Here is a 55,493-nt window from a genome sequence, read left to right as displayed (position 1 = left end):
ACTCGCCGGACCCACTCCGGCAGGCAACGGCGACAAAGCGCCCGCCACCCGTCAGCTGGAGTTGGCCCGCCATCGTGCATTCCGCGCAGAGCCCGACGCCGTACGAGGCGTTCTCGACGTTGCACCCGGTCACGATGCGGCCGTCGTCGCACAACGCCGCCGCACCGACCTGAAGCCCGGAGTACGGGCAGTGGGCGAACGACGCCGCTTCCACTGCCCGTGCCCTGAGCAGATCCCAGTCAACTTCAGCCACGTCGATAGACCAGACCATCAGCGGCCGGCATCCGCAACCGCTGCGACGCCACGGCCAGCACGGCCAGCGTCACCATGTGCGGCGCGTACGACACGAACTCGCCGGGGATCTCGTCGAGGCTGATGTACAGCAGGTACAGCAGCACGGCCACGACGATCGCCGCCGCCGCGGAGAACCACCTCTGCCGAATCAGCTGCCACACCACGATCACGGCGAGCAGGATCACCACGCCGTAGACCAGCGCCAGCACCGTGTCGCCGCCGGAACGCAGCTGCAGACCGTCCGCGTAACCGAACAGCGCCGCGCCACCCAGCAGACCACCCGGCCGCCAGTTGCCGAAGATCATCGCGGCCAGGCCGATGAAGCCGCGGCCGCCGGTCTGACCCTCCAGGTAGGACAGCTGACCGGGGTTGAGCACCAGCGCGGCGCCACCCAGGCCGGCGAGACCACCGGAGACGATCACGGCGACGTACTTGTGGAAGTACACCTTCACGCCCAGTGAGTCCGCGGCGTACGGGTTCTCGCCGACCGAACGCAGGCGCAGGCCGAAGCGGGTGCGCCAGAGCAGGTAGTACGAGAGCGGCACGAGCAGGATCGTCAGCATCGTCAACGGCGAGACACCGGTGACCAGGCCGCGCAGGATGCCCGCGACGTCGGAGATGAACAGGCGTTGCCCTGCCTCCAGCTCGCCGAGCCAGTCCGCGAGACCGCCCGCCGAGTACGTGTCGAACGGCGCGACCGGCGGTGACTGGCGCGGGTTGTGCGACAGCGGGAAGAACAGCAGCGTCGACAGGTACTTCGTGATGCCGGCGCCGAGCAGGTTGATCGCCACACCGGAGACGATGTGGTTGACGCCGAACGTCACCGTCGCGATCGCGTGCAGCAGACCGCCCAGCGCGCCGAACACCACTGCCGCGAACAACGCGGCCCACGGACCCCACTGGTAGCCGGCCCACGCCGCGCCCCAGGTGCCCATGATCATCATGCCTTCGAGGCCGATGTTGACCACGCCCGCGCGTTCCGCCCACAGACCGCCGAGACCGGCGAGCAGGATCGGCAACGCCAGGCGAACCGCGGTCTGGGTCGTGCCGGAGGACGTGAGCTGCGGGAACCCGGTCTGCATCGAGGTGATCGACAGCAACGCGATCGCGCCGGCCACACCGATCATGCCGACGGCCCAGCCTGGGATCTTCCGCTTGCGCGGCGCCGCCGGGATGTGCGGCTTCTCTTCCAGTGTCGAGATCACGCGACCACCTCCGGGACGGTTCCGAGCTCACGGCCGACGCGACGCTGTTCCGCGGCCAGTTCGAAGCGGCGCACCACCTCGTACGCGACGACGACCGACAGGACGATCGAACCCTGCATGATGGTGACGATCTCCCTCGGCACCCCGACGTTGTCGAGCGCGAGACCCGACTTGTCGAGGAACGCCCAGAGCAGCGCGCCGAACGCGATGCCACCGGGGTGGTTGCGGCCGAGCAGCGCGATCGCGATGCCCGAGAATCCGATGCCCGCGGTGAAGTTCAGGCTGAACGTGTGGTCGCGGCCGAGCAGTTCCGGCAGCGAGATCAGGCCCGCGATGGCGCCCGAGAGCAGCATCGAGACCAGCACCATCTTCTTGGCGTTGACGCCACCGGCCGACGCGGCGGTCGAGGACTCGCCGGACGCGCGCAGCTCGAAGCCGAACCTGGTGCGGTTCATCATGATCCAGTAGCCGATGCCGAGCGCGATGGCGACGAAGAGGAAGCCGAACATCGTGCCGCCGCCACCGAACGAGATGCCGGGCATCCAGCCGCTCTCCGGGATCTCCGGCGTGCGGATGTTGTTGCCCCGCAGCTCACCGAAGATGTCCTGGCGGATCAGATAGGCGGACAGGCCGATCGCCAGGCCGTTCATCATGATCGTCGAGATGACCTCGTTGACGCCGCGGGTCACCTTCAGGATCGCGGGGATCGCGGCCCAGGCGGCACCGGCGATCGCCGCCACGATGATGATCACCATCGTGTGGATGCCTGGCGGCAGCGCGACGGAGCCACCGACGACCGCGGCGATGACCGCCGCGACCCGGTACTGGCCCTCGACACCGATGTTGAACAGGTTCATCTGGAACCCGATCGCCACCGCCAGCGCCGCGATGTAGTAGATGCCCGTCGAGTTGATGATGTCGATGAAGGTCGTGCCCTTGCCGACCTGCGTCACCATCACACCGAACGCGCGGAGCGGGTTGGCGCCCGAGATGATCAGCGCCACGCCGCACAGCAGCATCGAGAAGACGATCGCCAACGCGGGCGGCAGGAGTTTGCCGCGCAGGTGTCCCATCAGTTCTCGCCTTCCTCAACCGCGGCGGTCTCCTGACCAGTGCTGGTTTCCTTTACGGCAGCACTGGTCGCACCCGCACCCGTCATCGCGCTGCCGAGGTCCTCGGGCGTGACGGTGTTCGGGTCGGCGTCGGCCACCAGGCGGCCGCGCAGCATGACCTTGATCGTGTCCGACAGGCCGATCAGCTCGTCCAGGTCGGCGGAGATCAGCAGCACGGCGAGGCCGGCGGCACGGGCGCGCTTGATCTCGTCCCAGATCAACGCCTGCGCGCCGACGTCGACACCGCGGGTCGGGTGCGAGGCGATCAGCAGCACTGGGTCGCCGGACAGTTCGCGGCCGACGACGAGCTTCTGCTGGTTACCACCGGAAAGCGCGGCCGCGAGCGCGTCGATGCCAGGCGTGCGGACGTCGAACTCGGTGATGATCCGCTCGGTGTCCTTCTTGGCGCCGTCCGTGTCGAGCCAGATGCCCCTGGCCGTCGGCTTGCGCGTCTGGTAGCCGAGAATCCGGTTGTACCAAAGGGGTTGCGTGAGCAGCAGGCCGTGCCGGTGACGGTCCTCTGGGATGTAGCCGATGCCCGCCTCGCGTCGTGCGAGCGTACCCAGCTTGGTGAGGTCCTTGTCCTGCAACGTGATCGTGCCGCTGCCGGCCTTGCGCATGCCCATGATCGTCTCGACCAGCTCGGTCTGGCCGTTGCCCTCGACACCGGCGATGCCGACGACCTCGCCGGAACGGACGGCCAGATCGACGTCGTCGAGGATCGGCCGCGAGCCGTCCGGGGTCATCAGGCGCAGGCCCTTGACGTCGAGCACGACCGTGTCGGTGACGGTGGACTCGCGAGTCTCCGGGCTGGGGAGCTCGCTGCCGACCATCATCTCGGCGAGCTGGCGCGACGACACGGTCTTCGGGTCCGCGCTGCCCACGGTCGTGCCGCGGCGGATGACCGTGACCGAGTCCGCGATCGCGCGGACCTCGTCGAGCTTGTGCGAGATGAACAGGAACGTGTAGCCCTGCGCCTGCATGCCGCGGACGGTGTCGAAGAGCTCGTTGACCTCCTGCGGCACGAGCACGGCGGTCGGCTCGTCCAGGATGATCACCTTGGCACCGCGGTAGAGCACCTTGAGGATCTCGACGCGCTGGCGGTCCGCGACACCGAGCTGCTCGACCAGCACACCGGGGTCGACGTTGAGCCCGGTCCTGCCGGACAGCTCGATGATGCGCCTGCGGGCCTTCTGGCCGATGCCGTGCAGCGCCTCGGCGCCCAGGACCACGTTCTCCTGGACGGTGAGGTTGTCGGCGAGCATGAAGTGCTGGTGCACCATGCCGATACCGGCCTTGATGGCGTCCGCGGGGTTGCGGAACCGCATCTGCTCTCCGCCGACCTCGATGGTGCCCTCGTCCGGCGCCTGCATGCCGTAGAGGATCTTCATCAGGGTCGACTTGCCCGCGCCGTTCTCGCCGCAGAGCGCGTGCACCTCGCCGCGGCGGACGGTCAGGTGCACGTCGCTGTTGGCGACCACACCGGGGAATCGCTTGGTGATGCCAGTGAGCACCACAGCGGGGGGATCGTCCGTCCGTACGGACGTGGAACTGCTCATCGGCGAGTGCTCCTCCTACCACGCACCAGGCCCTGTGAGGGGCAAATCCTCACAGGGCCCGGAGTACGTGCGGCTATCGGACTACGGCTTGTCCGCGACCTTGATCTTGCCCTCGATGATCTGGGCCTTGTAGCCCTCGAGGATTCCCTGCAGCTTGGCGTCGATCTTGCCACCCGACGTGGCGTAGCCGACACCGTCCACCTTGAGGTCGAAGACCTTCGGCAGCGACGCGAGGTCGTTCTTCGCGACCGCCTTGATGAAGTCGTAGACCGCGACGTCGACGCGCTTGAGCATCGACGAAACGATGACGTCCTTGGTGTCCGCGACGGTCGCCTGGTTGTACTGGTCGGAGTCGACACCGATCGCCAGCACGCCACCCTGCTTGGCGGCCGAGAAGATGCCCTTACCGGACGCGCCAGCGGCCTGGTAGATGACGTCGGCGCCCTTGTCGATCTGGCCCTTCGCGGCTTCCTGGCCCTTCGGGGCGTCCTGGAAACCGGTGAAGTCACCAGCCGGGGTGATGTACTTCTTCTCGATCTGGATCTTCGGCGCGGCGGCCTTGGCACCCTGGAAGTAGCCGGCCTCGAACTTCTGGATCAGCGGGATCTCGACGCCGCCCACGAAGCCGACGTGGCACTTCTTGCTCTGGTACGCGGCGATGACGCCGGCCAGGAAGGAGCCCTCCTGCTCGGCGAACAGCAGCGGCGTGACGTTGGCCGCGCCCTCGACGGCCGAGTCGACCAGGCCGAACTTGACGTTCGGGAACTCCGCGGCGACGAGCTTCATCGACTCGGCGTAGGCGAAGCCGACACCGAGGACCGGGTTGAAGCCCTCGGACGCCAGCTGGCGCAGACGGGTCTGCTTGGCGGCCTCGTCCTCGTTCGGGGCGGCGGAGAGCTCGCGCGTGTTCTCCTTCTTCACGCCCATGTCCGCGATGGCCTTGTCCATACCGGCGGCGGCGGAGTCGTTGAACGACGCGTCGCCACGGCCACCGATGTCGTAGGCAAGACCGATCTTCAGCGCACTCGCGTCCACCTTGGCACCGTTAGCGGAGCTGGTGTTCGAGGTGGCAGGCGCGGTAGGAGGCGTAGCGAACTCGCAAGCGGCACCACTGCCGGTGTTCGAGTTGGTTCCGCCACCCGAGTCCTTCGCGCAGGCGGCCATAGTCATCACGCTGGTCAACGCGATCGCGGCGACCGCGACACCACGCATACGACGACGCACGGCTCGTCTCCTCCCTGAGGTTCCTCCCCAACGACGTTGTTGGGTCCTAGACGCGGCACCGTACCTCTTAGTAACCAACCTCGTTGCCCTCAGCACCTACAAAGCGCCCTATCGGTTACGTATTCGACGCATAGCCCGCACAAGTGGTGATCAATCGTGTTCGGCGCGTGGCAATACGTCCTCTTCGTTCGCTTCCGCGCAGTAGTCGTCGTCCGAATGGAGCAGCCCGTGACGCGGCTCCGCGCGACGGGCACAGCGCCGCCGTGCCGTTGACTCCGCAATGTCAGCCGCTTGACCGCCGTTGACCTGGCGTTCGACGTTCGACGAAATTTCTTCGGCCGAACTTTGAACCGGTCGCGGTCACTCCGTCGTGTAGAGGGTGGCAAGTGCCCTTGCCGACGACGGCGGCCCGGACCAAGGCGGAGGTCCGAGCCGCCGTCCTGCATTTCCGGCCGCACGCGGGGCCCTTTCGTGCGCTCCGATCGCACGAAAGCGCCCCGCGTGCGCTCAGTTTGTGGCGTGGACCGCATTTCCGAATCGATCAAGACCGCTTGGCCGATCGACAGCGTGTCTCATCGATCACAGAGCGGGTGCGCCTGCTGGGTCCGTTCCGACGCGCGGGACTAGGATTTTCCGGTCATGGTCGGCACGAGAAGAACTGTTCGCCGACCCACCACCACTGACGTTGGAGGCCGCGGCGCATGACCAGCGCAGGCGCACCCGAGCGGTCGGGCACCACCCGAGGGGGTGGGACGCTCTACCGCGGTGATCTGGGCATGTGGTCCTGGGTCGCCCACCGGATCACCGGTGTCCTCACGTTCTTCTTCCTCTTCACCCACGTGCTCGACACCGCACTCGTGCGGGTGTCACCGAACGCCTACGACGCGGTGATCGAGACGTACAAGAACCCGATCGTCAACCTCTTCGAGGTCGGCCTCGTCGGCGCGGTGCTCTACCACGCGCTGAACGGGATCCGGGTCATGCTGGTCGACTTCTGGGAGAAGGGCGCCAAGTACCAGCGGGTCATGCTCTGGACCGTGCTGGCCGTCTGGGTCGTCGTGATGATCCCCGGCTTCTACTTCATGATGGAGCGCACGATCTCCGACCTGGTTGGGGGTCACTGACCATGTCTCTCGCACTCGACAAGCCCCGTCAGCCGCGCCGTCCCGCGGCCCGTCGCAGCAACGGCGAGCTCTACAGCTGGCTGTTCATGCGCCTTTCCGGCCTGCTGCTCGTGGTCCTGGTCCTGGGCCACCTGTTCATCATGAACATCCTCGACGGCGGCGTCCACAAGATCAACTTTGGTTTCGTGGCCGGCCGCTGGGCGTCCCCGTTCTGGCAGTTCTGGGACCTCGCGATGCTCTGGCTCGCGCAGATCCACGGCGGCAACGGCGTGCGGACTGTCATCAACGACTACGCCCGCAAGGACTCCACCCGGTTCTGGTTGAAGATGCTGCTCTACGTCTCGATGGTGCTGATCATCTCGCTCGGCACGTTCGTGATCTTCACCTTCGACCCGAACATCTCGAACTGACCCGCGCGGGGAGCCCACCACAATGCAGTTCCACAAGTACGACGTAGTCATCATCGGCGCTGGTGGTGCCGGAATGCGCGCGGCGATCGAGTCCGGCCAGCGCGCCCGCACCGCGGTGCTCACCAAGCTCTACCCCACGCGTTCGCACACCGGCGCGGCCCAGGGCGGCATGTGCGCCGCCCTCGCCAACGTCGAGGAGGACAACTGGGAGTGGCACACCTTCGACACGATCAAGGGCGGCGACTACCTGGTCGACCAGGACGCCGCCGAGATCATGGCGAAGGAGGCCATCGACGCCGTTCTCGACCTCGAGAAGATGGGCCTGCCGTTCAACCGCACGCCCGAGGGCAAGATCGACCAGCGCCGGTTCGGCGGGCACACGCGCAACCACGGTGAAGCCGCCGTGCGCCGCGCCTGCTACGCCGCGGACCGCACCGGTCACATGATCCTGCAGACGCTGTACCAGAACTGCGTCAAGCACGGCATCGAGTTCTTCAACGAGTTCTACGTCCTCGACATCTGCCTGACCGAGACGGAGAACGGCCCGGTCTGCACCGGCGCCGTCGCGTACGAGCTGGCGACCGGCGAGATCCACGTCTTCCAGGCCAAGTCCGTCGTGTTCGCGACCGGTGGTTTCGGCAAGGTCTTCAAGACCACGTCGAACGCCCACACGCTGACCGGCGACGGCATGGGCATCGTCTTCCGCAAGGGCCTGCCCCTGGAGGACATGGAGTTCTACCAGTTCCACCCGACCGGTCTCGCCGGTCTCGGCATCCTGCTGACCGAGGGTGCCCGCGGCGAGGGCGCGATCCTGCGCAACGCCTCGGGTGAACGGTTCATGGAGCGCTACGCCCCGACCATCAAGGACCTGGCGCCGCGCGACATCGTGGCCCGCTCGATGGCCCTCGAGGTGCTGGAAGGCCGTGGCGCCGGCCCGAACAAGGACTACGTGCTGCTCGACTGCACGCACCTCGGTGCCGAGGTGCTGGAGACGAAGCTGCCGGACATCACCGAGTTCGCGCGCACCTACCTCGCCGTCGACCCGGTCGTCGAGCCCGTCCCGGTGTACCCGACCGCGCACTACGCGATGGGTGGCATCCCGACGAACATCCACGGCGAAGTGCTGCGGGACAACGACAACGTCGTTCCCGGCCTCTACGCCGCCGGCGAGTGCGCGTGCGTCTCGGTGCACGGCGCGAACCGCCTGGGCACGAACTCGCTGCTGGACATCAACGTGTTCGGCCGCCGCGCGGGCATCGCCGCCGCGGAGTACGCGCTGTCGCGTGAGTCGCACGTCGACCTGCCGGAGAACCCGGCCGCGTCCGTCGAGGCGCAGGTCGCCCTGGCGTTGTCGGAGCACGGCCAGGAGCGCGTGGCGGACATCCGCACCGAGCTGCAGGCCACCATGGACGCCAACGCGTCCGTGTACCGCACCGAGGACACGTTGAAGAAGGCGCTGCACGACGTGCAGGCCCTGAAGGAGCGCTACGCGCACATTCAGGTGCAGGACAAGGGCAAGCGCTTCAACACGGACCTGCTGGAGGCCGTCGAACTCGGCTTCCTGCTGGAGCTGGCCGAGGTGCTCGTGCACGGCGCGCTCGAGCGCAAGGAGTCCCGCGGCGGTCACGCCCGCGAGGACTACCCGAACCGCGACGACACGAACTTCATGCGCCACAGCATGTTCTACAAGCAGGGCGACGGTCTGACCGCGGACATCCGGATGGACTACAAGCCCGTCACCTTTACCCGGTACAAGCCGATGGAGCGCAAGTACTGATGACCGCCACCACCGAAACCGCCGCCGGCTCGCGCGGCGCTCAGCCTCCGGTTCCGGACGGCGCTGTCACGGTCACCGTCAAGGTCCGCCGGTTCAACCCGGAGTTCGACGACGAACCGCGCTGGGACTCCTTCGACATCCCCGCCCTCCCGTCGGACCGCGTGCTGAACCTGCTCCACTACATCAAGTGGTACGTGGACGGCACGCTGACGTTCCGCCGCTCCTGCGCACACGGCATCTGCGGCTCGGACGCCATGCGCATCAACGGCGTGAACCGCCTGGCGTGCAAGGTCCTGCTGAAGGACCTGCTGGAAAAGGGCGACAAGCACACCACGATCACCATCGAGCCCATCAAGGGCCTGCCGGTGAACAAGGACCTGCTCGTCGACATGGAGCCCTTCTTCGAGGCGTTCCGCGCGGTCAAGCCGTACCTCGTGACCTACGGCAACGAGCCGACGCGCGAGCGCATCCAGTCGGTCGCCGACCGCGAGCGCTTCGACGACACCACGAAGTGCATCCTGTGCGCCTGCTGCACGACCTCCTGCCCGGTCTACTGGGCAGAGGGCTCGTACTTCGGCCCGGCGGCGATCGTGAACGCGCACCGGTTCATCTTCGACTCGCGTGACGAGGGCGCCGAGGAGCGGCTCGACATCCTCAACGACATCGACGGCGTGTGGCGGTGCCGGACCACGTTCAACTGCACCGACGCCTGCCCGCGTGGCATCCAGGTCACCAAGGCGATCCAGGAAGTGAAGCGCGCGCTGCTGTTCAAGCGCGTCTGATCGTTCTCGCTGTTTCGAGGCGCCGCGTTCCCGTTGGGGGCGCGGCGCTTTCTCGTTGCACGGGTGAGGAATCCGGCTGGCCGACCTAGGTCTGATCGCCGAGGCCGGTGCACTGCCGAGTCCGGGCCTTTTCCAGCAACGTCGGCGTGCCGTCCAGGTACACCTGCCACGACATCGTGCAACCCGAATTGACCGGCCCGTCGTCGTTGCTCACGGTTCGATCAACGATGAGGCAGAACACGCCCGCTGTCTTGCAAGCCCCGGCCTTGTCCTTGCCCAGCGAGTAGACCTCGTTGATCGCGAAGTCGAACAGGAGTTCCCCGGACGGCCGACTGTTCGACGTCGTCACACCAGCACCGCCGGTCGGCGGGACCGCGGTGACGGGTTTCGGCGGATTCGTCGTCCGACCCGCGGCTGACGTGGCGGATTGGGTGTCACCACCGCCACCAGCCGCGAAGAACACCCCGATGATCACCGCCAGCGTGGGGACGCCGATCCAGCCCAGAATCTGCAGGACGTCCGCCGTGCGTCCGATGCGTCGCCACCAGGCCTCTTCGGACTCCTGCTCGTTCATGATTCAGCTTCGCGCCTTCAGCTCATCGAACAGAGACACCTTCCTCGTCGCAGCCACGTGGCCCGCTCGTTACGCACTCCGCGCATGAAGGTGGCCGCCACAGCGAAGGCCCGGTGCTCGATGCACCGGGCCTTCGGGGGTTCTGGCTCTCAGACGCCCTGTGCCGCCTGCGCGGCCTGGCGGCGTGCCCGTGCCGCCTTGGCCCGCTTGCCGCGGACGTAGAGGAGCAGACCGGCCAGCAGGGCGATGCCTGCCGCGGCCGTGATCGGGAGACCGACGGTGCCGAACGCGGTCGGCGTCGGGCGGCCCGTGCCGTTGTCGCTGGCGGCCACTTCGTTGGAGGCCTCGTTGTTCTGGGTCGTGACGACGTTCGGCTTGGGCTGCGGGGCGCCGTCCACCAGCTTGCCGACGCCGCCGGGGCCCATCGCGAAGCCGTAGTCGAGCAGCTTCGAGGCCTGGGCGTCGATGCGGGTCGGAGTTTGCTGGCCGCGCAGCAAGACGACGACGAGGCGGCGGCCGTTGCGTTCGGCGGCGCCCACGTAGGTGTGCTGGGAGTCGTCGGTGAAGCCCGTCTTGCCGCCGAGCGCGCCCTCGTAGTTGGCGAGGAGGCGGTTGTCGTTCGTCAGCATGATCGTGCCGCCGTTGCGGCCAGGGAACTGGGCCTGCTGGAGCTTGATGGCCTGCGCGAACTCGTCGTACTTCATGGCGCCGCGGAAGATCAGGCCCACGTCGTAGGCCGACGTGCTGGTGCCGGGGGCGTCGAGGCCCGACGGGGTCACGGCGCGGGTGTCGAGGGCGCCGAGTTCCTTGGCCATGGCGTTCATCTTGCGCAGGGCGTTCGGGACGCCGCCGAGCTGACGGGCCAGGGTGTGCGCCACGTCGTTGCCCGACGTGAGCAGCAGGCCGTGCAGCAGCTGACGGACCGTGTACTGGCCGCCGTCCTTCAGACCCACGCAGGTGCACTCTTGCTGCGTGTCCTCGGCGCTGGCGGTGACGACGAGGTCGCCGCGCAGTTCCTTGGCCACGACCATCGCCAGCAACACCTTGATGACGCTTGCGGGGCGCTGACGGCCGTGCGGGTCGTACGCGGCGATGACGGCGCCGCTGTCCATGTCCGCGAGCAGCCACGAGGCCGCCGTGATGCCGCTCGGCGGTTGGGCCGAGTTCGGCGGCAGGATCAGGCCGCACTCGCCCAGCCGGTCACCACCGATCGGCTTCTCCGGCACCTCGAGCGCGGTCGGGGCCTTCTGGCCCGGCGCCGGCTGCTCGGACGTGTCCACCGGTGGCGGTGGGGTCTCGCGGTTCGCGCATTGAGCCGAGCCGGCGGCCTGCTGTGCGGTGCCGGTCGGTGCGGCGAACGCGGCTGTGGCCGTTGCTAGGACCAGGGCGACGATGAGCCGTTTGGTGAAGGGCACGCCTCCAGGCTATCCACCCCCGTTTAGCGGCTTGCACGCACCACGTCCGATACTGGTCGCCGTGAAGCTCTCGCGCCCGATGTCACTCTTCCTGGTGGCTTTCGGAGTGTGGTCGTGGGTGATCTGGCCCACGTTCCTGAAAAACATCTGGAACGACGCTCGTTCGTTTAGCGACGGACCTACCGCTTTCTTCACGGTGCACCTGGTGCTCGTGATCGCCTCGCTCGTGTTCGGCACCGTCATCGGGGTGCTGGGCGTGCGGGGCTTCCTGGCCACTCGACGTCGATAGGAAACGCTGTGGAGTTCGTACGCCTGCTGCTGGTGTTCCTGCACCTGCTGGGCATGGGCATGCTCGTCGCGATGATCATGTTGCAGGCCAAGGCCGGCAAGGACGCGCCGGTCAACAAGGGCTGGCTGCACGGCGCCGCCCTGCAGCTCCTCACCGGCGTCGCGCTGGTGGGCATTGACCCGCTGGTCGACTCGGTGAAGTACGACCACATCAAGATCGGCGTGAAGCTGCTGGTCGTCGTGGCCATCGCCGTCGTCGTGGCGATCAACGTCAACAAGCCCAAGGCCCCGTCCTGGCTGATGCCGACCGCCGCGTCCCTCGTCGTGCTGAACATCGGCATCGCGGTCTTCTGGACCTGATCGAGGGATGTCGCGTCCACGCGTGGGTGACGTGTGCGCGCGGCACGCGCGACCTGCGGTATCCGGGCGCAACCATCGGTCCATGTCACGTATCGCCTACATCGGTGTTCTCGCCGCGGGTGCGGTGTTGACGGTCGCTGGACTGTCAGGTGCCGGACCGGAGGCCTCGGCCTCCGGCGACGGCCGTGTGTGCGCCGCCGCGTGGTGCCCGAAGGACCGTCCGGGGTGGCGCTCGCCAGAAGCAAGAGGCGAGCCCACGACGACGACGAAGCCGAGCACCACCACGACCAAGCCGACGACGACCACGTCCTCCACCACCACGAGCACCACGACGTCAACGACCACAACGACGTCCTCGTCGACGACGACCAAACCGCCGACGTCTACGTCGACCACCACGACGACGACGCCCGCAACGTCGACGAGCACCACCACCACGCCACCGGTTTCCACAACGACCACCACCACTCCGGTGACCACGAAGCCGCCGACGACGACCAAACCGGTCGCCGCACCCCCGCGCCACCAGGACAACCGCCTGGCCAACACGGGTGCCTCGTCGATCGGCTGGCTGGTGGCACTCGGCATGCTGCTCGCCGTCGCGGGCGCGCTCATGCTGCTGATCGACCGCGCGAGGAACGCCCTCCGCCGCTGACCGCCAGAAACTGTCGGTGGTGCTCGTCACACTGACGACATGCGAATCGAACAACTGCGCGAACGCAGCGATCTCGGTGTCATCAGTGCCGGCGCCCTGAAGTCGCTGGGGGTCCCGAACCCCTGGCTGAAATGCCGCCCGGGCGGGCCGTGGCAGCGCATGCACCCAGGTGTCGTGCTGCTGCACAACGGCCCGCCCACGCGCAACCAACAGCTCACCGCGGCCCTGCTCCGCGCAGGGCCCGGCGCTGTGGTCACCGGCGCGGAAGCCTGCCGCCGCCACGGCCTGCCCGCCCGCGGCCCAGAGATCCACGTCCTGATCCCAGGCACCGCCCGCGGCAGCGGCACCCTGATCCTGGAACGCGCCTCACCAATGCCACCGGCGTCCACCGTCGACGGCTTCCCCCTCGTGTCCGCAGACCGTGCCGTCGTGGACGCGTGCCGACAGCTCCGTTCGCCCGACGACGCCACGGCCCTGATCGCCGCCGCCATCCAAAAGGGCCGCAGCACGCCAGAGAGCCTCCGCGCGGAGGCCACCACCAACCGCTACGGCACCAAGCTCGTCCGCGCCGTCCTGAAGGAACTGGGACGCGCGGAATCCGTCGCCGAACGCGACGCCCGGCGCCTCTCCCGAAAGATCCGGCTGACCACCCAGCACTGGAACGCCACCATCGCGAACGCCCACGGCGTGATCATCGGCCGGCCGGACGCGTGGTTCGACGACGTGGGCCTGGCCTGGGAGATCGACTCGAAGGCCTTCCACTACGGCCCGCGGGACTACGAACGAACCCTCGCCCGCAACAGCCGCTACGCAGCCGCGGGGATCCTCGTCGTGCAGACGCTGCCGACCCGGCTGCGGGATCACCCGGAGCAGGTGGCGCGGGAGTTGAAGAAGGCACACCGGGCGGCTGCGGCCCGGCCACGGCCGCCGGTGCGGATCGTGGAGGTGACCTGACGCGGACCATGGGTGGGCTCGGCCAGGGCGCTTCTCACCCCGGCTTTTGAGGCCGGCTAGCGCTTGCGCCACCGAAGCCCGAGCAACGCCCCCATCACAGCCCCGGCCCCCAGCATCAACGAAGGCGAAGGCCCCGACCGAACCGACACCACAGGCTGGATCACCGCAGGTGGCGGCGCCGGCACCACCTCAGGCTCCCGGTTCTCCCGAGCAGTGGCCGTCCAAGCCGCGATGAACAACAAGAACTGCGCCACCAGGTTCGCGAAGACCAGCACACCGATCACCGACCCGAACGCGGCCGAGGTCGGAGAGGACGTCACGAACGACAAGAAGATCGTCGCCGCCTGCTTCAAGATCTCGAACCCGATGGCCGCCGCAAACGCACCGCGCAGGGCCGAGCGCCACCCGACGGGCTTGCGGGGCAGCCGCGCGAGCACCCACAGGAACACCATCCAGTTCGCCAGCAGCGACAGGACGATCGAGCCGATCTTCAGCAGGACGCGGGCCCAGCCGACGTCCTCCAGCCCCATCCACTCCAGCACCTGCTCCGCGAAACCGGAGCCCAGAGCGGTGATGCCGAACGACAGCACGATCGCCAGCCCGAGGCCGAGCAAGGCCACCAGGTCACGCCACAGCGTGCCGAGGAACGGGAGGTTCTCCTTGGCGTGCCCCCACTGCGCGGTCAGCGCGTCGCGGAGGTTGCCCATCCAGCCCAGACCGGAGTAGGCCGCGCCGAGCAGGCCGATGATGCCGACCGTGCCCTTGGAGTCCAGGGCGGTGTTCACGGCCTCGTTGATCTGCTCGCTCAGCTGCTTGTCCGGCACTGCCTCGGCGATGGCCGCGCGCAGATCGGCCAGCAGGTCCGGCTGCGACTGCAGCACGAAACCGGCGATGGCGAAACCGATCATCAGGATCGGCACGAGCGACAGCACGCTGAAGTACGTCACCGCGGCGGCGTAGTGCGTGCCGTACCTCTCGGTGAAGCGCTCGTACGCCAGCATGATGTGGTCGAGCCACGCGTACTTCCGCCGCCACTTGTCCACGCGGAAGACGCTAGTGCAAGTGCACTACTCAGGCAGAACAAAGCCGATCTTCTCGTACGTGCGGCGCAGCGTGCCGGAGGCGACCTCGCGGGCGCGCTCGGCTCCGGAGGCCAGGATCTTGTCCAGCGCGGCCACGTCGTCGAGGTACATGCGGACCCGTTCCTGGACCGGCGTGACCCACTCGGTGAAGACCTCGCCGAGGTCCTTCTTCAGGTCGCCGTAGCCCTTGCCGTCGTAGTCGAGCACCAGCGACTCGACCGTGCGGCCGGTCAGGGCCGAGTAGATCGTCAGCAGGTTCGAGACGCCCGGCTTGTTCTCGACGTCGAACACGATCTCGCGGCCCGTGTCGGTGACGGCCGAGCGGATCTTCTTGGCCGAGCGCTTCGGGTCTTCCAGCAGCTCGACGACGCCGCCGGGCACCGACTTGCTCATCTTCGCCGTCGGGTCCTGGAGGTCGAAGATCTTGGCGGTGTCCTTGACGATGTACGACTCCGGCAGGCGGAAGGTCTTGCCGTAACGGGAGTTGAAGCGCGTCGCGAGGTCGCGGGTCAGCTCCAGGTGCTGGCGCTGGTCCTCGCCGACCGGCACGTAGTGCGCCTGGTACAGCAGGATGTCCGCGGCCTGCAGGATCGGGTAGGTGAACAGGCCCACGCCGACGGACTGCTCCTGGCGTGCGGACTTGTCCTTGAACTGCGTCATCCGCGACGCCTCGCCGAAGCCCGTCATGCACTGCATGACCCAGCCGAGCTGGGCGTGCTCCGGGACGTGCGACTGCACGAACAGGGTCGCCCGATCCGGGTCGATGCCCAGCGCGAGCAGCTGGGCGGCCGAGACGCGGGTGTTCTGGCGCAGTTCCTTCGGGTTCTGCTCCACGGTGATCGCGTGCAGGTCGACGACGCAGTAGAACGCGTCGTGGTCTTCCTGCAGCGCCACCCACTGCCGGACCGCACCCAGGTAGTTGCCGAGGTGGAACGACCCGGCCGTCGGCTGGATGCCGGACAGGACGCGGGGGCGCTTGGCTGGCTGTGCTGGCGCGTTCTCCGTGGACACGGGCGAAATCTTCTCAGACCAGGTGAATCAGTGTGGAGCCGGATCACTCCTGGGCGGGGTCCTGGCGCACCAGGTCGATGCGCTGGTTCGCGGCCGTGACGGTGGCCGGCTTGCGGCGCTTCACCAGGCCGAACACCAGACCGCCCACACCCGCCGCGACCGCGATCAGGCCGACGGGACCGGCAGCGGTGCCGGTCATGCTGCTCTCGACCGCAGCGCTCAGTACCAGACTCATGCCGTGCACTTGCCGAGCCTCCCCAAGGCACAGATCCACCCGCAACGGGTGAACCTTGCTGACTGATTGGCCGCCAAGCTACCGAAGGCCGGTAGCGTCTGTGCGCCGAAACAGACTATCGGTCACTGGTGATCGATATGCACTCGCCCATATGTCGTAGTCCGCTGACGGGCGTTACGCCCTGCGAGCGAAGCCAGGGTTTCAAGCTCACGCACAGTACGCGCGGACCCGTGCTCGGATCCGGCCATGCGGCTGATGGTCTCCTCCATCAGCGTGCCGCCGATGTCGTTCGCACCGCCGTTGAGGATCTCCGCGGTGCCCTCGTCGCCGAGCTTCACCCATGAGCACTGGATGTTGTCGATCCGTCCGTGCAACGCCAACCGCGCGAACGCGTGCACGGCGCGGTTGTCGCGGCGGGTGGGGCCGGGGCGGGCGACTCCCGCCAGGTAGATCGGGGCGTTGCGGTGCACGAACGGCAGCGCGACGAACTCGGTGAGCCCGCCGGTCCGGTCCTGGAGCTTCGCGAGCACCCGGAAGTGCGTGAGCCAGTGGCCGGGGTGGTCCACGTGGCCGTACATCATCGTCGACGACGAGCGAATGCCCAGCTCATGAGCCGTGCCGACGACGTCGAGCCAGGTCGCGGTCGGCAGCTTGCCCTTGGTCAGCACCCAGCGCACGTCGTCGTCGAGGATCTCGGCCGCCGTACCCGGAATCGTGTCGAGGCCGGCTTCCTTCAGCTCGCTCAGCCACTCGCGCACGCTCACGCCCGCCTTCGCGGCGGCGGAGACGATCTCCATCGGGCTGAACGCGTGCACGTGCATCCCCGGCAGACGCTTCTTGATCGCGCGCACCACGTCGGCGTAGTAGGTCACCGGCAGCTTGGGGTCGATGCCGCCCTGCATGCAGACCTCGGTGGCCCCGGAGTCCCACGCCTCCTGCGCGCGGTCCGCGACTTCTTCGGCCGAGAGACGGAAAGCGTCCGCGTCACGCTCGCGCTGAGCGAAGGCGCAGAACCGGCAACCGACGTAACAGACGTTCGAGAAGTTGATGTTCCGGTTGACCACGTACGTGACGTCGTCGCCCACGACCTCGCGCCGCAGATCGTCCGCGAGACGAGTCATCTCTTCGAGCGCGTCGCCGTCCGCCGTCAACAACGCCATCGAGGCGTCGGTGTCGTCGAGCAACGCCGCCGGGTCGTTCGCGGCGATCTTCAGTCCACGTTGGACGTCTTCGGAAAGTCGTTGCGGCGCAACAGGAACCTTCAGCTCGTCCCAGTCGCCGTAGACCTCGTCGAAGTCGCCACGCCGGTCGCCCGTGCGCCCTTCGGTGTCGATCGCGGTGTTGAGGTCCGCGCGACCGTACGTGTCGAGCCCGCCGTCGGGCTCCTGCCACTCGCGGCCGATCACGGGCGCGTCCGGGTTCGCGAGGCCGTTCTCCTGTGCCAGCGCGGAAACGTGCGCGGTGAGCCGGGTGTCGATCCACTGCCCCGCCGCCGCGCGGACGTAGCGCGGGTAGACGTTGAGCCGCTCCTGCAGGCTGAAACCGGCCTCACGCGTGATGTCGACGAGCTTGTCGACCTGCGGCCACGGCTTCTCGGGGTTCACGTGGTCGGGCGTGATCGGCGAGACGCCGCCCCAGTCGTCGACGCCCGCGCGCAGCATCAGGTCGAACTCGCCGCCGACCAGGTTCGGCGGTGCCTGCACGCTCACGGTCGACGGCATCACCAGGCGTGCAACGGCAATCGTCGCCGCGAGCTCGGTCAGGTCGGCGTCGGGCATGCCGCGCATCGCCGTGTCCGGCTTGGCGCGGAAGTTCTGGATGATCACTTCCTGGATGTGCCCGTACTGCTTGGCGATCTGACGCATCGCGAGCAACGACTCCGCGCGCTCGGCGATGGTCTCGCCGATGCCGATCAGGATCCCGGTGGTGAACGGGACGTTCACGCGGCCGGCGTCGGTCAGCACCCGCAGCCGGACAGCGGGGTCCTTGTCCGGGCTGCCGTAGTGCGGGCCGCCCTTCTCGCTCCACAGCCGTTCGGCCGTGGTCTCGAGCATCATGCCCATGCTGGACGCCACGGGCCGCAGCCGCGTCAGCTCCTCCCAGCTCAGCACGCCGGGGTTCAGGTGCGGCAGCAGACCGGTTTCCTCAAGCACCGCGATGGCACTGGCCCGCACGTAGTCCAAAGTGGACTCAAAGCCGCGTGCCTCCAGCCACTCCTTCGCGGCGGGCCAGCGGTCCTCCGGCCGGTCGCCGAGCGTGAACAGCGCTTCCTTGCACCCTGCCGCGGCGCCCTTGCGCGCGATCTCCAGCACCTCGTCGCGTTCGAGGAACGCGGCGGGCACCTTGTGCGGCACGGTCGCGAACGTGCAGTAGTGACATCGGTCCCTGCACAGCCTCGTCAGCGGGATGAACACCGACCGGCTGTACGTGACGACCCCGGGACGCCCCTCAGCGAGCAGGTGCGCGTCCCGCACCCTGCCCGCCGACGCCAACAGCGCGTCCAGGTCCTCCCCGCGCGCATGCAGCAACACGGCCGCTTCAGTCGCGTCGAGCACAGCACCGTCAGCGGCCCGGCGCAGCGCACGCCTCATGGCCGCCGCGCTCGGCCGGGGCTGCGGTGCGGTTATCGAGATGTCCACTGCCACGTCAACGACCTTAGGCCGCCGAAATTCCTGATCACCGTGCGCAGGGTGTGGGACATCCCATATCACCGCACGCTGACCAGCAGTTCCGTGTTCCGGTCCAGCGGCGTGCCCAGCGGGTTCGTCCGCGAGTGGATGTCGTTGTAGGTGAACTCCCGGCAGAGGCTCGCCAACGCCGTGTCGGACCTGTCGTCGTAGTCGACCCGGTACGGCGCATCCGCCTCCAGAAGGGTCGTGAACAGCGACAACGTGCCGTCCCCGTTGTCCGCGACCTCGATCACACGGGCGTGCTGCGGGTAGTCGACGTGCGCGGCGGTGTTGATCTCCCAGAAGCTCCGGCTCGGCGTGTCGTGCCGGTGCGGCGTGATCACGTTGCGGTGCGTGTGCCCGTTCACCCACGCCAGCACGTTCGGGAACCGTTGCAACAAGTTGACCAACGCGTCGCCGTTCATGCGCGGATCCAACGGCCGGCGCTTGTCCGGCAGGACGTTGCCCATCGTCGTGCTCGTGTGGTGGCTGAAGAGCACGAACAGCTCGTCAGTGACGTTCTGCCGTGTGGGCCTGCCCAGCCAGTCGTAGTAGAGCGAGCTGTTGCGCCTGAGGGTCTTCTCGATCCAGTTGAGCTGGTGCAGCCCGATCGAGCCCGTCGAGAACCCAGCGAGGTTCGTGGTGTCCATGCTGATGCCGGTGACGCCAGGCGCCATCCGGAACGTGTAGAACACGTCGACGCCGTCCGCGTTCGCCTCCGTGTAGCCGTGCCCACCCGACGGCAGGTGCTTGCGCACGAACTCGCCGGTGTCGAACAGCCGTCGTCGACTATCAGGCGTCACGGTCCGGACGACGCCGCCGCTCGCGAGGATGGCAAGCGCTTCAGGGATCGCCTTGGGGTCGTTGAACGCCTGCGCGACCTTCGCGTTCTGCACGGGGTCGCCGAACCCGACGATCTTCTTGCGCCCGGTGTACCAGCTGTCGAGCAGCCCGTCCGGCAGCGCGCCGACCACGCTGTCGTCGTGGTTGCCGATCGTGGAGTACCAGGGAATGTTCAGGCCGGGGCTGCTGAACTCCCGCACCGCCGCGTCGAGAAGTCCTTGCAGCTGAGGGAATCCGGCGGCCTTGTAGTCGTCGCTGCCGCTGAGGTCGGGCTGCCAGAACGTCTTGATGCCCGCGTTCTGCACGCCCTCGTACCGGGAATCGCCGGTGTTCGGCGTGATCCGGCCGCCGTTGAGGACCGTGAGGAACCAGTCGAGCTCGATGTCCTCGTGGTTGTCGGTGTTGTCACCGGTCGTCATGAGGAAGTCGAACGGCCGACCGGTCAACGGACCGTTCCTGACCGCGTTGACCCGCTTGACCAGCGACGTCGAGCCCTGCGTGGTGAGAGCCTCCTGCGGCCGGTGCGCACTGGACCCCATGATCGGGTGCAGATACTCGAACCGGAGCGGACTCTGGGCGTCGCAGATGTGCATGTCGCTGAACTGCACGAAGCTGGTCAACGCCTGGCGCCGGGCCTCCCGGCCCACCTTGGCCTGGACGAGGTCGTTGCGCACGACCGTCGGCCAGCCAGGGCCCGCCGCGAGCCTGCGGTAGCCGCTCGCGCCGATGGGCGTGGCCGTGGTGTCGAGCGTGGTGCCTGCGGTCGACGCGAACGCCTGGGTGTCGAGGAGTGGCACGCCTGCGGCGCCCACGCCCATCGCCAGCAGGAACGAACGCCGATTGAAACCCGTCATGAGCGCCCCCGATTCATCGATGCTGAATCGTGTTCATGTTCAGGGAGCGCGCAGGTGAAATCGAGCCGTCAGGCGGGGGACAAGAGCGATAAAGGCTGGTCGGGCTGGGTCAGTCGGAGTAGACGACGGCGCTCAGCCCAGCCCCGCGAGCAACTGCCGAAGCTGCTCCTCGAGCTGTGGCCGCTTCTCGGTGAGCACCTGCCACACCAGAGCGTCGTCCACGCTGGCGTAGCCGTGAATCAGGATGTTGCGGAAGGCGACAATGCGACGCAGGTCAGGGATCGACGCGGCCAGGTTCGGATCAACCTTCGACAGGTTGTTGAGCGCCTCGCCGGTGATCTCGAACTGCCGCTCGACGGCTGACCGCAGCATCGCGTCGGCAAGGTAGTCCGTGAAGGTCTTGCCGCTGCTGAACTCGGCCATCAACTCGGTGGCGCGGAGGGCATCCCACAAGTACGTCCGTGGATCACGCCGCATACAGAGTTTCCTTGGTCTCCATGACCTGCTGCCGGAAGTACGGATTGCGGATGCTGGTGCTGACGACCAGGTCGACAGGCCTGCCCAGGATCCGCTCCAGCCCTTCCTTCAACGCGAAGTAGGTGCCGAAGTGATCGAAATCGTTCCCGACCTCGAAGTCGACGAGGATGTCCACGTCACTGGTCGCCACGTCGAACGAGTCGCCAACGGCTGATCCGAACACGTCGAGCCGCCGGACGCCCAGCGCCCTGCACAGGTCCTCGATCTCGGCCAGATTGGCAGCCACGATCTCGTGCACCCTCATCACCTCCTCGGCACGATTGTGCCTGATCTCCGACGCCGGGTCAGTCCGAGTAGACGACGGTGACCGGCGCGTGGTCCGACCAGCGCTCCGCGTAAGTCGCCGCCCGCTCCACCACCGCGGACTGAGCCCGAGCAGCCAGCCCGTCCGTCGCCACCTGGTAGTCGATCCGCCAGCCCGAGTCGTTGTCGAACGCCTTGCCGCGGTACGACCACCACGAGTACGGCCCGACGGCATCGGGGTGCAGCGAGCGCATCACGTCCGTGTACCCGGAGGCGAACACCGACGACATCCACTCGCGCTCGTAAGGCAGGAAGCCAGATGACTTCTGGTTCGTCTTCCACGCTTTCAGGTCTTCGGCGCGGTGCGCGATGTTCCAGTCACCACACACGAGCACCTCACGGCCCGATACGGCTGCCTTCTCTCGCAGCGACACCAGGTAAGGCAGGAAGGCTGCCAGGAAGCGGTCCTTTTCGTCCTGCTTCTCGGTGCCCACGTCTCCGGAGGGCAGGTACAGGGACGCCACGACGACGTCCGGCAGTTCGATCTCCAGGTAGCGGCCGCTCGACTCGAACTCGGAGGTTCCGAACCCCACACGCACCGATGACGGTTCGACGCGCGAGAGGATGCCGACGCCTGCACGGCCCTTCAGTGACGACGGGGCGTACACGCCGTGCCAGCCGGAGGGTGAATGCACGTCCAGAGCGAGCTCAGCGGGTTCGGCGCGGACTTCCTGCAGGCACACCACGTCCGCGGAGGAGGCTGCGAGCCACTCGAGGTAGCCCTTCTTGGCGGCGGCGCGCAGGCCGTTGACGTTGATCGTGGAGACCGTGAGCACGACCGGGGAGCCTACTTGGAGGCCAGGCCCCAGGGCTTCGGGTACTCGGCGTTGCAACCCGCGCAGTGTGCGGTGAGGTCGAGGTAGCCGACGAGCGTGGCCATCTCGTCGCGGGGCAGGGCTAGCTGGCGCTGGCCGTCGATCTCGGTGTAGAGGCCCTGCCACTCGGGGTCGCAGGAGCACTGCGTGACGCCTCTCGACCGGCCCCACCGAAACATGTTCCGCAGCATGCCCGCAAGTTTGCCACACGCCACCGAAGTCGTTGACCAATGCAAAGCGCGAGTTCGGCGAGAACGAAAGACTCACGGCGACCCCTTGAGCGTGCGGATCCGCATGGGCCAAATTCGAAGCGGGCCCAGGAAATCTCCCCGAAGCACGAAAAGCATCAAGGAGAAGAAATGAACGCGATCAAGGGTGTTCTCGTCGGTCTCGCCGCCACCGCCGTGCTCTTCGGGGGTGCCGCCCAGGCTGTGGCCACGCCGGCCGCGAGCCAGTCGGCCGAGGCCGCGGCGAACGTGACCGGCGAGGTCGTCGCGGTCGTCAAGGGCAAGTCCATCAAGGTGAAGGTCGACGCCTCCACGACGGTGGACGTGGACTACAACGTCGTGCAGACCATCATCTCGGGTGACCTGAAGGTCGGCGCGACGGTGGAGGTGAAGGGCAAGAAGGTCGGCGCCACGATCTTCGCCTCGGGCATCATCGTTCTCAAGTAGGACTGGTAGAAAAGGCCGGCGCCGCCCTCACGCGCCGGCCTTTTCCAATGCCGCGGCCAGATCGCGCCGGCCGGTAATGCCCAGTTTGCGATACGCGCGGGTGAGGTGCAGTTCGACGGCTCGGGGCGTGACGAACAGTTCCGCCGCGATTTGCCGGTTGGTCAGGCCCAGCACCGCGCGCCGCACGACGTGGTCCTCCTGCGAGGTGAGCACCGAACCCGACGGCACTCGCGCGGGACGACCGCCGGCGGCACGCAGTTCGCGGGCCGCGACGCCCATCAGCGGGATCGCGCCACACCGTTTCGCCATGTCGTGGCCCTGCCGCAACGCCGCCAGTGCTTCCGGGCCGCGGCCCAGTGCACGCAACAGCACGCCCCAGTCGACCAACGCCCGCGCCAACTCCAGCCGGGCCGGGGTGGTGCGCAGTGTCGACACGGCTTCCTCCAGCAACCCCACATCTCCCGCCACCACGCCGGACACCCGCAGAGCGACGCCGATCGGCACGGCGAGGCCCCAGTCGCGCGCCAGTTCCAGCTCCTGGGCAACCAGCCGCAACGCCTGGTCCCGCTCCCCCAACGCCAAGTGCGCCAACGCCGCATGCGAGCGCCACGGCTGCAACGACGGGTTGCGCGCGCCGCGTCGTTCCATCCGGGCGCCGCAGGAGAGGTGGTCGCGCAACGCCGAGACGGGGTCGCCCAGAGCCATGTGCAGACGGCCGCGCTGATGCAGAAGTGCCTGGTAGTGCGAATACTCGGGCAGGTCGCCGTCGAACGAGCGTTCGCGCACGAGACGACGCGCTGATGTCGTGTCGCCGGTGTCCACCCACGCGCCGACCAGCCCGGCCACGGAGGCGACCACGTTGCCGTCCTGGTTGGCGCCCAACGCATCGAGCCGCGTCAGCGAGGTCATGCCAAACCGTTCCGCATCGGACAACGCGCCCAGCCGCCGCGCCACGTGACAACGCAGTCCCTGCACCAGAGCGGCGCACACGGCGAGATCGCGTTCGGACGTCACCTTCAGCGCCTCTTCGCACTGCCGGTCCGCCAGCTCGTACTCGTCGATGCCGATCAACGCCACGATCAGGTGCGCGAACGAGAACTGGTCGATCAGGTCTCGCCCGATCTGCAGCGGCAACGAGGCCTGCACCCGCCGCCGCGTCTCCCCGAGGTTCGCGCCGATCGTCGCGCCCCGACAGGCCAGCAGCGTGTTCAGGAACCGCTCGTTGCGCGCCGAAGTCATCCGCGAGCCCAGCAACCGCGCGATCCGCGTCTCCACCTCACCGGAGAAGAACGACTCCTCCAGCCCCAGCGACAACGCGTACAAATCCAGTCGCTGAGCCAAATCCGCGTCCACGCCGGACACCCGCGCGATCACCGACTCGACCTTCGCGACCGCGTCCCGGTACAGCCGCCGTCCCGCGAGGTCGTAGGCGAGCAGCAACGCCATCCGTCCCTCTGCCAGCACGTCCATCGACGCGCTGGCCGCCTTGTTCAACGACGCCAGGGCCGCGCCCGGATCGACCAGCGACTGCGCCTCGCTCAGCTCGACCAGCACCTCGCCGCGCAGGTCGTCCGGCAGCGGCTCGCGCAAAAGCCTGCGCAGGCACGCGATCGCTCTGTCCGAAGTGGACCGCCGGGCGGCGGCCCTCAGCACGTCCCGCACCCAGTCCTCACCGATCGGCGCGGCCTCCAGCAGGTGCGCCGCGACGACGTCGACCGGCGCCTGGTCGTCGTGCCGGAACCGCGCCGCCCGCGCGTGGATCGCCGCCCTGTCCAGCGCGGTGGTGCTCTGCGCCAACGTCGCCAGCACCATCGGCACGCCCGCGAAACCCAAGCCGCTCAGCGTCCGTGACGCCTCGACCGCCTCCGCCGCCGACAGACCGGCCGCCGCACCAGCCAGCCCCAGGTCCGCCTCGCCGAGCACCGCGAACGACCGCGCCAGCGCCACGACCCGAGAACCTGCCTGCGCAAGCCGTGCCACCAGCTCGCCGGCCCGTTCGCCCAGGTCACGAGGGCGCAGGCCGAGGAGATACGGGTTGCCGCAGGTGGCCACGCGCCACTCGGCGACCACCTCGTCGGTGACGCCGGAGGCGAACAACGCCCGCAGGAACCGGGCACAGGCGAGCTGATCAAGACCAGCGAGACGGACACGCACGGCATCGCCGACCACCTCGCGCAGCAACGGCTTCGCGTCTGCGGCGAGCCCCCGCGTCACCACGACCGCGACCGGCAGCTCACCCAGCCGTCTGCGCAGGTAGGAGAGGAAGTTCAGGGACGGGGCATCGGCCTGCTCCACGTCGTCGATGGCGAGCAGGACCGGAGAATCCAGCGAGATCTCACGCACCAGCCGGTGCAACCGGTGCATGGCCGCCTGGTCGGCGCCTCCGTCGAGGATCTCGTCGGCCTCGCTCTCGAAGAGCTGGGCGGCCACACCGAACCGGAACCCCGACTCCGAGACGGAACACTGCGCCCGGAAGACCTCGAAACCCAGCTCACGGGCCATCCGCACGGTCTCGGACAACACCGACGTCTTGCCCATGCCCACGCGGCCCTCGACGCACACCACCGAAGGAGCGCCTGCGAGCGCCTCCTCCAGCGCCCCGCGGACAGCTGTCAGCTCACGCTTGCGGTCGGACACCACGGAACTCGTGACCGCCACCGGATACGTCCCTTCGCCGCACGCACTTCGAACACGTGGCGGCGCGTTCCGGCTGACCGCGCTAGGCCAGCCGGATCAATCCTAGGGAGGGCGACCTGGCCTGGAAAGGGCTCACCGGACCGGGAAACACCTGGAATTTTCGCTACTTGCAGGTCGAGTCGCTGGTCAGTGCGACGAACTGCTGGCTCACCCAGCGCCGGTCACTCAGCATGCGGTACCCGTTCTCGACCCGCGCCTGCGCGTCGGCGACCGCGTCACGCGGCATGGTCGAGACGATCGGCTGCATGTCACCCGGCCCCGATCGGACGTTGAGGATGTCCGCTGTCACCGTGATCTTGCAGACCCCCGCCGTGCTCTCGTTGCCGCCGATCGGTTTGCCGCCGTTCACCAGGAACATCACCCCGGCGACGCCCAGCACGCCCAACACGATCAATCCCCTGACCGGTACACCCAACATCGCGCTGCCTCCGACTGACCGCTAATGCCCAGACCTGGAGATATAGCGGCTGGAGGTCCCGTGTGGAGGGCTCGGCGCGGCAACCACCCGCAAGAGGAACCGACCGGGTGACGCGCAACGAGAAGGGCCACCCCGGCGTGACCGGGGTGGCCCTTTCGACTGCGTGAATCAGGCGAGGATCAGAACGACGCCATCTTCTTCTTGAGGTTCTCGTCGAGCGCGGCGAGGAAGTCCTCGGTGGTCAGCCACGCCTGGTCCTTGCTGATCAGCAGGGCCAGGTCCTTGGTCATCTGACCGGCCTCGACGGTCTCGATCACGACCTCCTCGAGCGCCTCGGCGAAGCGGATCACCTCGGGGGTGTTGTCCAGCTTGCCGCGGTGCATGAGGCCACGGGTCCACGCGTAGATCGACGCGATGGGGTTCGTGGAGGTCGGCTTGCCGGCCTGGTGCTGGCGGAAGTGACGCGTCACGGTGCCGTGCGCGGCCTCGGCCTCGACCGTCTTGCCGTCCGGCGTCATCAGGACCGACGTCATCAGGCCGAGCGAGCCGAAGCCCTGCGCGACCGTGTCGGACTGGACGTCACCGTCGTAGTTCTTGCACGCCCAGACGTAGCCGCCCTCCCACTTCATGGCCGCGGCGACCATGTCGTCGATGAGGCGGTGCTCGTAGGTGAGGCCCTTGGCGTCGAACTCCGCCTTGAACTCCTCGTTGAACACGCGCTCGAAGATGTCCTTGAAGGCGCCGTCGTAGGCCTTCAGGATCGTGTTCTTCGTCGACATGTAGACGGGGTAGCCCCGCTGCAGGCCGTAGGAGAACGAGGCGCGGGCGAAGTCCTCGATGGACTTGTTGTAGTTGTACATGCCCATCGCCACACCGCCCTCCGCCGGGAACTCGGTGACGACGTGCTCGATCGGGTCCGAGCCGTCCTCCGGCTGGAACGTGATCGTGAGCTTGCCGGCGCCGGGCACCTTGAAGTTGGTGGCCTTGTACTGGTCACCGTGCGCGTGACGGCCGATGATGATCGGCTTCGTCCAGCCCGGCACCAGCCGCGGGACGTTCGAGATGATGATCGGCTCGCGGAAGACGACACCGCCGAGGATGTTGCGGATCGTGCCGTTCGGCGAGACCCACATCTTCTTCAGGCCGAACTCCTCGACGCGCGCCTCATCAGGGGTGATGGTGGCGCACTTGACGCCGACGCCGTGCTTCTTGATGGCGTTCGCGGCGTCGATCGTGACCTGGTCGTCGGTGGCGTCCCGGTGCTCGATGCCCAGGTCGTAGTACTCCAGAGTGACGTCCAGGTACGGGTGGATCAGCTTGTCCTTGATGAACTGCCAGATGATCCGGGTCATCTCGTCGCCGTCGAGTTCGACGACGGTGCCCTGAACCTTGATCTTGCCCATAATCCTGGGCGCTCCTCTCGCGACGATGCAAGCAGGACAAGCGTACTGGTAAATCGCCGTCCTGTGCCTGCGACCCTGGTTACATCGATTCAACTGGCGCCCAGCACTGCGCCATTGGTGTGAACCGTAGTCCTCTCGCCCACTGGTCACCACGAGAGAGGGCCCCACCTGGCAGGAGTCGATCTTCTTCGCCGTTGAACGAGTTTCGCTCCGGCGGCGTTCAAGCAACGACTACTGTCAGCACGGTCGGGTGATCATCAGAAAGGGCGTAAGTGTCAACTGGGCCAACACATGCGATGAGCGGGCTGCTCGCCTGGAGCGCCGTCACCGCGATCGCGTCAACTCACCCGATCGGCCAGCTTTCGCCGCAGAGCTGGGCCGTTGGTGCGGTTCTCGCCACTGGCGCGGCACTTCTGCCCGACCTGGACCACCCCGGATCGACCATCTCGCGCACGTTCGGAGCACTGAGCAGCGGGCTGTCCGCCGGCATCAACACGTTGAGCAGCTTCGTTTACCGGACAACGCGCCTGAAAAGAGACTCCAAGCGAGACGGCGGACATCGCGGTCTCACGCACACGCTCGTCTTCGCGATGTTCGCCGCCGTCTTCACCGCCGCGGTCATTCAGAACAGCCAGAAGTGGGCGCTGCCCGTGCTGATGTTCGTGTTCGCCGGACTGGCGGTGCGCGGCATCATGAACGACTGGTGCCCCAAGCAGGACGCGCTGCTGATCACCGTGGTGTCGGCGGGGATCACCTGGGCGATGATCGCGTGGACCGCACAGACGGACGCTTCCGCGGCGGCGTGCGGGATCGCGGTCGGCATCGGGTGTTTCGCGCACTACATCGGTGACGCGATCACCGAGCAGGGCTGCCCGATCCTGTGGCCGATCCCGATCATGGGCAAGACGTGGTTCCCGGTGGCGCCGCCGAAGATCATGCGGATGAAGACCGGCGGCGTGGTCGAGATGGCGATCGTCGGGCCGATCGTGACGATCCTGTCGATCTGGCTGGGTCTCGCGGCGTTGCAGGGGACGGGCGCGTTGCCGTTCCTGGACTGGGTGGACCTGCTTCCGATCTAGTTCATTTCGCGTCCACCTCCACCACACCCGATCGGCCTAGCCTCCACGGACCCCGACCCGTCGCGTGGAGGTTCAGCCATGTCCGAAGTAGCCCGCAGACGCTTTCTCCAGGGGGCGGGCGTGCTGGGTGTGGCGGGAGCGCTGGGCACCGGTACCGCCTCGGCGACCAACCGCTACCAGTGGCTTTCCGGCGACCACCACGCACACACGCAGTACTCGTACGACGGCATGTACACCATCGAGCAGCAGATCCGTGGTGCGTTGCGGCACGGCACGGACTGGCTCGTGATCACCGACCACGGCCACGCGTCGCACGAGGCGCACTCCGTCGAGGCGACGGCGGCGGACATCAAGCGCGCCCAGCGGAAGTTCCCGCAGTTGCTGCTGTGGCACGGGATGGAGTGGAACGTTCCCGGAGCCGAGCACGCGACGGTGTTCTTCGAGGACTGCCGTGACGAGGCCGGCGTGCTGCGCGACTTCGAGCGGCAGTTCGACTGGCGGCTCAACGGCCAGGAAGCGTCGAACCCCGCCAACGAGCGCAAGGCGCTGGACGCGGTCCGGTGGCTCCAGACCAAGATCCGCAACGGCACGATGAAGTCCGCGCTGGTGTTCGTGAACCACCCGATGCGCAACGGCCGGGTGGCGCCCCACGAGCTCCGCGCCCTGCGTGACCTGGCTCCCGACATCGTTGTCGGCATGGAGGGCGCGCCCGGAGCGCAGGGGGACGGCGACCCGTTGCGCGGTCCCGGCGGCCACCGCGGCGGGTACGCGAACAGCCCCGGCTCGAACTCCTACGCGCCCTATCCGCCCGAGGCCTACAGGACCTACGGCGGCTTCGACTGGATGACAGCGAAGGTCGGCGGCGTCTGGGACTCGCTGCTCGCCGAGGGGCTCGGCTGGTGGATCACGTCGAACTCCGACTCGCACTTCAACTCGCGCGACACGATCGTCCGAGTGCCGGAGCCGGGCGACCAGTTCGACCTGACCGGCAAGCACCTCGACGCGATCGAGGGCGGCGTGCCCCAGGTTCTGCCGCCCTACGTCGACTTCTTCCCCGGCGAGTTCTCCCGGACCGTCGTCGGCGCCACCCGGCGGACGCGGGGCGCGGTGATGGAGGGCTTGAGGGCAGGCCGAGCGTGGGTTTCGCACGGCGGGCTGGTAGATGATCTTCAATTCCACGTTTACGCATCCGGCGGAACCGCGACGATGGGCGGCCGCCTGCGGGTGCGTCGCGGCTCGGACGTGACCGTGCTGGTCAAGGCACGTCTGGCAACTCGCCCCAACAGCGCGGGTTTCGTGCCACGATTGAGCCGTTTGGACCTCATCAAGGGCGCGGTAACCGGACGATCATCATCTGAAACGTTGGCCACGCCACATGTGAAGGTCGAGCGATCCTACGAGCCGCGCTGGCACTATGCGGTCTTCACGCACACGTTCCGCAACGTCCGGGAGCCTTTTTACCTCCGGTTGCGCGGAACCGACGGCAACCGCGGCGCGTTCGAACCGCAGGCGGACACACCGGGAGCCGCGAACCCGTGGGAGGACCTGTGGTGCTACACCAACCCGATCTTCGTGGAGGTCAGGTGACCAGCACCTTCGTCGGCATCGACGCCGGCTATGAAAACCGCTGGGAAGCGGAGAAGATCGCGTTGGAGCTGCACGACACAGTGCTGACCACGGCCCGAACGGTCGTGGTGCACGAGGTCGACAGCCACTTCGCGATGTCCTTCCTCCTGCCAGTGCCCCCGTCGGACGCAGTGGTGAACTCACTGGTCGCCCAGGGTTTCGGCGTCTCCGTACGCGGCGCGTTCTCAGCACGTCAGGTAGGCCCGGAGGCGCTTCGAGTAGGCGCCTCCACTGCTGCCGAGGCCCATCAACACCGCCGCGAGGGACGCGCTCTGCGGTACCAAGGCCAACGGTCGTTGCGCGGCCGTCACGGCGTCTCGGACATCCTGGCGTTCACGGCCATCGAGGTCGTTTTACCGCGCGGCACGCACACCGTCGACACGCGCGGGAACCTGACCCCGTTCTTCCGCGACGGCAAGTTGGTGCTGGTCATCGACTAGATTTCGGGGTGTGCGTGACATCGCTGTCTTCAGTGGTTCTGCCCATCCCGACCTCGCCGCCGAGATCTGCCGGCACGTCGGCGTGGACCTGTCCCCCAGCCGCCTGACGCGGTTCGCGAACGACTGCCTCGAGGTGCAGTTGCAGGCGAACTGCCGCGAGCGGGACGTGTTCCTGATCCAGCCGCTGGTGCCGCCGGTGCAGGAACACCTCGTCGAACTGCTGCTGATGCTGGACGCCGCCCGTGGCGCCTCCGCCGCGCGCACGACCGTGGTGTTGCCGCACTACGCCTACGCACGTTCGGACAAGAAGGACGCGCCGCGGATCTCGATCGGCGGACGCCTGGTCGCCGACCTGATGGTGGCCGCCGGGGCCTCGCGAGTGCTGGCGATGACGTTGCACTCGCCGCAGGTGCACGGGTTCTTCTCGGTGCCCGTCGACCACCTGCACGCGCTGCGCGAGTTGGCCGCGCACTTCTCGGCCTACGACCTGTCGAACACCGTTGTGGTGTCACCGGATCTCGGCAACGCCAAGGAAGCCGCGCACTTCGCCCGGATCTTGGGGCTGCCGGTCGCGGCTGGGGCGAAGCAGCGGTTCGCCGACGACAAGGTGCAGATCCAGACCGTGATCGGCGAGGTGGCCGGGCGCGACGTGATCGTGCTGGACGACGAGATCGCCAAGGGGTCGACGGTGATCGAGTTGCTGGACAAGCTGCGGGAGCGCGGGGCCGGGCCGATCCGGGTCGCGTGCACGCACGGATTGTTCTCTTCTGGGGCGCTGGAACGGTTGCAGGCCTTCGACGACGTGCTGGAGATCGTTGCGACGAACACGGTGCCGATTCCGGATTCGAAGGTCGTGCCGAAGTTGAAGGTGTTGTCGATCGCGCCGGCGATGGCGGAGGCGATGCGGCGGATCAACGTCGGGGAGTCGGTGTCGACGCTGTTCGAGGCACCCTGACCTACTCCAGGTGCGCCAGCGCCGTGATCAACCGCTCCGCGACGTCCGCCGGCCCCGGCATCTTGCGCACCACGGCCCGTTGGTGCGCAAGGCCGTGCAGCCCGAGCCACAACGCGACCGCATCGCCGTAGAGGTCGTCGCTCCCGTGCGCGATCCCGGCTTCCACGCACGCGCCGAGCACCTCGGCGAGCAGCGTCAACGCCTCCGCGCCCAGTGAGTCCAGGTCGGCATCGGTGATCGAGGTGTCGTCGACGGACGGGGTCCACAGGCCGCCGAACATGATCCGGTAGCGCTGCGGGTGCAGCAACGCCAGGTCCAGGTAGGCGTTGCACACCGCGAAGAGGCGCGTTCGGGCGTCCGGGCCGGCGTTCTGGTCGGCTTCGCGCAGTGCGCAGGCGAGTGCGTCCATCTCCTGCTGGACGACCGCCAGCATGATCGACGGCTGGTCCGCGAAGTGCGCGTAGATCGACGGGGCCGCGATGCCGGCCTTGCGGGCCACCGAGCGCAGGGTCACCGCGCGTTCGTCGCCGCCCTCGTCCAGCAGCGCCAACGCCGCGGCGATGATCTCCTCGCGCAGTTTCCCGCCCTCACCCCGGCGGTTGCGCCTGCGTGGCTCCGTGTTCGTCACGGTCGTAACCATACACCTGAAAGTTTATGGGTGTTAGGTCTTGCACTCATAGACTTACGGGCGTTAGCTTATGGCCGTAAGCACAGCGACCTGAGGAGCCAGAGATGAACGCCACCACCGCCACCACCCGCGTCACCGAGATCGTGCTGCCGGGCGTGGTCGAGCCCGTCGGCCTGCAGGTTCAGGTCCGCGACCTGGCCGCGCCGGGTGCGGGTCAGGTCGTCCTGCGGATGGACGCGACCGGCGTTTCGTTCGCCGAGCAGCAGATGCGCCTGGGCAAGTACTACGACCAGCCCGCGTTCCCGTTCGTGCCCGGTTACGACGTGGTCGGCACGGTTGTCGCGACCGGTGACGGGGTGGATCGCGACCTGCGCGGCCACCGGTTCGCCGCGGTCACCAAGGTCGGCGGGTGGGCGAGCCACCTGATCGTCGAGGCGGCGGATCTGGTGCCGGTACCGGACGGCGTGGACGCGGCCGCCGCCGAGACCGTGGTCGTCAACGGCGTCACGGCGTGGCAGATGATGTACCGCACCGCGAAGGTCGAGCGGGGCGACACGATCGTGGTGCTCGGCGCGAACGGCGGGGTCGGGTCGACGCTCGTCCAGCTCGCGAAGCACGCGGGCATCAAGGTCATCGGCACGGCTTCCGCCCGCCACCACGACGCGGTGCGCGAGCTCGGCGCGATTCCCGTCGACTACCGCGACCCGCACATGTACGACCGGATCCGCGAGATCGCGCCGGACGGGGTCGACGCCGTGTTCGACCACGTCGGTGGCGCCGGCCTGATGGAGTCGTGGAAGTTGCTGCGCCGGGGCGGTGCGCTGGTCAACTACGGTTCGGCCGCGACGAAGGACGAGCCGGGCAACGCGATGCTGCCGGTGCTGAAGCTGTTCGGGCGCCTCATGCTGTGGAACGTCCTGCCCAACGGCAAGCGCGCCGGGTTCTACAACTTCTGGGCCGGCAAGCGTTTCCGTGCCGCCGCGTTCCGTGCGCGGTTGAGCGAGGACCTCACGCAGGTGCTCCGCCTGGTCGGCGCCGGTGCGCTCACGCCGCAGATCGCCGCGCGCATCCCGTTGCCGGAGGCCGCCGCCGCGCTCGCGCTGGCCGAGTCGCGCACGGTGCTGGGCAAGGTCGTCATCGTTCCGGAGCCGTGAGCAGGCCCGGCTGCCGTCAGGCCATCGTGGCGGCGGCGACCGGCCTGGTCGACCAGGACCGCGCCGTGACGCTGCGGGCCGTGTCCCGCGCGGCGGACGTCCCCACGTCGTCGATCTACCAGTACTTCCCCGATCCACCAGCGATCCTGCTGGCCGTGTGCCACGAGGCCTTCCACGAACTCGAAGCCGCCGTTCTCGGTGCGGCCGGCGCCTACGCGGCAGGCCTCGCCTACCTGGACTTCGCCGTCGCACACCCCCGCCGCTACCGCGTGATGTTCGGTGCGGCCGATCTCTCCGAACCGGCACTGCGGTTGTTCACCCGAGTCCTCGCCGACTCCGATCGCGCCATGACGTTGTGGCTGGGCCTGCACGGTCTCGCCGATCAACGCGCGTCAGTCCGCCGCTCGTCGCAGTTCACCGTCCTCGCACCGCGCCTGATCACTTCACTCATCTGACTTCCGGAGGTCCCCATGAACGCCACCGCGATCCGCTCGGCCATCGCCGCGCCGGCCGATGAGGTCGACAACCGCGCCGCCTACCTGGGTTTCGCGTTCGCCTACGTGTTCGGCCACGGCGCCGCGCTGCTCTCCAAATCCGGCCTGGTCGTCATGCCGTTCTGGTTGCCGATCGGGTTGCTCGCCACCGGCCTCGTCGCCGGCACGGTCTTCGCCATGACCGCGTCGTCACGTGCCCAGCGGGCCGCCTCGGAGTCGCGGCGACGAGCCGAGAAGCTCGTCGGCACTGCCTGGGTCACCGGTTTCGCCGCGCTGGCGCTGGCGGTCACCGGCCTGAGCACGGTGTTCGACAAACCCGAGCTGCAGACCGTGTTGTGGCCGGCCGGGTCGACCATCGTCGTCGGCCTGATCTACATCGCCGAAGGCGCCATCCGCGGCAACGCGTTGCACTACAACCTGGGCACCTGGCTCATGCTGGTCGCGGCGGCGACGTTGTTCGTCCCCGGAGCCGGTTTCTTCGGCGTGCTGGCGGTGCTGGGCGGCGCGGCCTACCTGCTGGCGGCGTTCCTGGAGCCACGCCGGTTGGCTTCCCTTGCCAGGTAAGGGTTCTAGAGCTGCACTCGCACCGTGACACGACCTTTGTCGTCACGGTGCGATGTCGCGTGTCCGGTCTTTGCGCCGCCATCCAGGTCAAGGGTGAGCGGACCGCCTTCGCCGTTGAAGTTGCGCCACCAGGTCTTGGCGTCCGGCATCATCACGCGGATCTCGACGACGTCACCTTTGCGTTGGTAGCCAACGGGTGTGGTGAACGTTCGGCCCGACTTCCGCCCCGTGTAGGTCACCACGGTGATCCCTTTGCGCATGAGCTTCCCGACGAGCGGCGCGTCACGCAGTCCGACCATCCACTTGTTGACCGTGCGCACCATCGGCCCCTGAACTCTCATGCTTCTCAACGTAGCCTCACAAGTGGAGACCCCCGTCCACTTGAGGCGAAGTGAGATGAAGTGACCGCTGAACCGTCTCAGATGCGTGTCGACGCGCGGGAGAACCGCGCGCGAGTGCTGGCCGTGGCGCGGGAACTGTTCGCGCAACGCGGGCTGGAGGTGCCGATGGCCGCGATCGCCCGTCGTGCGGGAGTCGGCGTCGCCACCCTGTACCGCCGCTTCCCCACCAAGGAAGCGCTGGTCGTGGAGGCCTTCACCGAGCAGTTCGCCGTCTGCCAGGCCGTGATCGAGGAAGCGCTGACGGACCCGGACCCGTGGCGCGGGTTCCGCACGGTGATCGAGAAGGTGTGCCTGCTGCAGGCCACCGATCGCGGGTTCACGGCGGCGTTCGTCGCGTCGTTCCCCGACATGCACTCCGAGGTCCGAGGCCGGACGTGGCAGGCGTTCACCACGTTGGTCGAACGGGCGAAGGACAGCGGGCAGCTGCGGCCCGACTTCTCACCACACGACCTGACGCTGCTGCTCGTGGCCAACGGCGGCCTCGCCGGCATGCCGGTCGAGGTCGCCGTGGCCGCGTCGAAACGGCTGGTCGCCTACCTGCTGGAGTCGTTCCGGAGCGGCACGGACGCGCTACCGCCGGCCGTGCCGCTCAGCCTGGACCTCGTCCTGAGCTAGCCGGGATGGGCGCCGACGGTGTCGCGGATCATCGCGCCCAGGTCGGTGGACGCCGAACGCGCGCAGTGGGCGCAGCAGAAGAAGCGGCCCTCCACCTCCACGCCGTGCCCGATCACGCGGCAGTCGCAGTGTTCGCAGCGCGGTGCGAGGCGTTGGATCGCGCACTCGAAGCTGTCGAACGTGTGCACGCCGCCGCCGACGGTGCGCACCTCGAAGGCCATCCAGTACTCGTTGCCACAGACGTCACAGGTCGCCATGCGCGGAAGACTGCGGCAGGTCAGTCAGGTCGGCAACTTGAGGCGTCGAGTTGCGCGACCAGAGTCTTCGGGGCAATCACCCGATAGGCGTCCTCGACGAGGTCCGCGATCACGTCCCAGTCCACCTCGACGTCCAGGTACACGCCGAGCCAGCCGCGGTGGCCCACGTAGGGCGGGCGGAAGTACCGCCCGGGGTCTTGGGCGACCAGAGTGGCCTGCACGTCGGGACCTGCCGCGCACCAGAACGCCACGCGGTCGTCGTGGTGCTGGTTGGCCGACATCACGAAGGTCTTCTTGCCGCGCACGAACCAGGTGGGCTCGCCGTGGCTCAGCCGTTCGGTGACCTCTGGCAGCGCCAGGCAGAGGCGGCGGAGGTGTTCGAATGCGTCCACCCGGACATCCTGTGCCCTCGGGGGTCAAGCTTTTGGCAAGAACCCTGCAAGGCGGTGCGGCCAGCATTTCGGTCGCGACGGAACTGCTGGCCACCGCGGCTGCGACCGCCGGCCTTTCGATCGCGCTGCTCGGCGGTGTCAGGTCGGTGCGACCGCCGCACCGGCCGAGGCTCCGATCTCGGCCGCCGCCACGTGCAGCGGAGCGGGCTGCGACGGCAAGGACCCGTACGACAGCGGCTGCGGGGGCCGGTCGCAAGGCGAGCGCGAAGGGCACGTTCATCCTGTACTACTCCAGCACGTGCAAGACGAACTGGATCGAGACGCCGAACTTCGCCGGCGGCACCCCCAACCTGGAGATGACGGTCTGGGACCAGGGGCGGGGCAAGACCGTCCGCTTCACCGCGAAACCCACGGCCGGCCGGCACTACGGCAACATGGTCGAGCGGCTGCTGATCTCGTGAAACCCGTGGCCGGACGCGACGTCCGGCCACGGGTTTCGAGCTTCAGACTCAGCCGGTGCCGGCCCGCACCGCGCTGATCAGCTCGCCGTTGGTCGTGTCACCGGAGAGTTCCCAGAAGAACACGCCCCCCATGTTCTGACCGCTGGCCCACGAGATCTTGCTGCGGATCGTGGCCGGGGTGTCGTAGCTCCACCACTGGCTGCCGCACTTGGCGTACGCCGTGCCCGCGACGGTTCCGTTGGCCGGGCAACGTCCCTTGAGCACCTTGTAGTCCTCGATGCCGGCCTCGTACGTGCCGGGTGCGGCACCGGTCGCCGTGCCGCCGGGCGCCGACTGGGTGACACCTGTCCAGCCGCGACCGTAGAAACCGAGGCCCAGCAACATCTTGTTGGCTGGAATGCCCTTGCTCTTGAGCTTCTGGATCGCCGCGTCGGTGTTGAATCCCGCCGTCGGGATGCCGGGGTAGGACGTGAGCGGCGAGTGCGGCGCGGTCGGGCCCTGGGCCGCCCAGGCGCCGAAGAAGTCGTACGTCATCGGGTTGTACCAGTTCACGTACTGCGCGGCGCCGGCGTAGTCCGCCTTGTCGATCTTGCCGCCGTTCGACCCGTCCGCGGTGATCGCGGCGGTCACGAGGTTGCTGCTGCCGAAGCGGTTGCGAACGGCCTGCATCAGCACCTTGAACGAGTTGAAACCGCTGGTGTCACAGGTGAGCCCGCACGCGTTGGGGTACTCCCAGTCGATGTCGATGCCGTCGAACACGTCCGCCCAGCGCGGGTCCTCGACGAGCTTGTAGCAGGAGTCCGCGAACGCCGCCGCCGCGCTCGGGCTGCTCGCCGCCGCCGGGAAGCCGCCGGACCAGGTCCAGCCGCCGAAGGAGAACAGGACCTTGAGGTTCGGGTTCAGCTTCTTCAGCTTGCGCAGCTGGTTGAAGTTGCCGCGCAACGCACCCGCGTCCCAGGTGTCCGACGTACCGTCCACAGAGGACGCCGCGTCGTAGAACTTGTCGTAGTCCGCGTAGGTGTCACCGAGCACGCAACGGCCGCCGGACACGTTGCCGAACGCGTAGTTGATGTGCGTGAGCTTGCTGGCGGAGCCGGACGTGCGGATGTTCTTGACGTGGTAGTTGCGCTGGTAGACGCCCCACTGCACGAAGTAGCCCACGACGCGCTTGGTGATCGCCTGGGCTCCGACGTCGGACTGCGGTGCGGCTTGCGAGGCTGGTGCCGCGAGAGTGGCTGCCGTTAACAGGGCTGTCGCGGCCGCGATGATTCTGCGCCTGAACATGCGGTCTCCTCGATGGGTGACAGGCGCGGCGGCGCTTCCCCAAGCTAGGTGGACTAGACCACTGCCGTCAACAGGTGAACCAGGGCCAGAACCTGGCCGTACGAGGAGGAGGGAAGGCGAGAAGGGCGAGATGTTGAGCGGGACCGGCCGGATTCGAACCGGCGTTCTCCCTCCGTGCCGGAGGGCGCGTCGACCACTGCGCTACAGGCCCCAACGCACTGCCTGTTCCACACTAGTCGGCGAACTGCGGGCCGTATGCCCTGCGAAAGTGTTGGACCCAATAAGGTTCGTGCATCAACCTCGGACTGGACGGTGTCGTGCCAGGGATCGACTACTACGAGTTGCTCGGTGTCAGCCGGGGCGCCAGTGCCTCGGAGATCAAGTCGGCGTACCGCTCACTCGCCAAGGTCATGCACCCCGACGCGGGTGGGACGTCTGGCGGCTTCCGCATGCTCCAGGAGGCCTACGAGACGCTGAAGGACCCGGTCCGGCGCGCCGACTACGACCGCCCCGCGGTGGTGGTGCCGCCGGTCGTTCGTCCGCAGGCACGCCCGCGACCTCGTCGAACGGGCCGTACCGGCAAGCTGCGCGACTTCGGTGACGACCCGAACTACACGCCGCCACGCCCCCGCGTCGACCTCGGCGTGATGGACTGGTGGAACCGCATCGACCTCGGCGCGCGCGTCCGCTACGTCCCCGCCGCGGGCCTCGGCCACGCCCCGGCGGCCGCCGCGATCGGCGGGTGGTTCGTCCTGCTCATCCCGTTGGCGCTGCCGTTGTCCCCGCTCCTGCTGGCCGTCTGGCTACCGCTGGTGGCGGGCGCCGGTTACGCCGCGTTCCGACTGGTGCGTCGCTACATCGTGACCTCGAGGGCCGAACGGGCGTTCGCGGGTGAGTACGACGGGAACACCATTTTCGGCCGTACGGGTGAAAACAGACGCGAACGGCTGACCGCCGGACTGCTGACGGAGTACCTCACCCAGCTACCGGGCGTGCGGATCTTCCACGGCCTCGCCTGGCCGGGTTCCGTCTTCACCGACGTCGACCACGCGCTGCTCTGCGGACGCCGCCTGGTCCTGATCGAGTCGAAGTCCTGGCTGCCCGGCCACTACTACTGCGACGAGGACGGCGAACTCTGGCGCAACGGCCACCCGTTCCGCGGCGGCGGCTCACAACTCCTCGAAGGCGTGGAACGCTTCGCCGAAGTCCTGCCCTGGCTGGAGATCCGCGGCGCGCTGATCATCTACCCGAGTCGCACCGGCGAGGTCACCTGCGACGACGACCTCGACTTCGAGGTGCCGCCGATGACCCCGGAGCAGTTCGTGCGCGAGATCGGCGACTGGCTGGCCGACGACCCTGCCACCGTGGACCGCGAGGCGCTGCGCGTGCTGGTGCGCCAGGTGGTGTCCGAGGTCCGGGTGGCCGGCGCCTAGTTCCCGCAGGCCCGTTCCCGGTCGACCCGCCGCGTCCCGCCGCACAGGCTCGTCTCGACCTTCCTGTCGGACGCGTCGCCCGTGGCGAAGACCAGGTAGTCCTTGCCCACCACGAGCTTCGCCCCGCACGAGGCGCTGCTCATCTCGGTGATGACGCTGACGTACCGCGGCACGTCCCCCTTGCGTTCCTTGGAGACGACCACCCGATAACGCACCTTCTGGTCCGGCTCGTCGGACTTCGCCAGGATCCGGCCCTGGAACACGTGGTCGGCCCTGGCGAACGCCTGCTCCTCGGTGGCCGGCACGCAACTGCAGGCGTGCGCGGTGCCCGTGAACACGGCCGTCATGCCGGCTATGAGCGCGGCGGCGAAGAACAGTCCGACCGTGCGTGTCATGCGAAAACCCCCTGATCAGCACCCCTTCGGTGCTGAGGAGACGGGGTGCACGCGGTGTGCGGTTGCACCCCGTTCCACTCAGCGGTCTGCGAGCAGGTCAAGCCGGCACACGGCCCGTTCGACGTCGGCCGCCCTGCACTGCGCCCGGTAGAGCGCCAGCGCGGCTCCCCAGCACGACTTCGCCCACGCGATCCTGCCCATCGCGGCGTAGGTCTCACCGAGCTGCGCGAGCGTGTCCGCCTCCGCGTAGCTGTTGCCCAGCTCGCGGCGGATGGTGAGCGCACTTTCGTGGTACGCCATCGCACACGCGTGGTCGCCGGCAGCTCCGGCCAGCATGCCGAGGGCGTTGAACGCGGCGGCCTTGCCCGGCGCGTACCCATGCTCCCGGAACACGACCAGCGCGTCCTCCGCGGACGTCCAGGCCAGCACCTGATTGTTCAGCTTGCCCGCGAACGACCCCATGAGGATCAACGCCCACCCTTCACGCAACGACGCCCCGGCCTCGCGGTAGAGCCGCAACGCCTCGTTCGCGTGCCGCAGAGCCCGTTCGACGTCTCCCTGCTTGCTCGCCGCGTGTGCCGACGCGTGGTGCACCTCCGCCAGCTTGTGCGGATCACCGAGCTCACCAGCCAGCACCAAGGCCTGGTCGAGCTGCTCGAACGCCTCGTCGTGCCGCATCAGCCTCGAGTACGCGAAGCCCAGCATCTGGCGCACGAGCACCTTCGGCCGCAGCTCGACCGACTCGCGCACCGCGACGGACGCGGCCTGCCACGCCAGCAGATCGTCGTGCAGATGCCCCCGCCACCAGTGGTAGCCGTGCAGCGCCCAGGCCAGCTGCCACACCACGTCACCGCTCGCGGTCTGTTGCGCCGCAACGATGTTCCGGTGCTCGACGTCGAACCACTCGACAGCCTCGTTCTGCGAGGAGAACTCCAGCGGCACGCACCCCGGCGCAGGCGGCCTGCGCACGACCTCCTCGCTGTCGGGGTCGAGCAGCACATCACCGCGACGCGCCGTGTGCAGGTAGAAGTCCACCAACCTGCGCATCGCGAGGTGCCGCGACTCGTCCCGCTGCGCCAGTTCCTCCGCGTAGAGCTGCACCAGATCGTGCATGCGGTAGCGCCCCGGCATGTGCTCGTGCACGAGCGAAACCCGTTCCAGGGCACGAAGAACCCCCGCCGCCTGCCGCTGCGGCAGACCCGCGAGACTCGCCACCGCCGCCAGACTGATGTCCGCGCCGCCGGCCAGACCGAGCAAGCGGAAGACCACCGCCTCCTCCGGCAGCAGCGCCTCGTACGACCACGACAACACCGCGGACAGACTCGTGACCCCGTCACCGTCGTCGAACGCATCCAGCCGGGTCGTCGTGTTCGCCAACTCGTCGACCAGCCCCGCCAACGGAAACGACGGGTGCGCCGTCGCCCTGCTCGCGACCAGGCTCAACGCCAAAGGCAATCCCGCACAACACGCGATCAGGTCGTCGGCGGCCTCAGCCTCCTCCGCCACCCGCTGCGCACCGATGAGCGTGCTCAGCAACTCCCGCGCCTCCGCCTCCGACAACACATCGAGCGTGACCGACCGAGCACCATGACTCCGCACGAGCCCCGCGAGCCGATCCCGGCTCGTCACGATCACCACGCACGTCGGACTTCCCGGCAACAAGGGCGCGGCCTGCGCCGTGTCGCGCGCGTTGTCGAGCACGATGAGCATCCGCCGGCCCGCCACCAGACTCCGGTACAGGCCGAACTGCGCCCCGGCGTCCACCGGGATGCGATCAGCGGCGATCCCGAACGCATCGATAAACCCGCGCACCGCCGTGTTCAATGACAAAGGCTGGCCACTTGCGTCCCGCCCGCGCAGGTCGACGAACAACTGCCCGTCCGGAAATAGTTCGAGATTACGGTGCGCCCAGTACAAGGCCAGCCACGTCTTACCGATACCACCGGTACCGGCCAACGCGGAAACCACCACCGCAGTCCCGTCCCGCACCGCCTCGTCCATTGCCTCGGCCAGCAACTCAAGTTCCTGATCACGCCCAACACACATGAACGGCGCAGGTGGCAACTGCTGCGGCACCGGTGTGACCTGCTCAGACGCATGTACGTGCACATCCCCTCGAATGGAGCCGGCCTGCACCACCGACCCCTTCACGCCCCCTTCGACCCTGTTCTCATGCGTCATGAAATCAAGAGGAAAAATCCCCCACTCACAACGAGCCCCCTCGTTCCGTCACATCAACTTGGAATATGGGCAAATACCCGCCCCATGAACACAGAGTGGCCCGGCGACTCCACTTGGGATTGCTACTGCGGCGTACGTACCGCTGTGGTCGACGAGCGGTAAGCCCACTTCGTTCGGGCCTATATGAAAGGCCGAACTTCCGCCACGCCCACGACGCCGCTACGACAGGCGCCGGATACGGGTCACGTGACACCATCCGTCACATGAATCGCACGTTGTGCCTCGCGCAGAACCCCGACGCGGACGCACTCCTCGCGTCGGACATGTTCGCCCTGCTGACCGGAATGCTGCTGGACCAGCACACTGCTTGATGAATGACAGACCTCGTCGCAGTAGTGCAGCGTTTGCTACATCTAGAAGGTAGCAAACGCTGCAGGCGTGTAGCGTTTGCTACATGGAACGTGTGGAGGCTCTTCAAGTCGTCGGCGACATCGCTGCTGATCAGTGGGGCCTGTTCACGACGCAACAGGCAGAAGCCGCAGGAGTGCACCGCACAACCCTGACGAGACTGGCCTCGGCGGGGCTCGTCGATCATGTATCACGTGGCGTCCACCTCGTCGTTGCAGCAGGAACGCCGAGCCACATCGACGAGAAGGCAGCCTGGCTCCGTCTCGCCCCTTCCCGACGAGGTTGGGAGCGCCGTCCCACAGACTCGGACAACGGAGTTTTCTCGCACAGCACCGCCTGTGTCCTACACGAACTCGGGGACGTCCCGGCGCCCGCAGTCGAGATCACCGTGCCGCGACGACGGACCACTCGCATTGCAGGCGTACGACTGCATCGTGGCGATCTTTCAGAAACAGAGATCACCACCACCAGGGATGGTCTGCCCGTAACGACAGTCGAACGCACGATCAAAGATCTGCTGGCTGCTCATGTCGATGGGGGGCACATTGGCGGAGTGCTTCACGACGCGATGCGCCACAGCCTTGTTGACGTAGATCGCCTCATACCCGCCGCCGCGACATACGCACTCACTTACGGCGTCGGTCGACCTGATGGGCGCCTCCTCCTCCAACATCTGCTGGACCAAGCGGGCACCGGAACATCCATCAACGACCGATCAGCGCAGGCGCAACCTGCGCAGGCCACAGTTGAAGCTTTGGATGCGACGACGCAAGTCCAAACAGTTGCTTCTCAACTCGCCGCGCTGGACCAGCCGCAACTGAGGACGCTGAGAGCGGCGGTAACAACGCTGATCCAGGAGCCCGACAGGAACAAGTCTGAGACGGGAACGGACGAATGACCTACGCATCACCTCAAGCGCTGAGCCGCGCGCTTCGAGATCGCGCGAAACGTGAAGCCGCGAGCACTGGCACAAGTCCTGGCGATCTGCTCAACAGGTTCTACTTCGAGCGACTCCTCGCCAGGGTCTTCCACCACGATCCCGATGGCTGGCTGCTCAAAGGCGGCCAAGCGATGCTGGTGCGCTACCGCGATGTCCGCCACAGCCGGGACATCGATCTGTGCCGCCCAGGCGCCGCCGACCTGGGTGAAGCTGTGGAGGCAATCCGCAAAGCCGCCGCACTCGACCTCGGCGACTTCGTTCGTTACGACTACCGAGAACGCACCGAGATCACGGGGAGCCGCCCGACCACTCGCGTCTCGTTCAAGATCCTGGTGGGGCCGCGGACAGAGGGAGTCGTCAGCGTTGACCTGGTCGTGCACTCACCACTGCACGGAACTCCCGAACCGCGAAGGCTGGAGCCATCGGTCCCCGTCGAATGGCCAGACGACTGGCCTGTCGTCAAGCTGTACCCGCTCATCGCTCACGTGGCAGACAAAGTGTGTGCGCTTTACGAACGGCACAACGGGAGAGCATCCACGAGATATCGCGACCTCGTGGACTTGGTCCTCATCGCTCTGCGCGAATCCATACATGGCCGGGAACTGCAGGCCGCTATCAGCCATGAGCACAACCGACGGCGTGATGCCGGCACTGATCTTGAGCTACCCGCGGTGTTCACGGTGCCGGAGCCAACGTCGTGGGCCATCGGCTACGAACACGAAGCCGGCAATCTCGATGCGCTGGCGAGCTGTCGAACACTCTCGCAAGCCACCGAGTTGATGGACCGGTTCCTCAGCCCGTTGCTCGCAGCATCGGATCCGGGTCGATGGTCTGCGACCGAGCAACGTTGGAACAGAAGCGTTTAGGCACGGGCCAGCATCGTGCCAGACCGCTACCGGCGATCTTCCGAATGACGTGTCATCCTTTCAGCCATGACCCGCACGTTGTGCCTCGCGCAGAACCCCGACGCGGACGCACTCCTCGCGTCGGACATGTTCGCGCTCTTGCTCGGCATGATGCTGGACCAGCAGATTCCGATGGAGAAGGCGTTCTCCGGCCCCAAGGTCCTCGCAGACCGCATGGACGGCCTGGACGTGCACCGCATCGCCGAGGCCGATCCAGAGGCCTTCGCCACGATCATGGCCACGCCGCCCGCCGTGCACCGGTTCCCCGGCAGCATGGCCAAGCGGGTGCAGGCGCTGTCGCAGTTCGTCGTCGAGCAGTACGACGGGGACGTCACGCGGATCTGGGCCGACGGGGACGGGGCCGCGGTGCTCAAGCGGCTCAAGGCGTTGCCCGGGTTCGGGGAGCAGAAGGCCAAGATCTTCCTGGCACTTTTGGGCAAACAGTTCGGCATCACGCCGGACGGGTGGCGTGAGGCCGCCGGGCACTACGGCGACCAGGGAAGCCGTCGTAGCGTGGCTGATGTGACCGATCAGAAGTCGTTGCTCGAGGTGCGGGACTTCAAGAAAGCCGCGAAGGCCGCGGCCAAGGCGAAGTAGCGCCGAGGTTGACCGTCTGGTCCACTGGACGTCCGCCGCCAGCCCGAACGAGGTGCGATCTCGCCTCGTGAGAGAAGGGGCGGTTCACGTTGCGCATCAAGGCGATTGGCGTTTTCACGGTCCTCGCGCTGGGCCTGACGATCGGCTCTGCTGACGCTGCCACCACGTGGCCTGGCGACTCCGCCACCAGGACGGCCGACGGCACGAGCGTTTTCGGCAAGAACCTCAGCGGGTTGTCGTTCGAGAGCGCCGGTGTGGTGTGGGCGGTGAAGAACGGGCCGTCGACGCTGTACCGGCTCGTGCCGAACGGCAGCGCGTGGAAGGTCGACCAGAAGCGGTCGCTGCGGTTCAGGAACGGGCAGGGCGACCCTGATGCCGAAGGGGTTGTGAGCACGCCGGACGGGCTCTTCGTCGTCACGGAGCGGGACAACTACAACGGTGACGTCAGTGCGCCGATGGTGTTGAAGATCGGCGGCGGGAGCAACGCCGCGGCGGAGTGGAAGTTGCCGGGGATGCCGTCGGTCGGCCCCAACGACGGGCCCGAGGCCATTTCGTGGGTGCCGGACTCCTTCCTCACCGCGCAGAAGTTCAAGGACGACACCGGGAAGCTGTACGACCCCGCCGACTACCCCGCGCACGGGAGCGGGTTGTTCGCGGTCGGGCTCGAGGCGACCGGCGGGATCTTCCTGTACGCGTTGCAGGACGGCGGGGCGAAGCTGGTCGCGAAGTTCGCGAGCGGGCAGGCGCAGGTGATGGACCTGGAGTTCGAGAACAACCGGCTCTGGGCGACCTGCGACAGCAACTGCGGCGGCAGGGCCACCACGCTCGCGATCAGCGACGGGAAGTTCAAGGTCACGGCCACGTACGACCGGCCGGCCAAGCTGCCGAACGTGAACCTCGAAGGCTTTGCGATCTCGCCGAGCTGCGTCAACGGCAAGAAGGTCGTGTTGTGGTCGGACGACGACAACACGGAGAAGCACGCGCTTAGGAGTGGTTCGCTGAACTGCACGGCCTAAAGGGGAATTGTCGGGGTGCGGAACTATGCTGCCGCGCGTGACCGCACCCCGCATTCCCGGCCTGTCGGACCTGAGACCTTTGGGCGCGGGCGGGTTCGCCACCGTCTACCGCGCCCATCAGGCGCAGCTCGGCCGGGACGTCGCGGTGAAGATCGACAACCGGGTGCTGGCCGACGAGCGCGACAGGAGAAGGTTCCTCCGCGAGGCGCACGCGGCGGCCAAGTTGTCCGGGCATCCGCACGTCGTCGGGGTGCACGACGCGAACATCACCGCTCAGGGCACGCCGTACATGGTCATGGAGCTGTGCACGGGTGGGTCGCTCGCGGACCAGCTGGACGAGCGCGGGCCGTTGCACCACGAGCAGGTGCGCGATCTCGGCATCAAGCTCGCGGACGCGCTGGCCGCGGCACATCAGGAAGGTGTGCTGCACCGGGACATCAAGCCCGGCAACATCCTCGTCGACCGCTACGGCACGCCGAAGCTGGCCGACTTCGGGCTCGCGGCGCTGCTGGACGCGCAGGGCGGCAGCACGGTCACGCGTGACGCCCTGAGCCCCAGCTACGCGCCGCCGGAAGCGTTCGCGATGGCGGAGCCCACGCCGCAGGCCGACGTCTACTCGCTCGCCGCGACGCTCTACACGTTGCTCGCGGGCAAGCCGCCGCGTCCGGTGCCGTGGCCGATCAGCAGCTTCGACCAGCTCGGCGAGATCCTGCGCAGGCCGATCAACGCGGTCGACGGGGTGCCGCCGGCGCTGCACGACATCCTGGCGAGGGCCCTGCACCCGGACGCGAACCTGCGCACGCCCAGTGCCGCACAGCTTCGTGACGAGCTGCGCGATCCGATGCGCCAGCCCACCGTGCCGGTCAGTCCCCCGCCGCGCAAGCGCAAGGTCTGGCCGTTGGCCGCCGCCGCCGGACTTGTCGTCGCGATCGGCGCGGGTGTGCTGGCGTGGAACTTCCTCGGCAACGAAACAGCAGGTGCCCAAGGCCCTGGACCGGCGACGACGCAGCCGGGCGGCGCCGAGGACATCCCGCCGTTCCTCAAGAAGTGCGACGGCGGGTTCTGCATCGACCAGTCGACCTGTTTCCGCGGGATCACCACTGTCGGCGGTCAGGCCGCCACCGCGCGGAAAGTCGGCGACTGCGCGACGGAGCACTACTGGGAGGCGTTCGGCGGCGGCTGGTTGTCCGGGGAGATCCCGGAGGTCGACTCCGACGAGCTGCTGGCCTCGGCCGAGGTCAAGAACGTCTGCACGCCCGCGGCGATGAAGGCCAACACGCGCCCGACGGTCGACACCTCGGCGTGGGAGATCACCGCTGTCGGGTTCAAGGACGGCACGCGCAACTACTTCCTCTGCCTCGGCGCGGAGCCGGACGCGGGCGAGGTCGTGACCAGCGCCTTCGGGTCGGGTTAAATCCACTTGCGACGGTCACTAACGTAGAACGACGTGCGTGTCCACGCCGATTTGATCATTGCCGGCTTCCGAAGGTATTCGACCTACCGACAAGCGATGCTGGCCGGAATGACCACGAACGTGGTCTTCGGCCTGCTGCGACTCGCCATCATCTCCGCCGCGATCACCGCGGCGAACGGCAAGATCGCTGACTACGACATCGCTGCAACGAACACGTACGTCTGGATCGGGCAGGGGCTGCTCGGGTTCGTCCTGTTGTGGGGGAACAACGAGCTCGCCGAGCGCGTGCGATCCGGTGACGTAGTGGTAGACCTCTATCGGCCGTGGCATCTTCAGGGCGCCCTCCTCGCGCAGGACATCGGGCGCGGCGGTTTCGCCTTCGTGACGAGGCTCGCGCCGCCGATGGCGTTCGGCATGCTGCTGTTCCCGTTCCAGTTCCCCGAGAACCCGCTGCGGTGGCCGCTGTTCCTGCTCAGCGCCACGATCGCGCTGGTGATCAGCTTCGGGGTGCGGTTCCTGGTGGAGGCCAGCGCGTTCTGGCTGCTGGACAACCGCGGGGTGTACGGGTTCTGGAACGTCTCCTCCGGCCTGCTGTGCGGGTTGACGGTGCCCATCTCGTTCTTCCCCGAGTGGGCCAGGGACGCGCTGTGGATGTCGCCGTTCCCGGCGCTGCTGCAGGCGCCGATCGACGTGTTCCTCGGGCACGGCAGTGCCGCGAAACTCCTGCTGTACCAGGCGTTCTGGGCTGTGGTGGTGCTCGCGATCGGGCATTTCGCGTTGCAACGCGCGGTGCGCAAGGTGGTGGTGCAGGGTGGCTGACCTGATCTACCCCAAGCTCATCGGCGCGCGGCTCAAGAGCCAGCTGACCTACCGAGCCTCGTTCGCGATCGACTTCCTGTCGCAGGTGCTGGCGCAGTCCTACGAGCTGATCGTCATCCTGGTGCTGTTCAGCCAGGTCAACGCGCTGGGCGGGTTCACCAAGAACGAAGTGCTGCTGATGTACGCGTTCGCGGGCGCGGCGTTCGGGGTCGCGGACCTGTTCGCCGGGCAGCTCGACAACCTGCCGACGTACATCCGCACCGGCACTTTCGACGTGCTGCTGATGCGGCCGCTCGGGACGTTGCCGCAGATCATGTGCTCCGACATCCGGCTGCGCAGGATCGGACGCATCACCGGCGCGCTCGCCGTCATGGCGTACGCGTTGTCGCACGTCTCGATCGAGTGGTCGGCGGCGAAGGTCGCGCTGACGATCTTGACGCCGATCGCCGGCGCGGTGATCTACAGCGCGGTCTGGGTCGTGGCCTGCTCGGTCTGCTTCTGGATCGTCGAGGGGCGCGAGTTCGCCAACGCGGTCACCTACGGCAGCAACGCCTTCACGTCGTACCCGATCAACGTCTACTCCGCGCCGCTGCGCTGGGTGATGGCGTTCATCGTGCCGGGGGCGTTCGTCGCGTACTACCCGAGCCTCGCGCTGCTCGGAAGAGAAGATCCGCTCGGCCTTCCTGGCTGGGTCGGCTGGACATCACCGCTCGTCGCGGCACTGGCAGCCGCGGTTGCCGGGCTCGTGTGGCGGTTCGCGGTCAGGCACTATCGGGGAACGGGATCATGATCGAGGTCAGGGAGCTCCGCAGGGAGTTCAAGGTCGCCACGTCGAAAGGCTTGCGGCGCAACTACAAGACCGTGACGGCGGTCGACGGCGTCACCTTCGAGGTCAAGGCGGGCGAAGCCGTCGGCTACGTCGGGCCGAACGGCGCGGGCAAGTCCACGACGATCAAGATGCTGACCGGGATCCTGGTGCCCACCAGCGGCCACATCCGGGTCAACGGCGTGGATCCGTCCAAGGAACGCCGCGATCTCGCGAAACGCATCGGCGTGGTGTTCGGCCAGCGCAGCCAGCTCTGGTGGGACCTGCCGCTCCAGGACAGCTTCGACCTGCTCAAGTCCATCTACCGCGTGTCGGCCGAGGACTACCGGACACGGCTCGACGAGTGCGTCGAGCTCCTTGGTCTGCAAGAGCTTCTGATCACCCCGGTGCGGCAGCTCTCGCTGGGGCAACGGATGCGCGGCGAGATCACCGCCGCTCTCCTGCACGCGCCGGAACTGCTGGTGCTCGACGAACCGACCATCGGCCTGGACCTGGAGTCGAAGGAACGCCTCAGGGAGTTCCTGGCGGACATCAACGTCCGGCGCGGCACCACGCTCCTGCTCACCACGCACGACCTGGACGACATCGAGCGCCTCTGCCCGCGGCTGATGGTGATCGACCACGGCCGGGTGCTCGCCGACGGTCCGCTGGAGGAACTGCGGGCAGAGGTCACGCCGGAACGCGAGCTCGTGATCGACCTCCGGGAACCCGGACCAGCGCCGGACGTCCCTGGAGTAACGGCGGTGCGCAGCGAGGCCAACGGGTTGCGGCACCACCTCACGTTCAGGAGAGCGGAGATGACGGCGGCCCAGTTGATCACTCAGGTGGTGCGGCAGGTGGAGGTCCACGACCTCGCCGTCGTGGAGCCGGAAATCGACGACGTCATCAGGAAGCTCTACCAACGCCAGGTCGATCAAGAAGTGCATCGGTAGAGTCGTGAACAACACAAACGGACACATCGGGCAAGAGGAGAGCGAATGCGCCTAGTTGGACCGCTGGTTGCGGCTGTCATCGCGTTGGGCAGCTTGACGGCGTGCGACACGATCCAGGGCGTCAGCGACACCGCGGACAAGGTGAAGCTGTGCGCTGACGCGATCTCGCTGCTGGGCTTCTCGCCGGACCTGAGCGACCCGCAGAAGGCACTGGAGGACACCCAGGCCAAGGCGAAGGAGCTCGAGACCCTCGCGAACTCCGCGCCTGACGAGCAGGTGAAGAAGGCTCTCGAAGAAGCCGCCAACGGCATGCAGAACGTCAACTCCGCGGCGGACTGGGTGACGAAGAAGGCCGACCTCGTCGCGAAGGTTTCCTCGGCTTGCGGCGGATGAGCACTTGAGCCCTGTTGCGCACCTCCGGTGTCGGCTTAGGCTTTAACGCGTTCATCGCCAAGCCTCACGCCGCACACCGGAGGTGTTGCAGCATCATGCAAGCAACAGTTGGTGACAGGCTCCACGTTCACAGCCGCTCGATCGGCCTCGAGGAGCGCCTGGGCGAGATCCTCGAAGTACGCGGAAGCGACGGCCAGCCGCCGTACCTGGTCCGCTTCAACGACGGCCACGAGGGCCTGGTGTTCCCCGGCCCCGACTGCATCGTCGAGCCGAGAGGCACCCTCTAACCCAGCACGGTCGCGATCAGCTCCTCGGCCAGCTGAGGAGTAGCTGCCGCCACGCCTGACCACCGGTGGGTCAGGTCGGGCTCGAACGTGAACGGCCTCCCGTGCAGGTCGACCAGCACACCACCCGCGGCGGGCACGGTGACCAGCGCCGTCGCGAGGTCCATGATCCGGTGCGTGTCGCTGCCCGGATCGATGAACGCGTCGACGGTGCCCTCGGCGACCAGCATCGTCTCCAGGCAGGTCGTGCACAGCACCCGGATGCGGTCGGCGCGGTTCGCGATCCGCAGCCACGCGTCCTGAGTGCCTGTCTTCGGGCGCATCAAGCACACCGACGCGCCGTCCAGCGTGGTGCGTCCGGTCGTGCGGAACGACGTAGGAACGCCCGCCAGCGCATGCCACGCACGGCCCGTGTCGAACCACGTCGTGAGGGCTTCTTTTGCCGTGCCGTCTTCAACGAGAGCACCGGCGAAGCACGAGAGAGGAACGCCGAACGCGGCGTTCGCGGACCCGTCGACCGGGTCGATGACGAGGGTGATCGAGGAACCGTTGTCGACGAACCCGGCTTCCTCGGACAGGAGGTTCACGCGATTGCGGTGGATGGACTCCAGGATCGCGTCCTCGACGATGCGATCGACGCGCATCGTCGGTGTTCCGTCGGCGCCGTCCGCCACTTCTTCGCGAAGTTCGAGGCGCGTGTGCAGTGCTCGGGCGCGTCCATACGCCGCTGACGCCGCGCGGGCGGCGTCAGCGAGCGCAGGATGCACGTCATCGGAAAGCTGTGGCTGGGGCACGTCCCATGGAATGCGCACGTGCCCCACACTGCCATGTCTCCGATCTGGCAACGATCTAGATGAGGCCGAGGCCCTTGACCGCGTCGCGCTCCTCGACCAGCTCCGCCACGGAGGCGTCGATGCGGCCGCGGGAGAACTCGTCGATCTCCAGGCCTTGGATGATCTCGTAGCTGCCGTTCGCGCACTTGACCGGGAACGACGAGATGATGCCCTCGGGCACGCCGTACGAACCGTCCGACGGGATCGCCATCGAGGTCCACTCGGTGCCGTTGACCCAGTCGTAGATGTGGTCGATGGCGGCGTTCGCGGCGGACGCGGCCGAAGACGCGCCACGGGCCTCGATGATCGCCGCGCCGCGCTTGGCGACGGTCGGGATGAAGTCGTTCTCCAGCCACGCCTGGTCGTTCACGGCCTCGGCGGCGGTCTTGCCACCGACCTTGGCGCGGAACAGGTCCGGGTACTGGGTGGCGGAGTGGTTGCCCCAGATCGTCATGTTCTCGATCTCGGTGACCGCGACGCCCAGCTTCTTGGCGAGCTGCGACAGGGCGCGGTTGTGGTCCAGCCGCGTCATCGCGGTGAAGCGCTCGCGCGGGACGTCCGGCGCGTGCTGCTGGGCGATGAGGGCGTTGGTGTTGGCCGGGTTGCCGACCACGAGAACCTTCACGTCGTCCGCGGCGCCGGCGTTGATCGCCTCACCCTGCGGCTTGAAGATTCCGCCGTTGGCCTCGAGCAGGTCGCCGCGCTCCATGCCCTTGGTGCGGGGGCGGGCGCCGACGAGCAGGGCCACGTTCACGCCGTCGAACGCGGTCTTCGCGTCGTCGGTGATCGTGATTCCCTTGAGCAGCGGGAAGGCGCAGTCGTCCAGCTCCATCGCGGTGCCCTCGGCGGCCTTGAGCGCCGGGGTGATCTCCAGCAGACGAAGGTTGACCGGGGTGTCCGGACCCAGCAGGTGGCCGGAAGCGATGCGGAAGAGCAGTGCGTAGCCGATCTGGCCGGCCGCACCGGTGACAGTGACGTTCACGGGCGTGCGGGTCATGAGCCTTCCCGAATGACGGTCTTCGTTGACTTCAGTCGGGCGGGTCGCCCGGCACCCGCACGTTACCAACACGCCGACAATGCGAGAGTGTGAGAGTGGACAACCTGGTCGAAGAGGTCGGCGAGGACTACGCCGACGCCGTGCTCCCTGGTCAGCACTGGGAGAAGAGGTCCTACACCGACTGCGACTTCACCGAAGCCGATCTCCGCGAACTCGTCACGACGGGCTGCACGTTCACCCGGTGCGACTTCACCCGGACGGATCTCGGCGAGTCGAAGCACCAGGCGACCGCGTTCCGGCAGTGCACGTTCGACCGCACCGTGCTGACGCGGGCGTCGTTCTCCTCGTGCAGCCTCATGGGCTCGAACTTCGTCGACTGCGTGCTGCGGCCGATCACCTTCACCGAGGTGGACTTCACGTTGGCATCGTTCGCGAAAGCGCCGCTGCACGGCCTGAAGCTGAGCGGGCAGCGGTTCCGCGAGACGAACCTCAGCGAGGCCGATCTGCGCAACACCGACCTGAGCAAGGCGGACCTGATCGGCGCGCGGCTGCTCGACGCCAAGCTGGAGGGCGCCGACCTGCGCGGGGCGGCGGTGGACGCGAACGGGCTCCGGCAAGCCAAGCTCGCCGGAGCCCTCATCGACATCGAGCAGGCGATCGCTTTCGCGGCCGCCTACGGACTAGTTGTGTCGTGAGGTGATGCGCACGGCGGGGTGGATGCGCACGGACATCTCTCCGTCGCCGAACTCCACCACGACATGCGACTCACCTTTTCCGGACCACACGAGCATCCGGTTCGCTCCCTCGCGGTAGAGGTCGACCACCAGCTCATCGTCTTGGAACCACTGGACCCTCAAGGAACCGACGTGCGCGTCGAACGAGACGCGCACGCCCTCCACCTGGACGGCCTTGATCCACGGCTCGTCCTCAGCCTCGGGGCTGACCCCGAACGCGTCGACGAACTCGTCGTCGGACGGCACCAGCATCAGTTGTCAGCTGATCCCGTGATCTCCACCAGCACGCCCTCGGCGACCATCTCCTCGATCGCCTTCGGCAGCAGGTAGGCCGTTCCGCCGCCCGGCTGCTCGAACCACGGCACCGCGACGCCGCTGAGCACCTCGAGCGGGCGGCGCAACCGGTACACGCGGTACGGGCGGTTGATCCACGACGGCACGAGGCTGCGTTCCGGGAACGGGGTGCCCGCCACGTAGACGAGGTTGCCGTTCTGGTCGCCGTAGCGGTCGACCTCGGTGCCCGCCGGCAGTTCGAACATCTGCTTGTGGCGGAACAACGTCAGCGGAGGCTCGCCGGCCAGCGGGCCGATCGGGAACTTCCGCTTCGACGGCTCCTCCTGGGCCACGGCCGCCGCGATCGGTGCCGGCGCGGGCGCCGAGACCTGTTGCGTGGGCGCGGCCTGAGGCGGTGCCGGAGGGACCGGCGCCTGCTGGACCGGTGCCTGCGGGACCGGCTGGGCCGGGGCCTGCGGGGCCGGTGCTTGCGGCTGGGGCATCGGCGGGCGTTGCGGCGGCACGGGACGGCGCGGCTCCTCGCGGAAGCCGTTGCTCATCGGCCGTTGTGGTGGCGGGGGTGGCGTACGCACGATCGTGCGGAAGTTGCCCAGCACCAGCTTGCCGAGCAGGTAGGCCGACGCGTCCTCGACCTTGTCGAACCGCACGGGGTTCTTGGGGCCGTGGTCGAACCAGCACACCTCCCAGCTGTCGCCGTCGAGGCGCAGCGTCCAGGTGCGGTCGGCGGGCTCGCCGATCCGGTACACGCCGTGCGGCACGCTGAGGTCGTCGAGCGCGCGGCGGGTGCCCGCGAGTTCGCGGTCCTCCTCCTGCGTGACCTGGCGCGGCGGCTTCACCGGTTCCGGCTCGGGTTCAGGCTCCGGTTCCGGCTCGTGCTCGGCCTTCGGCTCGTTGAACAGCGCGGCGTCGAACTGGGTCGTCTCCTCGACGCGAGCGGGCGCGGGCACTGGCACCGGCAACGGTGCGAGCAGCGCCGGCGCGGGCTCGGGTTCGAGCGTCTTCGGCGCCCCGAACTTGTTCTCGAACTGCGGCTTGTCCTCGAACTGCGGCTCGAAGCCCTGCTGCTCGAACGGCGCGGGTTCGAACGCGGCAGGCTCGAACGACTCCTGCTTGAACGACTCCTGCTCGTACGGCGCGGGCTCGAACGCGGCCGTGGACTCGAGTTCGTCCTCGGCCAGGTCGGGCCCGTCCTCCGCCACGGGGACGATCGGATGCTCTTCGGTGACCTCGGCCGGGCTCTCCAGCGGCTCGTCGAGGACCGGGCTCCACGCCATCGTGTCCTGCATGGCGTCGCGCGGGCGTTCCTCGGTGTCCGCGACGAGGTGGTCCGTGAGCTCCTCGTCGCGGTGGTGCGTGAGGAGCTCCGGCTCGTCCGGCCCGGCGGTCGGGATCTCGGGTGCGTCGTCAACGTCCACGACATCTTGTTCGTCGCCGGGGTCCGTTTCGTTCGGCTCCTCGGCGATCACCTCGGCGACCGGCTCCGGTTCCTCGACCTCGCTCGGGTGCGGGGCGAAGAGGTCCATGCCCGCGCCGTACGTGTCGCGCAGGCGCCTGTCGTCGACGTCGGGCACGCCGTCGGAATCAAAAACAACCCGGTAGGGCGGGCCGTCAACGGTCGGCCCCGGCAACGGCACCGCGACCGTGGCGCCCATGTCCTCAGGCTCGGGTTCCGGCTCGACCTGCGGCTGCTCGGTGGTGACCTCGACGGCCTGCTGGTCGGGGTACATCGGCTCGAAGTCGTACTCCTCGACCTCGGGCTCCTGCTCGGCGTCGAACGTCGGCGGCGTGTCGAACGTCGGCGGCGTGTCGAACTTCGGCGGCGTGACGTACTGCGTCTCGTCCGACTTCAGGTCCGGCTCGGGTTCCTGCTTGGCCTGCGGCTCCGGCGGCGACTGCAGGGCCGGCGGCACCGGCACCACGGTGCCGGGAGGCGCGGCAGGGGCGCCGAGGTTCGCGGCGGCGGCGAGCCGGGACTCCTCGGAGACCTCCGGCAGGGTGAAACCGGCGGCGCGAGCGCGTTCGACCAGCTCGGGCTCTGGTGGCACGCCGTACTTGCGCAGGTAGTAGGAGACGCCCGCGGGCCAGATCCAGGCACCGTCGGTCTGGAACCCGGACGGCACGACCGGCGGCGAGTCCGGGTGCAGCACGTCGGCGTCGAAGCCGCGTCCGGCCACGGCGACCGGAGCGTTCGACAGGTACGTGAGCAGCGGCGCGACCTCGGTCTCCGGCACCGGCGGCCGGTTGACCGACGGACGGCCACCGGGACCCGCGCCGTCGAACACGCGGACCGTGCGGAACGCCGGCGTCGGCGGGTTCAGCCGGCGGCGCAGCCAGTCCGGCACGTTCTCGTCGACCCGCGGGAAGAACCGCATCTCGTCGAAGTAGGCCTGCTGCGGAGGAGGCGTCTGCCAGCTCGGCTCCGCGCGGTCGAAGTCGAGGTTGTAGCTGGAGGGGTGATCGAGCTGGTA

The 55,493-nt window shown here is 67.8% G+C and carries 61 protein-coding genes and 1 tRNA gene (2 of these 62 cut by a window edge); 30 read left to right on the top strand and 32 right to left on the bottom strand.

The genetic code is table 11. The features are described from left to right. The 5 genes from SK803_RS19950 to SK803_RS19930 all read right to left on the bottom strand — a co-directional run. Positions 1–253, bottom strand: partial view of a cytidine deaminase gene (locus tag SK803_RS19950; protein ID WP_319967528.1) — the 5' portion only. The gene continues 137 nt to the left of window position 1, outside the view; 253 of the gene's 390 nt are visible here — the first part of the coding sequence; the start codon lies at positions 251–253; its stop codon lies off the left edge, out of view. After that, the gene (locus SK803_RS19945) at positions 246–1,499 is read right to left on the bottom strand and encodes an ABC transporter permease (RefSeq protein ID WP_319967527.1); all 1,254 of its coding nucleotides are present in this window, start codon (positions 1,497–1,499) and stop codon (positions 246–248) included. The genes SK803_RS19950 and SK803_RS19945 overlap by 8 nt, the downstream gene beginning before the upstream one ends. Then, entirely contained in the window at positions 1,496–2,572 is a 1,077-nt protein-coding gene (locus SK803_RS19940) for an ABC transporter permease (RefSeq protein WP_319967526.1), read from the bottom strand. Before SK803_RS19940 ends, SK803_RS19945 begins: the two co-directional genes overlap by 4 nt. Continuing rightward, on the bottom strand, positions 2,572–4,170 hold the full coding sequence (locus tag SK803_RS19935; RefSeq protein ID WP_319967525.1) for an ABC transporter ATP-binding protein: 1,599 nt from the start codon (positions 4,168–4,170) through the stop codon (positions 2,572–2,574). The genes SK803_RS19940 and SK803_RS19935 overlap by 1 nt, the downstream gene beginning before the upstream one ends. 81 nt (positions 4,171–4,251) lie before the next feature. Next, positions 4,252–5,382 carry a BMP family lipoprotein gene (locus SK803_RS19930; protein ID WP_319967595.1) on the bottom strand — a complete coding sequence of 377 codons (1,131 nt, stop codon included), beginning with the start codon at positions 5,380–5,382 and terminating at the stop codon, positions 4,252–4,254. 713 nt (positions 5,383–6,095) lie between these two features. Between SK803_RS19930 and sdhC the strand changes: the two genes are divergently transcribed. From sdhC to SK803_RS19910, 4 genes are read left to right on the top strand one after another with little or no spacing between them, the layout of a single operon-like run. Further along, positions 6,096–6,518 carry a succinate dehydrogenase, cytochrome b556 subunit gene (sdhC, locus tag SK803_RS19925; RefSeq protein ID WP_093591546.1) on the top strand — a complete coding sequence of 141 codons (423 nt, stop codon included), beginning with the start codon at positions 6,096–6,098 and terminating at the stop codon, positions 6,516–6,518. 2 nt (positions 6,519–6,520) lie between these two features. After that, positions 6,521–6,928, top strand: coding sequence for a succinate dehydrogenase hydrophobic membrane anchor subunit (locus SK803_RS19920; RefSeq protein WP_086660969.1), 408 nt, complete (start codon positions 6,521–6,523; stop codon positions 6,926–6,928). A gap of 22 nt (positions 6,929–6,950) precedes the next feature. Further along, positions 6,951–8,705 (top strand): succinate dehydrogenase flavoprotein subunit, encoded by a 1,755-nt coding sequence (sdhA, locus tag SK803_RS19915; protein ID WP_319967524.1) that lies wholly within the window; start codon positions 6,951–6,953, stop codon positions 8,703–8,705. Beyond that, positions 8,705–9,487 carry a succinate dehydrogenase iron-sulfur subunit gene (locus tag SK803_RS19910; protein ID WP_319967523.1) on the top strand — a complete coding sequence of 261 codons (783 nt, stop codon included), beginning with the start codon at positions 8,705–8,707 and terminating at the stop codon, positions 9,485–9,487. Before sdhA ends, SK803_RS19910 begins: the two co-directional genes overlap by 1 nt. Positions 9,488–9,572: 85 nt before the next feature. On the opposite strand, the gene SK803_RS19905 is transcribed toward SK803_RS19910, so the two are convergent. Together SK803_RS19905 and SK803_RS19900 are read right to left on the bottom strand one after the other, a co-directional pair. Then, on the bottom strand, positions 9,573–10,061 hold the full coding sequence (locus SK803_RS19905; protein WP_319967522.1) for a hypothetical protein: 489 nt from the start codon (positions 10,059–10,061) through the stop codon (positions 9,573–9,575). Positions 10,062–10,210: 149 nt separating this feature from the next. Continuing rightward, complete coding sequence (locus SK803_RS19900) at positions 10,211–11,476, bottom strand: D-alanyl-D-alanine carboxypeptidase family protein (RefSeq protein ID WP_319967521.1); 1,266 nt, start codon at positions 11,474–11,476, stop codon at positions 10,211–10,213. A 61-nt stretch (positions 11,477–11,537) separates the two neighbouring features. On the opposite strand from SK803_RS19900, the gene SK803_RS19895 reads away from it, so the two are divergent. Beyond that, positions 11,538–11,765 (top strand): SCO4848 family membrane protein, encoded by a 228-nt coding sequence (locus tag SK803_RS19895; RefSeq protein WP_319967520.1) that lies wholly within the window; start codon positions 11,538–11,540, stop codon positions 11,763–11,765. An 8-nt stretch (positions 11,766–11,773) separates the two neighbouring features. After that, complete coding sequence (locus SK803_RS19890; RefSeq protein ID WP_319967519.1) at positions 11,774–12,124, top strand: hypothetical protein; 351 nt, start codon at positions 11,774–11,776, stop codon at positions 12,122–12,124. A 96-nt stretch (positions 12,125–12,220) separates the two neighbouring features. Here SK803_RS19890 and SK803_RS19885 read toward each other — a convergent pair whose 3' ends face one another. After that, positions 12,221–12,586, bottom strand: coding sequence for a hypothetical protein (locus SK803_RS19885; protein ID WP_319967518.1), 366 nt, complete (start codon positions 12,584–12,586; stop codon positions 12,221–12,223). 10 nt (positions 12,587–12,596) lie between these two features. Here SK803_RS19885 and SK803_RS19880 point away from each other — a divergent pair, with 10 nt between their 5' ends. Beyond that, the gene (locus tag SK803_RS19880) at positions 12,597–12,779 is read left to right on the top strand and encodes an LPXTG cell wall anchor domain-containing protein (RefSeq protein WP_319967517.1); all 183 of its coding nucleotides are present in this window, start codon (positions 12,597–12,599) and stop codon (positions 12,777–12,779) included. Between the two features lie 39 nt (positions 12,780–12,818). Beyond that, the gene (locus SK803_RS19875; protein ID WP_319967516.1) at positions 12,819–13,733 is read left to right on the top strand and encodes a hypothetical protein; all 915 of its coding nucleotides are present in this window, start codon (positions 12,819–12,821) and stop codon (positions 13,731–13,733) included. Between the two features lie 56 nt (positions 13,734–13,789). On the opposite strand, the gene yhjD is transcribed toward SK803_RS19875, so the two are convergent. From yhjD to SK803_RS19830, 9 genes are all read right to left on the bottom strand, one after another. Next, the gene (gene yhjD, locus SK803_RS19870) at positions 13,790–14,776 is read right to left on the bottom strand and encodes an inner membrane protein YhjD (protein WP_319967515.1); all 987 of its coding nucleotides are present in this window, start codon (positions 14,774–14,776) and stop codon (positions 13,790–13,792) included. A gap of 24 nt (positions 14,777–14,800) precedes the next feature. Continuing rightward, positions 14,801–15,826 (bottom strand): tryptophan--tRNA ligase, encoded by a 1,026-nt coding sequence (trpS, locus tag SK803_RS19865; RefSeq protein WP_319967514.1) that lies wholly within the window; start codon positions 15,824–15,826, stop codon positions 14,801–14,803. A gap of 43 nt (positions 15,827–15,869) precedes the next feature. Continuing rightward, complete coding sequence (locus tag SK803_RS19860; protein ID WP_319967513.1) at positions 15,870–16,061, bottom strand: hypothetical protein; 192 nt, start codon at positions 16,059–16,061, stop codon at positions 15,870–15,872. Positions 16,062–16,183: 122 nt separating this feature from the next. Continuing rightward, positions 16,184–18,706, bottom strand: coding sequence for a bifunctional FO biosynthesis protein CofGH (locus SK803_RS19855; protein ID WP_319967512.1), 2,523 nt, complete (start codon positions 18,704–18,706; stop codon positions 16,184–16,186). Positions 18,707–18,768: 62 nt separating this feature from the next. Further along, positions 18,769–20,427 (bottom strand): TIGR03767 family metallophosphoesterase, encoded by a 1,659-nt coding sequence (locus SK803_RS19850; RefSeq protein ID WP_319967511.1) that lies wholly within the window; start codon positions 20,425–20,427, stop codon positions 18,769–18,771. 132 nt (positions 20,428–20,559) lie between these two features. Further along, entirely contained in the window at positions 20,560–20,904 is a 345-nt protein-coding gene (locus SK803_RS19845; RefSeq protein ID WP_319967510.1) for a HepT-like ribonuclease domain-containing protein, read from the bottom strand. Beyond that, positions 20,894–21,208: a nucleotidyltransferase family protein gene (locus SK803_RS19840; RefSeq protein WP_319967509.1), complete on the bottom strand. Its 315-nt coding sequence runs from the start codon at positions 21,206–21,208 to the stop codon at positions 20,894–20,896. Before SK803_RS19840 ends, SK803_RS19845 begins: the two co-directional genes overlap by 11 nt. 40 nt (positions 21,209–21,248) lie before the next feature. Continuing rightward, a complete protein-coding gene (locus tag SK803_RS19835; protein WP_319967508.1) occupies positions 21,249–22,043 on the bottom strand; it encodes an exodeoxyribonuclease III in 795 nt (264 codons plus the stop codon). 11 nt (positions 22,044–22,054) lie between these two features. Beyond that, the gene (locus SK803_RS19830) at positions 22,055–22,273 is read right to left on the bottom strand and encodes a hypothetical protein (RefSeq protein WP_319967507.1); all 219 of its coding nucleotides are present in this window, start codon (positions 22,271–22,273) and stop codon (positions 22,055–22,057) included. 168 nt (positions 22,274–22,441) lie between these two features. Between SK803_RS19830 and SK803_RS19825 the strand changes: the two genes are divergently transcribed. After that, on the top strand, positions 22,442–22,756 hold the full coding sequence (locus tag SK803_RS19825; protein ID WP_319967506.1) for a hypothetical protein: 315 nt from the start codon (positions 22,442–22,444) through the stop codon (positions 22,754–22,756). A 27-nt stretch (positions 22,757–22,783) separates the two neighbouring features. On the opposite strand, the gene SK803_RS19820 is transcribed toward SK803_RS19825, so the two are convergent. The 3 genes from SK803_RS19820 to SK803_RS19810 form a co-directional block, all read right to left on the bottom strand. Then, complete coding sequence (locus tag SK803_RS19820; protein WP_319967505.1) at positions 22,784–25,414, bottom strand: LuxR family transcriptional regulator; 2,631 nt, start codon at positions 25,412–25,414, stop codon at positions 22,784–22,786. 142 nt (positions 25,415–25,556) lie between these two features. Next, a complete protein-coding gene (locus tag SK803_RS19815; protein ID WP_319967504.1) occupies positions 25,557–25,841 on the bottom strand; it encodes an SH3 domain-containing protein in 285 nt (94 codons plus the stop codon). 209 nt (positions 25,842–26,050) lie between these two features. Then, positions 26,051–27,274 carry an NADP-dependent isocitrate dehydrogenase gene (locus SK803_RS19810; RefSeq protein WP_319967503.1) on the bottom strand — a complete coding sequence of 408 codons (1,224 nt, stop codon included), beginning with the start codon at positions 27,272–27,274 and terminating at the stop codon, positions 26,051–26,053. A 272-nt stretch (positions 27,275–27,546) separates the two neighbouring features. On the opposite strand from SK803_RS19810, the gene SK803_RS19805 reads away from it, so the two are divergent. From SK803_RS19805 to SK803_RS19790, 4 genes are all read left to right on the top strand, one after another. Continuing rightward, a complete protein-coding gene (locus SK803_RS19805) occupies positions 27,547–28,353 on the top strand; it encodes a metal-dependent hydrolase (RefSeq protein WP_319967502.1) in 807 nt (268 codons plus the stop codon). A gap of 78 nt (positions 28,354–28,431) precedes the next feature. Then, complete coding sequence (locus SK803_RS19800; RefSeq protein ID WP_319967501.1) at positions 28,432–29,940, top strand: PHP domain-containing protein; 1,509 nt, start codon at positions 28,432–28,434, stop codon at positions 29,938–29,940. After that, complete coding sequence (locus SK803_RS19795) at positions 29,937–30,419, top strand: hypothetical protein (protein WP_319967500.1); 483 nt, start codon at positions 29,937–29,939, stop codon at positions 30,417–30,419. Before SK803_RS19800 ends, SK803_RS19795 begins: the two co-directional genes overlap by 4 nt. Before the next feature lie 10 nt (positions 30,420–30,429). Then, positions 30,430–31,374, top strand: coding sequence for a ribose-phosphate diphosphokinase (locus tag SK803_RS19790; RefSeq protein ID WP_319967499.1), 945 nt, complete (start codon positions 30,430–30,432; stop codon positions 31,372–31,374). A 1-nt stretch (position 31,375) separates the two neighbouring features. On the opposite strand, the gene SK803_RS19785 is transcribed toward SK803_RS19790, so the two are convergent. Next, positions 31,376–32,002 carry a TetR/AcrR family transcriptional regulator gene (locus SK803_RS19785; RefSeq protein ID WP_319967498.1) on the bottom strand — a complete coding sequence of 209 codons (627 nt, stop codon included), beginning with the start codon at positions 32,000–32,002 and terminating at the stop codon, positions 31,376–31,378. Positions 32,003–32,106: 104 nt separating this feature from the next. Between SK803_RS19785 and SK803_RS19780 the strand changes: the two genes are divergently transcribed. Genes SK803_RS19780 through SK803_RS19770 form a run of 3 tightly spaced genes read left to right on the top strand, consistent with a single transcriptional unit; the run spans position 32,107 to position 34,214 of the window. Continuing rightward, on the top strand, positions 32,107–33,156 hold the full coding sequence (locus SK803_RS19780; RefSeq protein WP_319967497.1) for a medium chain dehydrogenase/reductase family protein: 1,050 nt from the start codon (positions 32,107–32,109) through the stop codon (positions 33,154–33,156). Next, complete coding sequence (locus tag SK803_RS19775) at positions 33,153–33,611, top strand: TetR/AcrR family transcriptional regulator (RefSeq protein WP_319967496.1); 459 nt, start codon at positions 33,153–33,155, stop codon at positions 33,609–33,611. The genes SK803_RS19780 and SK803_RS19775 overlap by 4 nt, the downstream gene beginning before the upstream one ends. 15 nt (positions 33,612–33,626) lie before the next feature. Further along, on the top strand, positions 33,627–34,214 hold the full coding sequence (locus tag SK803_RS19770) for an ABC transporter permease (RefSeq protein ID WP_319967495.1): 588 nt from the start codon (positions 33,627–33,629) through the stop codon (positions 34,212–34,214). Between the two features lie 5 nt (positions 34,215–34,219). Here SK803_RS19770 and SK803_RS19765 read toward each other — a convergent pair whose 3' ends face one another. After that, positions 34,220–34,555 carry a nitroreductase/quinone reductase family protein gene (locus SK803_RS19765; protein ID WP_319967494.1) on the bottom strand — a complete coding sequence of 112 codons (336 nt, stop codon included), beginning with the start codon at positions 34,553–34,555 and terminating at the stop codon, positions 34,220–34,222. 60 nt (positions 34,556–34,615) lie between these two features. On the opposite strand from SK803_RS19765, the gene SK803_RS19760 reads away from it, so the two are divergent. Further along, complete coding sequence (locus tag SK803_RS19760) at positions 34,616–35,230, top strand: TetR/AcrR family transcriptional regulator (RefSeq protein WP_319967493.1); 615 nt, start codon at positions 34,616–34,618, stop codon at positions 35,228–35,230. On the opposite strand, the gene SK803_RS19755 is transcribed toward SK803_RS19760, so the two are convergent. Next, positions 35,227–35,487 carry a Prokaryotic metallothionein gene (locus tag SK803_RS19755; RefSeq protein WP_086669330.1) on the bottom strand — a complete coding sequence of 87 codons (261 nt, stop codon included), beginning with the start codon at positions 35,485–35,487 and terminating at the stop codon, positions 35,227–35,229. The two genes, SK803_RS19760 and SK803_RS19755, sit on opposite strands and share 4 nt — an antisense overlap. 20 nt (positions 35,488–35,507) lie before the next feature. Further along, positions 35,508–35,879 carry an MmcQ/YjbR family DNA-binding protein gene (locus tag SK803_RS19750; protein ID WP_319967492.1) on the bottom strand — a complete coding sequence of 124 codons (372 nt, stop codon included), beginning with the start codon at positions 35,877–35,879 and terminating at the stop codon, positions 35,508–35,510. Between the two features lie 32 nt (positions 35,880–35,911). Here SK803_RS19750 and SK803_RS19745 point away from each other — a divergent pair, with 32 nt between their 5' ends. Further along, positions 35,912–36,340 (top strand): hypothetical protein, encoded by a 429-nt coding sequence (locus SK803_RS19745; RefSeq protein WP_319967491.1) that lies wholly within the window; start codon positions 35,912–35,914, stop codon positions 36,338–36,340. A 48-nt stretch (positions 36,341–36,388) separates the two neighbouring features. Here the strand turns inward: SK803_RS19745 and SK803_RS19740 are convergent, their stop codons facing one another. Next, on the bottom strand, positions 36,389–37,624 hold the full coding sequence (locus SK803_RS19740; protein WP_319967490.1) for a glycoside hydrolase family 18 protein: 1,236 nt from the start codon (positions 37,622–37,624) through the stop codon (positions 36,389–36,391). 138 nt (positions 37,625–37,762) lie between these two features. Next, positions 37,763–37,836: transfer RNA gene (locus SK803_RS19735), tRNA-OTHER, on the bottom strand. Between the two features lie 105 nt (positions 37,837–37,941). Between SK803_RS19735 and SK803_RS19730 the strand changes: the two genes are divergently transcribed. Continuing rightward, the gene (locus SK803_RS19730) at positions 37,942–39,057 is read left to right on the top strand and encodes a J domain-containing protein (protein ID WP_319967489.1); all 1,116 of its coding nucleotides are present in this window, start codon (positions 37,942–37,944) and stop codon (positions 39,055–39,057) included. Here the strand turns inward: SK803_RS19730 and SK803_RS19725 are convergent. Continuing rightward, positions 39,054–39,452: a hypothetical protein gene (locus SK803_RS19725; RefSeq protein WP_319967488.1), complete on the bottom strand. Its 399-nt coding sequence runs from the start codon at positions 39,450–39,452 to the stop codon at positions 39,054–39,056. The genes SK803_RS19730 and SK803_RS19725 overlap by 4 nt on opposite strands. A 78-nt stretch (positions 39,453–39,530) precedes the next feature. Continuing rightward, on the bottom strand, positions 39,531–41,468 hold the full coding sequence (locus tag SK803_RS19720; RefSeq protein ID WP_319967487.1) for an ATP-binding protein: 1,938 nt from the start codon (positions 41,466–41,468) through the stop codon (positions 39,531–39,533). Between the two features lie 619 nt (positions 41,469–42,087). Between SK803_RS19720 and SK803_RS19715 the strand changes: the two genes are divergently transcribed. From SK803_RS19715 to SK803_RS19670, 10 genes are all read left to right on the top strand, one after another. After that, on the top strand, positions 42,088–42,939 hold the full coding sequence (locus tag SK803_RS19715) for a type IV toxin-antitoxin system AbiEi family antitoxin domain-containing protein (protein WP_319967486.1): 852 nt from the start codon (positions 42,088–42,090) through the stop codon (positions 42,937–42,939). After that, positions 42,936–43,847 (top strand): nucleotidyl transferase AbiEii/AbiGii toxin family protein, encoded by a 912-nt coding sequence (locus SK803_RS19710; protein WP_319967485.1) that lies wholly within the window; start codon positions 42,936–42,938, stop codon positions 43,845–43,847. The genes SK803_RS19715 and SK803_RS19710 overlap by 4 nt, the downstream gene beginning before the upstream one ends. A 66-nt stretch (positions 43,848–43,913) precedes the next feature. Next, positions 43,914–44,483, top strand: coding sequence for an HhH-GPD-type base excision DNA repair protein (locus SK803_RS19705; RefSeq protein ID WP_319967484.1), 570 nt, complete (start codon positions 43,914–43,916; stop codon positions 44,481–44,483). A gap of 89 nt (positions 44,484–44,572) precedes the next feature. Beyond that, a complete protein-coding gene (locus SK803_RS19700) occupies positions 44,573–45,499 on the top strand; it encodes a hypothetical protein (RefSeq protein ID WP_319967483.1) in 927 nt (308 codons plus the stop codon). A gap of 37 nt (positions 45,500–45,536) precedes the next feature. Further along, positions 45,537–46,913 (top strand): serine/threonine-protein kinase, encoded by a 1,377-nt coding sequence (locus SK803_RS19695; protein WP_319967482.1) that lies wholly within the window; start codon positions 45,537–45,539, stop codon positions 46,911–46,913. 108 nt (positions 46,914–47,021) lie between these two features. After that, positions 47,022–47,732 (top strand): ABC transporter permease, encoded by a 711-nt coding sequence (locus SK803_RS19690; RefSeq protein WP_319967481.1) that lies wholly within the window; start codon positions 47,022–47,024, stop codon positions 47,730–47,732. Continuing rightward, positions 47,725–48,522, top strand: a complete 798-nt coding sequence (locus tag SK803_RS19685; protein WP_319967480.1) for an ABC transporter permease — start codon at positions 47,725–47,727, stop codon at positions 48,520–48,522. Before SK803_RS19690 ends, SK803_RS19685 begins: the two co-directional genes overlap by 8 nt. Further along, positions 48,519–49,490 (top strand): ABC transporter ATP-binding protein, encoded by a 972-nt coding sequence (locus SK803_RS19680; RefSeq protein ID WP_319967479.1) that lies wholly within the window; start codon positions 48,519–48,521, stop codon positions 49,488–49,490. Before SK803_RS19685 ends, SK803_RS19680 begins: the two co-directional genes overlap by 4 nt. A gap of 45 nt (positions 49,491–49,535) precedes the next feature. Then, positions 49,536–49,883, top strand: a complete 348-nt coding sequence (locus tag SK803_RS19675) for a hypothetical protein (protein WP_319967478.1) — start codon at positions 49,536–49,538, stop codon at positions 49,881–49,883. Positions 49,884–49,978: 95 nt separating this feature from the next. Then, positions 49,979–50,170, top strand: a complete 192-nt coding sequence (locus tag SK803_RS19670; RefSeq protein WP_319967477.1) for a DUF1918 domain-containing protein — start codon at positions 49,979–49,981, stop codon at positions 50,168–50,170. Here SK803_RS19670 and SK803_RS19665 read toward each other — a convergent pair. Next, positions 50,167–50,979 carry an inositol monophosphatase family protein gene (locus SK803_RS19665; RefSeq protein WP_319967476.1) on the bottom strand — a complete coding sequence of 271 codons (813 nt, stop codon included), beginning with the start codon at positions 50,977–50,979 and terminating at the stop codon, positions 50,167–50,169. The genes SK803_RS19670 and SK803_RS19665 overlap by 4 nt on opposite strands. A gap of 37 nt (positions 50,980–51,016) precedes the next feature. Then, complete coding sequence (locus tag SK803_RS19660; RefSeq protein ID WP_319967475.1) at positions 51,017–51,997, bottom strand: malate dehydrogenase; 981 nt, start codon at positions 51,995–51,997, stop codon at positions 51,017–51,019. Positions 51,998–52,086: 89 nt separating this feature from the next. Between SK803_RS19660 and SK803_RS19655 the strand changes: the two genes are divergently transcribed. Next, positions 52,087–52,692, top strand: coding sequence for a pentapeptide repeat-containing protein (locus SK803_RS19655; protein WP_319967474.1), 606 nt, complete (start codon positions 52,087–52,089; stop codon positions 52,690–52,692). On the opposite strand, the gene SK803_RS19650 is transcribed toward SK803_RS19655, so the two are convergent. Both SK803_RS19650 and SK803_RS19645 read right to left on the bottom strand, forming a co-directional pair. Beyond that, positions 52,678–52,983 carry a hypothetical protein gene (locus SK803_RS19650; protein WP_319967473.1) on the bottom strand — a complete coding sequence of 102 codons (306 nt, stop codon included), beginning with the start codon at positions 52,981–52,983 and terminating at the stop codon, positions 52,678–52,680. The two genes, SK803_RS19655 and SK803_RS19650, sit on opposite strands and share 15 nt — an antisense overlap. Next, positions 52,983–55,493, bottom strand: partial view of a TNT domain-containing protein gene (locus SK803_RS19645; protein WP_319967472.1) — the 3' portion only. The gene runs 270 nt beyond the window's last position; the window shows 2,511 of its 2,781 coding nt (coding positions 271–2,781); its start codon lies off the right edge, out of view; it ends in the stop codon at positions 52,983–52,985. The genes SK803_RS19650 and SK803_RS19645 overlap by 1 nt, the downstream gene beginning before the upstream one ends.

The sequence above is a fragment of the Lentzea miocenica genome, assembly GCF_033949945.1.
Classification (GTDB): Bacteria; Actinomycetota; Actinomycetes; order Mycobacteriales; family Pseudonocardiaceae; genus Lentzea; species Lentzea miocenica.
Note: the sequence above shows the minus strand (reverse complement) of the source record. Positions and strands in the feature narration are given on the sequence as shown.

Bases quoted from the DNA above. Each gene is read 5' to 3' on its own strand.
- SK803_RS19800 (WP_319967501.1), top strand. From the start codon at position 28,432: ATGTCCGAAGTAGCCCGCAGACGCTTTCTCCAGGGGGCGGGCGTGCTG.
- SK803_RS19940 (WP_319967526.1), bottom strand. From the start codon at position 2,572: ATGGGACACCTGCGCGGCAAACTCCTGCCGCCCGCGTTGGCGATCGTC.
- SK803_RS19725 (WP_319967488.1), bottom strand. From the start codon at position 39,452: ATGACACGCACGGTCGGACTGTTCTTCGCCGCCGCGCTCATAGCCGGC.
- SK803_RS19910 (WP_319967523.1), top strand. From the start codon at position 8,705: ATGACCGCCACCACCGAAACCGCCGCCGGCTCGCGCGGCGCTCAGCCT.
- SK803_RS19680 (WP_319967479.1), top strand. From the start codon at position 48,519: ATGATCGAGGTCAGGGAGCTCCGCAGGGAGTTCAAGGTCGCCACGTCG.
- SK803_RS19710 (WP_319967485.1), top strand. From the start codon at position 42,936: ATGACCTACGCATCACCTCAAGCGCTGAGCCGCGCGCTTCGAGATCGC.
- SK803_RS19840 (WP_319967509.1), bottom strand. From the start codon at position 21,208: ATGAGGGTGCACGAGATCGTGGCTGCCAATCTGGCCGAGATCGAGGAC.
- SK803_RS19690 (WP_319967481.1), top strand. From the start codon at position 47,022: ATGACCACGAACGTGGTCTTCGGCCTGCTGCGACTCGCCATCATCTCC.
- sdhA (WP_319967524.1), top strand. From the start codon at position 6,951: ATGCAGTTCCACAAGTACGACGTAGTCATCATCGGCGCTGGTGGTGCC.
- SK803_RS19675 (WP_319967478.1), top strand. From the start codon at position 49,536: ATGCGCCTAGTTGGACCGCTGGTTGCGGCTGTCATCGCGTTGGGCAGC.
- SK803_RS19705 (WP_319967484.1), top strand. From the start codon at position 43,914: ATGACCCGCACGTTGTGCCTCGCGCAGAACCCCGACGCGGACGCACTC.
- SK803_RS19825 (WP_319967506.1), top strand. From the start codon at position 22,442: ATGAACGCGATCAAGGGTGTTCTCGTCGGTCTCGCCGCCACCGCCGTG.
- SK803_RS19830 (WP_319967507.1), bottom strand. From the start codon at position 22,273: ATGCTGCGGAACATGTTTCGGTGGGGCCGGTCGAGAGGCGTCACGCAG.
- SK803_RS19860 (WP_319967513.1), bottom strand. From the start codon at position 16,061: ATGAGTCTGGTACTGAGCGCTGCGGTCGAGAGCAGCATGACCGGCACC.
- SK803_RS19650 (WP_319967473.1), bottom strand. From the start codon at position 52,983: ATGCTGGTGCCGTCCGACGACGAGTTCGTCGACGCGTTCGGGGTCAGC.
- SK803_RS19780 (WP_319967497.1), top strand. From the start codon at position 32,107: ATGAACGCCACCACCGCCACCACCCGCGTCACCGAGATCGTGCTGCCG.
- sdhC (WP_093591546.1), top strand. From the start codon at position 6,096: ATGACCAGCGCAGGCGCACCCGAGCGGTCGGGCACCACCCGAGGGGGT.
- SK803_RS19905 (WP_319967522.1), bottom strand. From the start codon at position 10,061: ATGAACGAGCAGGAGTCCGAAGAGGCCTGGTGGCGACGCATCGGACGC.
- SK803_RS19920 (WP_086660969.1), top strand. From the start codon at position 6,521: ATGTCTCTCGCACTCGACAAGCCCCGTCAGCCGCGCCGTCCCGCGGCC.
- SK803_RS19755 (WP_086669330.1), bottom strand. From the start codon at position 35,487: ATGGCGACCTGTGACGTCTGTGGCAACGAGTACTGGATGGCCTTCGAG.
- SK803_RS19765 (WP_319967494.1), bottom strand. From the start codon at position 34,555: ATGAGAGTTCAGGGGCCGATGGTGCGCACGGTCAACAAGTGGATGGTC.
- SK803_RS19930 (WP_319967595.1), bottom strand. From the start codon at position 5,382: ATGCGTGGTGTCGCGGTCGCCGCGATCGCGTTGACCAGCGTGATGACT.
- SK803_RS19770 (WP_319967495.1), top strand. From the start codon at position 33,627: ATGAACGCCACCGCGATCCGCTCGGCCATCGCCGCGCCGGCCGATGAG.
- SK803_RS19715 (WP_319967486.1), top strand. From the start codon at position 42,088: ATGGAACGTGTGGAGGCTCTTCAAGTCGTCGGCGACATCGCTGCTGAT.
- SK803_RS19810 (WP_319967503.1), bottom strand. From the start codon at position 27,274: ATGGGCAAGATCAAGGTTCAGGGCACCGTCGTCGAACTCGACGGCGAC.
- SK803_RS19850 (WP_319967511.1), bottom strand. From the start codon at position 20,427: ATGACGGGTTTCAATCGGCGTTCGTTCCTGCTGGCGATGGGCGTGGGC.
- SK803_RS19670 (WP_319967477.1), top strand. From the start codon at position 49,979: ATGCAAGCAACAGTTGGTGACAGGCTCCACGTTCACAGCCGCTCGATC.
- SK803_RS19660 (WP_319967475.1), bottom strand. From the start codon at position 51,997: ATGACCCGCACGCCCGTGAACGTCACTGTCACCGGTGCGGCCGGCCAG.
- SK803_RS19740 (WP_319967490.1), bottom strand. From the start codon at position 37,624: ATGTTCAGGCGCAGAATCATCGCGGCCGCGACAGCCCTGTTAACGGCA.
- SK803_RS19845 (WP_319967510.1), bottom strand. From the start codon at position 20,904: ATGCGGCGTGATCCACGGACGTACTTGTGGGATGCCCTCCGCGCCACC.
- SK803_RS19875 (WP_319967516.1), top strand. From the start codon at position 12,819: ATGCGAATCGAACAACTGCGCGAACGCAGCGATCTCGGTGTCATCAGT.
- SK803_RS19935 (WP_319967525.1), bottom strand. From the start codon at position 4,170: ATGAGCAGTTCCACGTCCGTACGGACGGACGATCCCCCCGCTGTGGTG.